This is a genomic window from Romboutsia lituseburensis DSM 797 (assembly GCF_900103615.1).
Classification (GTDB): Bacteria; Bacillota; Clostridia; order Peptostreptococcales; family Peptostreptococcaceae; genus Romboutsia_F; species Romboutsia_F lituseburensis.
This window is the reverse complement of the sequence record NZ_FNGW01000003.1, coordinates 346,030-403,700: the sequence shown is the minus strand read 5'-3', so window position 1 is coordinate 403,700 and position 57,671 is coordinate 346,030. Positions and strand designations below refer to the sequence as shown.

General features: G+C 27.6%; 56 protein-coding genes and 1 riboswitch (2 of these 57 only partly in view). Of the genes, 8 read left to right on the top strand and 48 right to left on the bottom strand.

Going from position 1 to position 57,671, the window contains the following annotated elements:
• A protein-coding gene (locus BLP75_RS07760) for a response regulator transcription factor (RefSeq protein WP_092725081.1) crosses the window boundary here: on the bottom strand, positions 1-482 show its 5' portion. The gene continues 190 nt to the left of window position 1, outside the view; only the first 482 of its 672 coding nucleotides appear in the window; the start codon lies at positions 480-482; the stop codon falls past the left edge of the window.
• Positions 483-617: 135 nt separating this feature from the next.
• Positions 618-893 carry a hypothetical protein gene (locus tag BLP75_RS07755; protein WP_092725080.1) on the bottom strand — a complete coding sequence of 92 codons (276 nt, stop codon included), beginning with the start codon at positions 891-893 and terminating at the stop codon, positions 618-620.
• A gap of 209 nt (positions 894-1,102) precedes the next feature.
• On the opposite strand from BLP75_RS07755, the gene BLP75_RS07750 reads away from it, so the two are divergent.
• The gene (locus tag BLP75_RS07750) at positions 1,103-1,657 is read left to right on the top strand and encodes a hypothetical protein (protein WP_092725079.1); all 555 of its coding nucleotides are present in this window, start codon (positions 1,103-1,105) and stop codon (positions 1,655-1,657) included.
• A gap of 67 nt (positions 1,658-1,724) precedes the next feature.
• Here the strand turns inward: BLP75_RS07750 and BLP75_RS07745 are convergent, their stop codons facing one another.
• The 6 genes from BLP75_RS07745 to BLP75_RS07720 form a co-directional block, all read right to left on the bottom strand.
• Complete coding sequence (locus tag BLP75_RS07745; RefSeq protein WP_092725078.1) at positions 1,725-2,663, bottom strand: dipeptidase; 939 nt, start codon at positions 2,661-2,663, stop codon at positions 1,725-1,727.
• A 109-nt stretch (positions 2,664-2,772) separates the two neighbouring features.
• On the bottom strand, positions 2,773-3,588 hold the full coding sequence (locus BLP75_RS07740) for an Mrp/NBP35 family ATP-binding protein (protein WP_092725077.1): 816 nt from the start codon (positions 3,586-3,588) through the stop codon (positions 2,773-2,775).
• 99 nt (positions 3,589-3,687) lie between these two features.
• Complete coding sequence (locus BLP75_RS07735) at positions 3,688-4,254, bottom strand: cob(I)yrinic acid a,c-diamide adenosyltransferase (protein WP_330385794.1); 567 nt, start codon at positions 4,252-4,254, stop codon at positions 3,688-3,690.
• 160 nt (positions 4,255-4,414) lie between these two features.
• Positions 4,415-5,509, bottom strand: coding sequence for an alanine racemase (locus BLP75_RS07730; protein ID WP_092725076.1), 1,095 nt, complete (start codon positions 5,507-5,509; stop codon positions 4,415-4,417).
• Between the two features lie 18 nt (positions 5,510-5,527).
• Complete coding sequence (locus BLP75_RS07725) at positions 5,528-6,295, bottom strand: DUF3226 domain-containing protein (protein WP_092725075.1); 768 nt, start codon at positions 6,293-6,295, stop codon at positions 5,528-5,530.
• On the bottom strand, positions 6,295-7,338 hold the full coding sequence (locus tag BLP75_RS07720; protein ID WP_092725074.1) for an AAA family ATPase: 1,044 nt from the start codon (positions 7,336-7,338) through the stop codon (positions 6,295-6,297). Before BLP75_RS07720 ends, BLP75_RS07725 begins: the two co-directional genes overlap by 1 nt.
• 309 nt (positions 7,339-7,647) lie before the next feature.
• Between BLP75_RS07720 and BLP75_RS07715 the strand changes: the two genes are divergently transcribed.
• On the top strand, positions 7,648-7,926 hold the full coding sequence (locus BLP75_RS07715; RefSeq protein WP_092725073.1) for a hypothetical protein: 279 nt from the start codon (positions 7,648-7,650) through the stop codon (positions 7,924-7,926).
• Between the two features lie 65 nt (positions 7,927-7,991).
• Here BLP75_RS07715 and BLP75_RS07710 read toward each other — a convergent pair whose 3' ends face one another.
• From BLP75_RS07710 to BLP75_RS07665, 10 genes are all read right to left on the bottom strand, one after another.
• The gene (locus BLP75_RS07710) at positions 7,992-9,218 is read right to left on the bottom strand and encodes a glycosyltransferase (protein ID WP_092725072.1); all 1,227 of its coding nucleotides are present in this window, start codon (positions 9,216-9,218) and stop codon (positions 7,992-7,994) included.
• Positions 9,219-9,253: 35 nt separating this feature from the next.
• Positions 9,254-10,105: a hypothetical protein gene (locus BLP75_RS07705; protein ID WP_092725071.1), complete on the bottom strand. Its 852-nt coding sequence runs from the start codon at positions 10,103-10,105 to the stop codon at positions 9,254-9,256.
• Between the two features lie 321 nt (positions 10,106-10,426).
• A complete protein-coding gene (gene yjeM, locus BLP75_RS07700; protein ID WP_092725070.1) occupies positions 10,427-11,962 on the bottom strand; it encodes a glutamate/gamma-aminobutyrate family transporter YjeM in 1,536 nt (511 codons plus the stop codon).
• Positions 11,963-12,437: 475 nt separating this feature from the next.
• Entirely contained in the window at positions 12,438-12,800 is a 363-nt protein-coding gene (locus BLP75_RS07695) for a C-GCAxxG-C-C family (seleno)protein (RefSeq protein WP_092725069.1), read from the bottom strand.
• Between the two features lie 143 nt (positions 12,801-12,943).
• On the bottom strand, positions 12,944-13,225 hold the full coding sequence (locus tag BLP75_RS07690) for a hypothetical protein (protein ID WP_092725068.1): 282 nt from the start codon (positions 13,223-13,225) through the stop codon (positions 12,944-12,946).
• A 90-nt stretch (positions 13,226-13,315) separates the two neighbouring features.
• A complete protein-coding gene (yyaC, locus tag BLP75_RS07685) occupies positions 13,316-14,038 on the bottom strand; it encodes a spore protease YyaC (RefSeq protein WP_092725067.1) in 723 nt (240 codons plus the stop codon).
• A gap of 200 nt (positions 14,039-14,238) precedes the next feature.
• Positions 14,239-14,490: a kinase to dihydroxyacetone kinase gene (locus BLP75_RS07680; protein WP_092725066.1), complete on the bottom strand. Its 252-nt coding sequence runs from the start codon at positions 14,488-14,490 to the stop codon at positions 14,239-14,241.
• A 334-nt stretch (positions 14,491-14,824) separates the two neighbouring features.
• A complete protein-coding gene (locus tag BLP75_RS07675; protein WP_092725065.1) occupies positions 14,825-15,370 on the bottom strand; it encodes a cupin domain-containing protein in 546 nt (181 codons plus the stop codon).
• Between the two features lie 230 nt (positions 15,371-15,600).
• Complete coding sequence (serS, locus tag BLP75_RS07670; protein WP_092725064.1) at positions 15,601-16,872, bottom strand: serine--tRNA ligase; 1,272 nt, start codon at positions 16,870-16,872, stop codon at positions 15,601-15,603.
• A gap of 235 nt (positions 16,873-17,107) precedes the next feature.
• Positions 17,108-18,499, bottom strand: a complete 1,392-nt coding sequence (locus BLP75_RS07665) for a restriction endonuclease (protein ID WP_092725063.1) — start codon at positions 18,497-18,499, stop codon at positions 17,108-17,110.
• A 235-nt stretch (positions 18,500-18,734) separates the two neighbouring features.
• Between BLP75_RS07665 and BLP75_RS07660 the strand changes: the two genes are divergently transcribed.
• Entirely contained in the window at positions 18,735-19,058 is a 324-nt protein-coding gene (locus BLP75_RS07660) for a winged helix-turn-helix transcriptional regulator (RefSeq protein WP_092725062.1), read from the top strand.
• 57 nt (positions 19,059-19,115) lie between these two features.
• On the opposite strand, the gene BLP75_RS07655 is transcribed toward BLP75_RS07660, so the two are convergent.
• From BLP75_RS07655 to BLP75_RS07600, 12 genes are all read right to left on the bottom strand, one after another.
• Entirely contained in the window at positions 19,116-19,520 is a 405-nt protein-coding gene (locus BLP75_RS07655) for a pyridoxamine 5'-phosphate oxidase family protein (RefSeq protein ID WP_092725061.1), read from the bottom strand.
• A gap of 163 nt (positions 19,521-19,683) precedes the next feature.
• Positions 19,684-20,427, bottom strand: a complete 744-nt coding sequence (locus tag BLP75_RS07650) for a metallophosphoesterase family protein (RefSeq protein WP_092725060.1) — start codon at positions 20,425-20,427, stop codon at positions 19,684-19,686.
• A gap of 38 nt (positions 20,428-20,465) precedes the next feature.
• Positions 20,466-20,828 carry an ArsR/SmtB family transcription factor gene (locus tag BLP75_RS07645; protein ID WP_092725059.1) on the bottom strand — a complete coding sequence of 121 codons (363 nt, stop codon included), beginning with the start codon at positions 20,826-20,828 and terminating at the stop codon, positions 20,466-20,468.
• A 195-nt stretch (positions 20,829-21,023) separates the two neighbouring features.
• Positions 21,024-21,530 (bottom strand): GNAT family N-acetyltransferase, encoded by a 507-nt coding sequence (locus BLP75_RS07640; RefSeq protein WP_092725058.1) that lies wholly within the window; start codon positions 21,528-21,530, stop codon positions 21,024-21,026.
• Positions 21,531-21,618: 88 nt separating this feature from the next.
• On the bottom strand, positions 21,619-22,692 hold the full coding sequence (locus BLP75_RS07635; RefSeq protein ID WP_092725057.1) for an ABC transporter permease: 1,074 nt from the start codon (positions 22,690-22,692) through the stop codon (positions 21,619-21,621).
• Positions 22,693-23,427 (bottom strand): ABC transporter ATP-binding protein, encoded by a 735-nt coding sequence (locus BLP75_RS07630; protein ID WP_092725056.1) that lies wholly within the window; start codon positions 23,425-23,427, stop codon positions 22,693-22,695. It abuts the gene before it with no gap.
• 11 nt (positions 23,428-23,438) lie between these two features.
• Positions 23,439-24,038, bottom strand: a complete 600-nt coding sequence (locus tag BLP75_RS07625) for a TetR/AcrR family transcriptional regulator (protein WP_092725055.1) — start codon at positions 24,036-24,038, stop codon at positions 23,439-23,441.
• 188 nt (positions 24,039-24,226) lie between these two features.
• Positions 24,227-24,760 carry a permease gene (locus tag BLP75_RS07620; protein ID WP_092725054.1) on the bottom strand — a complete coding sequence of 178 codons (534 nt, stop codon included), beginning with the start codon at positions 24,758-24,760 and terminating at the stop codon, positions 24,227-24,229.
• Positions 24,760-25,236, bottom strand: coding sequence for a permease (locus BLP75_RS07615; protein WP_092725053.1), 477 nt, complete (start codon positions 25,234-25,236; stop codon positions 24,760-24,762). Before BLP75_RS07615 ends, BLP75_RS07620 begins: the two co-directional genes overlap by 1 nt.
• 161 nt (positions 25,237-25,397) lie before the next feature.
• Entirely contained in the window at positions 25,398-25,955 is a 558-nt protein-coding gene (locus BLP75_RS07610) for a class I SAM-dependent methyltransferase (RefSeq protein ID WP_092725052.1), read from the bottom strand.
• A 34-nt stretch (positions 25,956-25,989) separates the two neighbouring features.
• On the bottom strand, positions 25,990-26,295 hold the full coding sequence (locus tag BLP75_RS07605) for a DUF202 domain-containing protein (protein ID WP_092725051.1): 306 nt from the start codon (positions 26,293-26,295) through the stop codon (positions 25,990-25,992).
• A 43-nt stretch (positions 26,296-26,338) separates the two neighbouring features.
• Positions 26,339-26,824, bottom strand: coding sequence for a prolyl-tRNA synthetase associated domain-containing protein (locus BLP75_RS07600; protein WP_092725050.1), 486 nt, complete (start codon positions 26,822-26,824; stop codon positions 26,339-26,341).
• A 215-nt stretch (positions 26,825-27,039) separates the two neighbouring features.
• Here BLP75_RS07600 and BLP75_RS07595 point away from each other — a divergent pair, with 215 nt between their 5' ends.
• A complete protein-coding gene (locus BLP75_RS07595; protein ID WP_092725049.1) occupies positions 27,040-27,540 on the top strand; it encodes a GNAT family N-acetyltransferase in 501 nt (166 codons plus the stop codon).
• 92 nt (positions 27,541-27,632) lie between these two features.
• On the opposite strand, the gene helD is transcribed toward BLP75_RS07595, so the two are convergent.
• The 4 genes from helD to hcp (BLP75_RS07580) form a co-directional block, all read right to left on the bottom strand.
• Positions 27,633-29,879 carry an RNA polymerase recycling motor HelD gene (helD, locus tag BLP75_RS07590; RefSeq protein ID WP_092725048.1) on the bottom strand — a complete coding sequence of 749 codons (2,247 nt, stop codon included), beginning with the start codon at positions 29,877-29,879 and terminating at the stop codon, positions 27,633-27,635.
• A 243-nt stretch (positions 29,880-30,122) separates the two neighbouring features.
• Positions 30,123-30,263 carry a hypothetical protein gene (locus tag BLP75_RS18130; RefSeq protein ID WP_170139111.1) on the bottom strand — a complete coding sequence of 47 codons (141 nt, stop codon included), beginning with the start codon at positions 30,261-30,263 and terminating at the stop codon, positions 30,123-30,125.
• 113 nt (positions 30,264-30,376) lie between these two features.
• Positions 30,377-32,098, bottom strand: a complete 1,722-nt coding sequence (hcp, locus tag BLP75_RS07585; protein WP_092725047.1) for a hydroxylamine reductase — start codon at positions 32,096-32,098, stop codon at positions 30,377-30,379.
• Positions 32,099-32,369: 271 nt separating this feature from the next.
• A complete protein-coding gene (gene hcp / locus BLP75_RS07580; protein WP_092725046.1) occupies positions 32,370-34,028 on the bottom strand; it encodes a hydroxylamine reductase in 1,659 nt (552 codons plus the stop codon).
• A gap of 228 nt (positions 34,029-34,256) precedes the next feature.
• On the opposite strand from hcp (BLP75_RS07580), the gene asnB reads away from it, so the two are divergent.
• A complete protein-coding gene (asnB, locus tag BLP75_RS07575) occupies positions 34,257-36,086 on the top strand; it encodes an asparagine synthase (glutamine-hydrolyzing) (RefSeq protein ID WP_092725045.1) in 1,830 nt (609 codons plus the stop codon).
• 110 nt (positions 36,087-36,196) lie between these two features.
• On the opposite strand, the gene BLP75_RS07570 is transcribed toward asnB, so the two are convergent.
• The 3 genes from BLP75_RS07570 to BLP75_RS07560 form a co-directional block, all read right to left on the bottom strand.
• Complete coding sequence (locus BLP75_RS07570; RefSeq protein ID WP_092725044.1) at positions 36,197-37,963, bottom strand: oleate hydratase; 1,767 nt, start codon at positions 37,961-37,963, stop codon at positions 36,197-36,199.
• A 178-nt stretch (positions 37,964-38,141) separates the two neighbouring features.
• A complete protein-coding gene (locus BLP75_RS07565) occupies positions 38,142-38,702 on the bottom strand; it encodes a TetR/AcrR family transcriptional regulator (RefSeq protein ID WP_092725043.1) in 561 nt (186 codons plus the stop codon).
• A gap of 182 nt (positions 38,703-38,884) precedes the next feature.
• On the bottom strand, positions 38,885-40,972 hold the full coding sequence (locus BLP75_RS07560; protein ID WP_092725042.1) for a glutamine synthetase III family protein: 2,088 nt from the start codon (positions 40,970-40,972) through the stop codon (positions 38,885-38,887).
• Between the two features lie 164 nt (positions 40,973-41,136).
• Here BLP75_RS07560 and glnA point away from each other — a divergent pair, with 164 nt between their 5' ends.
• Entirely contained in the window at positions 41,137-42,456 is a 1,320-nt protein-coding gene (glnA, locus tag BLP75_RS07555) for a type I glutamate--ammonia ligase (RefSeq protein ID WP_092725041.1), read from the top strand.
• Between the two features lie 12 nt (positions 42,457-42,468).
• Entirely contained in the window at positions 42,469-43,047 is a 579-nt protein-coding gene (locus tag BLP75_RS07550; protein WP_092725040.1) for an ANTAR domain-containing response regulator, read from the top strand.
• Between the two features lie 57 nt (positions 43,048-43,104).
• Here the strand turns inward: BLP75_RS07550 and BLP75_RS07545 are convergent, their stop codons facing one another.
• The 9 genes from BLP75_RS07545 to BLP75_RS07505 form a co-directional block, all read right to left on the bottom strand.
• Positions 43,105-43,914: a YjjW family glycine radical enzyme activase gene (locus BLP75_RS07545; RefSeq protein ID WP_092725039.1), complete on the bottom strand. Its 810-nt coding sequence runs from the start codon at positions 43,912-43,914 to the stop codon at positions 43,105-43,107.
• 2 nt (positions 43,915-43,916) lie between these two features.
• Entirely contained in the window at positions 43,917-45,410 is a 1,494-nt protein-coding gene (locus BLP75_RS07540; RefSeq protein ID WP_092725038.1) for a YjjI family glycine radical enzyme, read from the bottom strand.
• Between the two features lie 27 nt (positions 45,411-45,437).
• Positions 45,438-46,100 carry a Crp/Fnr family transcriptional regulator gene (locus BLP75_RS07535; RefSeq protein WP_092725037.1) on the bottom strand — a complete coding sequence of 221 codons (663 nt, stop codon included), beginning with the start codon at positions 46,098-46,100 and terminating at the stop codon, positions 45,438-45,440.
• A 407-nt stretch (positions 46,101-46,507) separates the two neighbouring features.
• Positions 46,508-48,286 carry a 1-deoxy-D-xylulose-5-phosphate synthase gene (locus BLP75_RS07530; protein WP_092725036.1) on the bottom strand — a complete coding sequence of 593 codons (1,779 nt, stop codon included), beginning with the start codon at positions 48,284-48,286 and terminating at the stop codon, positions 46,508-46,510.
• Between the two features lie 168 nt (positions 48,287-48,454).
• A complete protein-coding gene (locus BLP75_RS07525; protein ID WP_092725035.1) occupies positions 48,455-52,879 on the bottom strand; it encodes an NPCBM/NEW2 domain-containing protein in 4,425 nt (1,474 codons plus the stop codon).
• A 197-nt stretch (positions 52,880-53,076) separates the two neighbouring features.
• Positions 53,077-53,161, bottom strand: a riboswitch (cyclic di-GMP riboswitch).
• Between the two features lie 203 nt (positions 53,162-53,364).
• Entirely contained in the window at positions 53,365-53,712 is a 348-nt protein-coding gene (locus BLP75_RS07520; protein WP_092725034.1) for a nucleotide pyrophosphohydrolase, read from the bottom strand.
• A 15-nt stretch (positions 53,713-53,727) separates the two neighbouring features.
• On the bottom strand, positions 53,728-54,189 hold the full coding sequence (locus BLP75_RS07515) for a GNAT family N-acetyltransferase (RefSeq protein ID WP_207645426.1): 462 nt from the start codon (positions 54,187-54,189) through the stop codon (positions 53,728-53,730).
• A gap of 57 nt (positions 54,190-54,246) precedes the next feature.
• Positions 54,247-54,903 carry a TIGR00266 family protein gene (locus BLP75_RS07510; RefSeq protein WP_092725033.1) on the bottom strand — a complete coding sequence of 219 codons (657 nt, stop codon included), beginning with the start codon at positions 54,901-54,903 and terminating at the stop codon, positions 54,247-54,249.
• A gap of 31 nt (positions 54,904-54,934) precedes the next feature.
• Positions 54,935-55,891, bottom strand: coding sequence for a metallophosphoesterase (locus tag BLP75_RS07505; protein ID WP_092725032.1), 957 nt, complete (start codon positions 55,889-55,891; stop codon positions 54,935-54,937).
• A gap of 315 nt (positions 55,892-56,206) precedes the next feature.
• On the opposite strand from BLP75_RS07505, the gene BLP75_RS07500 reads away from it, so the two are divergent.
• A complete protein-coding gene (locus BLP75_RS07500; protein ID WP_092725031.1) occupies positions 56,207-56,464 on the top strand; it encodes a hypothetical protein in 258 nt (85 codons plus the stop codon).
• 156 nt (positions 56,465-56,620) lie between these two features.
• On the opposite strand, the gene BLP75_RS07495 is transcribed toward BLP75_RS07500, so the two are convergent.
• On the bottom strand, positions 56,621-57,208 hold the full coding sequence (locus BLP75_RS07495; RefSeq protein ID WP_242872403.1) for a cupin domain-containing protein: 588 nt from the start codon (positions 57,206-57,208) through the stop codon (positions 56,621-56,623).
• Positions 57,209-57,286: 78 nt separating this feature from the next.
• Positions 57,287-57,671: the 3' portion of a dihydrofolate reductase family protein gene (locus BLP75_RS07490; RefSeq protein WP_092725030.1), read on the bottom strand. 143 nt of this gene lie beyond the right edge of the window; only the last 385 of its 528 coding nucleotides appear in the window; the start codon falls outside the window, past its right edge — the gene reads right to left on this strand; the stop codon is at positions 57,287-57,289.

The following is a 57,671-nucleotide window of genomic DNA, read 5'->3' as shown; positions in this document are numbered from 1 at the left end:
GACAATATTTTTAATTCATTTTTACTTATTTCCAAAGTATTACCAAATGCATGTATAGTTCCCTTTGATAAATTTAGTTGTAGCTCTTTATATGTAAGTATATCCATATTTTCAGTATCGCCATAAGCTCTTTTCAATACTGAACTTATTCTAGCTAGTAATATTTGAGTATTATATGGTTTAGTAACAAAATCATCTGCTCCTAAGTTCATACTCATAAGTTCATCCATATCACTATCTCTACTTGTAACTATTATAATTGGAACATTTGATGTTTTTCTAACTTCTCTACATATATAGAATCCATCAAATACAGGTAAGTTTATATCTAATAAAATTAGATTTGGATTTTGAGTTTCAATTTCATTAATTATATTATCAAAGTTATCTGGAGCTATGACCTCATATCCATATTTGGATAATAGAGAGCTTAATTCTTGTCTTATAACTTCTGAATCTTCTATTATCATAAGTTTTTTCATATTTAAATCTCCTTGCTAGTTATTATTTAGGTCTAAAAAGTGTAATATAAATAGTTTTAGTATTTTATATAGTATTATACTAAAATAACCAACATATATCTATAAAATAATTTAGATATGTGTTGGCTAGGTATATTATTTAACTTCAATTATATATGCTGATGTTTGAGGAGGAATGCTCATAGTCATTCTATTTGAGTGGTATACAAAAACATAATCTCCTATATTTAAATCATCAATTCCTATTTCAGAATATTCACAATCAAGTATTATAGTGTCTTGAGAATATACTAATTTAGTATACGTATATATATCATTTACATCTTTTGCTATCATTATATACTTAAAATTCTCATTTGAACTTTCAGAGATTTCCACAATAATTCCACTCCTATAACTAAGATATTTCATTTATTATTCCTCCTTAAATTTATTGTTTTAGTAATAAACTAAAGCTTATTGAATTATATTATATAAATAAACTATAAAAAGTAAAAAATAAACTGTTATTATATATTATATATTGTAACTAATTTAAGTGCATGGCCATAATTTAATATATATACTAAGTTTATTTATTTTGAGGATAGTGTGTAATATTAATTAGGGGGGAATTATTTATGTTAGGTCCTAGTTTAAAATTTATATCTGAACAAGATGTTTTCCAAACTATAGAAAAGTGTGAAAATAAGAAGCTTAAAGTAACATACTGCTCACTAAGTATCAATGGAGAGTGTATTACAAGTAAAAATGTAATACTTAAAATAACAAAAATTCATAAAAATTGTGGCTTTATTGAAGGTGTTGTATTAAAAGATAATGAGCCCTTTGAAGACATAATATTAAAGTCTAGTCAAATATTAAGTTTAGAGTGTTTTAAAGAAAATCAAAAGCCTGAAAAACCATCTATATTTGAAGTAATTAAAAATTGTAATGGAATGGTTCGTATAACACAATGTACTAAGTTTGAAAAGGGAGCTTGTAAAGACAGTAGAACTTTTAATTTTATAGTTACTCAATTAGATGAGAAAAATAAGAATGTAAAAGGATATAGAATAAGAGGTAATGGTCAGGCAGAATATATGGTGATTGATTCTAGTATGATACTAAAAGTAGAATGTCTAACTTCTAGAGAAGTACTGGCTAATCCTTGGATGATGTTTCCTTTTAAATAGATGAGTAAAATAAAAGTACCTTTATATTTTAATTGTAAGGTACTTTTTATTTTAATTGCTTATTATATTATAAAACGTCTTTTATAACTCTTAATGCATTTTTGTACATCATTTTTTCTATTTCATCTTCATTGAATCTTGATTTTAATAATGCATCTTGTAGCATATACATTTGACTTATATCTTTCATTTCTAGGTCATCTGGTATCCCATCAAAATCAGACCCCATTGCAACTACATCAATTCCTCCAACATTTACAATATGTTTTATATGTTTTACTATATCATCTACTTTTGATACATTGCTCTCTCCTAAGAAAAATTTACAAAAGTTAATTCCAGTAACTCCACCCTTGTTACCTAAAACTTTTATCATATCATCAGTTAAATTTCTACTAGCTCCAGTAACATTTCTTGCATTTGAATGAGATGCTATAAAAGGTTTCTTTGAATTACGAGAAACATCATAAAAACCTCCATCATTTAAGTGCGATACATCAATTATCATTCCTAGTTCATTCATTCGTTCAATAACCTCTAATCCAAAAGGTTTAAGTCCTTCATTCTCAAAGCCTACTTTATTGTGAGGATATCCTATTTCATTTTCATAATTCCAAGTTAAAGTTATTAATCTAACACCAGCTTCATGTGCCTTATATAAATTTTTAATATCTCCATTAAGAGCAGCACCTTCTTCTATAGAAAGTATTGCTGATAGTTTATTTTGTTTCTGGTTATTTAATATATCTTGATAATTTTTAGCTAAAGCTATGTCATTTTTATTTAAATCTAGTTGTTCATAGAATTTTGATGCCATATTTTCAAATCGATTATATGGATTACCTCTGTACAAATCTAAGTCAAAATAAACTGCAAATACTTGAGCTATCGAATTTGATTTTTTTAGCTTTTGTATATCTATTGAAAAATCATTTTTATATAAATTTGCATTTTGATCTTCCATTAATTTATCTATAGTGTCACAATGTAAATCTATTAATTTCATAAATTATCATCTCCTTATTGTTTAATTATATCATATTTTAAATTTCCTTAAATTGAAAAGAGCTGTCAAAAGACTAATATTTTAATTAGTCTTTTAACAGCTCTTTGAATTATTTTATTTGATCTATTATATTATTTAAAGTTTCACTTAATTCATTACTAATTTCCTCAACACCATTATGTGTTATATTTACTATTTCTTTAGTCATAGGTAATTCTCCAAGTAACTTTAAGTTCATTTCATCTAAGAACTTATTAGTTTCTTCACCTTCAAATAGCTTTATTTTTTTGTCACAATCTGGGCATTGAATATAACTCATATTTTCTACAACCCCTATTACGTTAACATTAAGCATTTTAGCCATATTAACAGCTTTTGCTACTATCATTGATATCATATCTTGAGGTACAGAAACCATTACTATCCCACTTATAGGAATAGATTGCATAACTGTTAAAGCAACATCTCCTGTTCCTGGAGGCATATCAATTAATAAATAATCTAATTCACCCCACATAACATCTTTATAAAATTGTTTTACAGTTTTTCCTACTAGAGGACCTTTCCATACTATAGGTTGATTTTCTTTATCTACCATAAAGTTAACTGACATAGTTTTTATTTTATCTTTAGTCTCTACTGGATAAATATCTACACCATTTGGAGATATCGCTCTTTCATTTTCTAATCCCATAAGTCTTGGTATACTAGGTCCTGTTATATCCGAATCTAAAATACCTACTTTATATCCCATTTTGTTTAATTGCTTAGCTAATAATGATGTAACAGTAGATTTTCCAACTCCACCTTTCCCACTCATTACAGCTATTATTTTTTTTATTTTGTTATTAGGATTATTCTCTATATTACAAGTTGCTTGACTCTTGCAACTATTTTTTGATGGACATGAATTACAATTTGACATATTTCTTCCTCCGTGATTAATTTTTCTTTTGTATTTTATATTTATTTAGTACCCTATTAAAATTATATTGAAACAAAATAAACTTATTTATGAGTCATGCTAAAATTCCATAGGTATTAATTTTTCCTCATTGTATCTAGCCATTGCATATAAAACGTCTGACAATCTATTTATGTATTTAATTACTAAAGGATTTACCTCTTCATATTTGCTAAGAGATAAAATTCTTCTTTCTGCTCTTCTACATACGGTACGTGCTATATGTAAATTTGCTGATGCTAAACCTGTTCCTGGAATTATAAAAGCATTTATATCTTCTGTTTTGTTTATATAATCATCTATAATTTTTTCTAATTTAATTATATCACTTTCTTCTATAGTTTTTTTTAGTTTATCTTTTTTTATTGTTGCAAGGTCTGCAGAAACGTAAAAAAGAAACTTTTGAATATCAAATAATATTTTTTTGTCAGTTTCATCTTTAGTGTAATTTATACACAATCCTATATAAGAATTTAACTCATCTATTGTTCCATAAGACTCAACTCTTAAGCTATCTTTATCTATTCTAGTTCCATCATATAACGATGTTTGACCACTATCACCTGTTTTAGTATATATTCTCATTAAAGTAAATCCAACCTTTCTACTTATTATAAGTTCTTTCAATTATATCTTTCTTAATAATTATATACCCAAATTTTTTATTATATAACTATCTACTTTTTTGTTTTCTTAGTATATATCTCTACTAGGAGCTTTTGTATTAATTTGGTCGTATTAAAAGAGCCTTAGTAGGAATCTACGTTTAGCTCTTTTAATATCTTTTTTAAATATAATATTTATCTACATAAGTTGAAGAAGTTAAATAAAGCATACTAGGGTAAAACACTCCAAAATTAATTATATCTCCTATTTTAAATTCTTGTGCTGAATTTTGTATATCTATAATCAAGTGATCACTACTACTTCCAACTATTTCTACGCCCTCATCTAAAGGTATTAAAGTATCATGAAATACAAAATCTTGCTTTCCTATACCTAATATAGCTCTTTTTCTAATTCCTCTATCTTCATATTGTGGTTTATTTCCAAATGCATCTATAAACATTTCACCGATTGGGTAAGAAGGTTTTTCTTTTATTTCTATAATTTCGGCTTTCAAAGTTATTGTATCTTTGTGTATTTCTTTTATATCATATCCCCAATAATCTTCTAAATCTCTTCCTACTAATATAGCTTCTCCTACTCTTAAATTGTTTATTTTTTTAGGTATTTTATTATCTAATATTAAAGGTAGCGTTGTTGTTGCGCCTCCAGATACTATATCTAATTCTCTTTTTATATTTTTTTCAATTTCAATAGCTACATTACATAGTTTTTCTAGATTTTCATAAGATGGTTTAATTGAACCATAGCAGCTTAAATTAGTTCCTACTCCATAAAGTTTTATATTTTTTAGGTTGTTTTCTATATATATTGCAGTTTCTATAAATTCTTTTTGATCAAATATTCCTTCTCTTAAATCCCCTAAATCAAACATTAAAACTACTTTATGCTGTTTATTTTGTTTTTTACACTCTTGGTTTATTTTTATTATAGTCTCTAATTCTGAATTCAAACTTATATCAACATTTCCTACTAATTTCTCTATTTCTCCCATCATAGGCATTCTTATTAACATAGTATCTTTATTCATACCATTTGCCTTTAATTGTATAAGCTGATTTATTCTTGAACTTGCTATATACTCACATCCTCCATCTACCATTTTTTCAACTACTTCGGATTGAGCATTAACACCTTTTACAACTCCGGCTATGCTTATATCTAAATCTTTGCATAGATTTACTATATATTTAGTATTTGCATAGATTTTATCTAAATTTATTTCTAATGCTGGATATGTGTGTGCACAATTCATATAAGAATCCCCCTTTTATCATTCAACTAAGTCAACTATAAAATCATAAAATTTTTTTATTACGTAACTAAATGCCATACTTTCATCGCTTATCCAATTGTCATATCTAATTGATGTTTGATTGGCTCCTCCTGGTTGGAATACATTAGCTATACATCCTACCTTAACCTTATTTTCACTTGATATACTCCAGTTGTACTTATGCCTTTCATCAACCTTTGATAAATATTCATTTACACTTTCTAATAAATCACTATAAACTACTTTGGCTCCCTCTAATAATAGGTTCTCTAATGTTCCTTTTGAACTATTATCAGGGAAAAAATAATAGTTAAGATTTATAATTTCTCCTCTAACTCTGCAATGACCAACTAAAAAATCTTTTTTATTTATCACCATATCCTTATTATATTTTTTAAATTTATCATCAAAAGATTTTTGTGCACTATTTTGATCTGCATCAAATATAGCACATACACCGTTTATTTGCTTCAATTCAGCTTTTGTCATATTACTCAAATACAAGTCTATATCATTAATTATATTTGTAGCACCATTTGAAGAAACAATTGTCACACATAGGTTATTTTTCATAAAAAATGATGGCATTGGTATATGTCTATCTAGTCTATTGTTTATAAATGGGTATGTTCTTGGAATTCTATCTTTCCACATTTGAGGTAACTGATCTATATTATTAGCTTCTTTAAAGTGTCTAAGAAGCAATACTCTTGCTACACAGTTTACATCATGTACTCCTTCAACAAAGAATATAAAGCTTCTCATTATCTCACATCCTGACCTAGAAAAGTTCTAATATCTTTTAATCTATTGCCTGAAAATTTAGTACTGTAGACATTATTATCGTATGTCTCTATTCTAAAGCAAGATAGATCATCAATTTCCTCATCCATAGACATTATAATTCCATCGATTACCTCTAAACTATGAGTTGTGCAAACTAGTTGAACTTCATATTCTTTACAAAATTCAATAAACCATTTAAATACTTCAATCATCATATTTTTGTGTATAGCTGTTTCTATTTCATCTACTAAAAGTATACCTTGTTTTGCATTTATAACAGCTGAAGCTAATGTAAGAACTTTCTTTATACTATCTCCAAAGCTAAATAGCGGCATTTCTCCATTGATTTTATGGTGTATATATGTCCTTTGGATATTATTTTTACTGTTTTTTGTTACTACCTTAAAATCCAATATATTTTCATCGAATTTTTTTAATAACTCTATTATCTTCAATTTTTCACTTAATTCTATATTTTCTATAGTTTTATTTATAAGTCCATCTTTAAAATGGTCATATGGTGTTATATATATGATTTTTATGATGTCATAACTACTATTCTCTATTACACTTTGATTCTCCTTTAACTCTATCTTTTTCTTTGTAATACTTTCTTCATTTAATTTAACGCTGATAGTACCTTTAAATGATTTTTGATTATAATCCTTTAAGCAAACACTATCTAATTCTAAATCATTTGACAAACTTCCTTTTAGTACTAACTCTCTACTTTTATTGTTTATAATAGAATTTATGTGTATGCTTTTTAATTCATCTTGTTGTTTTGGAAATAGCTCTAAAAAAAGTTCAAATTTAGATAGGTATGCACTGTCTCTTCTTGATATGTGTTTTAAAATAGTTTTTAGACTATTTTGGCTTTGTAATAATGATATTGCTTCTAATAATGATGTTTTACCTGTGTTATTATTTCCAACTATTATATTTACGTTTGATAGATCCTTTAGCTCTAAATTTTCTATCCCTTTGAAATGTTTTATATTTAAATAGCTCAAATAGTTCATAAAATCACTTCTTTCTTATTATCAATATATAATTATATATATTTGAAAATTTCTATATATTACTAAAAAGTAATTTTAGTATTAATTTTTAATTTGTGGATATAATTTACATATACTCATTACTAACCTTATATATTTTATTCATTAAAAGGTGTAGGCAAATATTGCTTATGCCTTTTAAGTAGCAAACGACGTCGTTGGCGACAGGAGCGAAGCGACTTTTTTATATTTATTTAATTAAATTGATATAAAATATCTATATATTGGTAATAATCTATTTAGGATTATTAATTTTTAAAAGGAGTGTATATGGATAGTACTGCGATTTATCTTAAGTCTAAATTAAACTTAAATAACTTTACATTAGTAAAAACAACATCTAATAAGTTTGTTGCTTTTAAGTGTTTATATAAATATACTAAATGTATTTATATAAACATCTTCGATGATTATATTGAGATTAAAATTGACAAAGTTTTTGATAATAAATACTTTTTTAATGGTATAGAACGACTACTAATTTCTAAAAAATTTTTTGATAATATAGACGATTCAATTAACTATATTCAAAAAAATTTGGCAGTTTAAAAATATGCATAAATATAAATAAAGAGGTATCATAAATCTAGCTTATGATACCTCTTTTTATTATATTAATAATTAAAGCTTAATATAGTTTCTTCTAATCTATTACATAAACCATTCCAGGTTTTATCTTCCATGTTTATCGTTTTATTTCTAGTATTATGTTCTACAATATTTAATATCATATTGTTTATAGCATATGTTAGGTTGTTTTCAAAATTAGGAAGTTCATTTTCATAAGGAACTCCTACATCTTTCATATTAGGCAAATCTACATAACTAATTTTATTACTATTATTTATTTCTTTTCCTATCCATTTCTTTATGCCAGGTATATCAGTAGTAATAACATTACATCCACATGCTAAAGACTCTATAACTACTAACGGTAAACCTTCAAAAAATGATGGTAAAACAAATATGTGAGATTCTCTAAATAATCTAGATAGTTCTGTTTGTTTTATTTTACCTAAAAAATTTATATTATAATAGTTTTCATTGGCTAAATTAATAATTTCCTCATATTCATCCTTATTGTTGCCATCTCCAACTATGTTTATATTTAGAAAATCTTTAGAGTGTGTTAAATTACTCAACGACTTTATAAGGGACTTAAGTCCTTTTGCCTTAGCTATTTTGCCAGCATATGTTATATTTATAAAGTCATTTGGTAATTCCTTTTTATTTTTAAAAAATTTATTTTCATCATATCCACTTCCTAAAGTAAATACTTTTGATGGAGATATATTAAATATCTCAATTATTTCTTTTCTTTGCTCATCATGAAGAGCAAATATAGCATCTAAATTTTTTATATTTTGTAGTATATAATTTTTTTCTAAATTATGACTTTTAAGTTGCCTTAAGCAAGTTCCATGACAAACACTTACCACAGGAATATCACTTATAACTTCTTTTACATAAGATGTAAGCAAATATAAATGATGACATATTATTAAATCTGGTTTAAATTCTTTTATTGCTTTATCTATTTTAATCTTAAAAGCTGACTTTAGAGAATCAACCATACTTTTATCCATTTCTTTATACAATGTACTCTTATATGGCATTACGTCACTCATCCCAACAACATTAAAAGGTAATTCTTTTGTATTAAAGTTTACCGGATAAAACTTTATATTTTTATTAAATAGTACTTGTTCATCATCTTTATCTATCCCCGCTATTACAGCTTGTTTATGCCCTATTTTTTCAAATCCATTTATCATACCACACATATATATTCCACTACCTGTGCTGTTTGGCTTTTGAGTTATTATATGAAGTATATTCATTTTGTCCCCCTTGTTTATGTCAATTATAATTAATTTTAATCTAAATTTAAGTATACGCACGATGAATCATCTTTTACCTTAAATCTAGGAAATTTAATTGTTTTAAAATCATCTTCTTCCACACTACGAAGTTTTGAATAAATAACTCCTATACCATCATTTATAGCACAGTCTAGTAAGTTATATTCATTTATAAGATTATATCTATCGCTAATACATGAAAAACCATCACTTGCCATTAAAATATCTATAGGCTGATTTACTTTTATTTCTCCATAGATAGCTTTTTCTATAGCCTTTTCTTCAAACTCTAATATCCAGTAACCATTTTCAGTATTCTTTTTTAGTCTATTATTAATTATTGTTTGCATTACACTTGTTTTAATTTCTTCAAATGAAAGTTTTGAAAGGTTGTCTAGGTTTTCCATTTCGTCATAAACGATTTTATCTAGTTTACAAATTGTTCTATCCTTTATTATATGTGTATTCTCCCCAATTTTCATATGTAAAGAACAGTCTCCTAGTAATAAATATTCTATTATATTGTCTCTATATTTTATTATAGATATAGAACTTGATGGTGTATCTAATTTTTCTATTTTAGATTTTTCTGTTTTTGAGTAATATTCTAACTTTATATTCTTTATTCCTTCAATCATAATTTCCTTTAGAGTTTTCTCTTTATTAATATTTTCATAAAGATATTTGTTCCACCAATTTACATACCATTTTGCATCACTTTCTTTGCATACTAAATTTTTATTGTTGAGTCCTGTAGCCCCATCTAAAACCCAAGCTCCCCAAGGTGTTACTCCAACAATATCTTCATTATATTTAGCACTACCTTTGTAACATAAAGTATCACAACTGCTTATATTTATTGACATAACACTCCTCCAAATTAGTGAAATATATAAGTCTATATTAATTATCACGACTTATATTAACATATTTTTATAGTTATATTTGTCGAATCTCCTGTTAAATATAAATAAACTAATTAATGTATTTATATTTATTAGTTTCAGTGTAAACAACATATATCCTTTAAAATAATTACTATTTTTAAGATAACAATAAAAAAGTCGCTTCGCTCCTGTCGTCAACGTACTTTCATGAGTTATCCATAGAAAATGAAGTATCATAATGTCCTTAAGCATAAAAAAATGTCTCAAATATTTTTTAAAATATTTGAGACATTTAATTTATTAACTAGCTTTTTTTATTTCTTTATTATTTTTAACATGTTTTCTTTCATAATTAGTATATAAGAAGAATGCAATTAAACCGAATATAGTTGGACCTAATATCATCATTATTGAGTCAAATACTTTTCCATCTATTGCAGGTTGAGCTATAGAGAATATATTTGCAAATCCAACTAATAATCCTATTATTATAGCTGCTCCTGTTGCTACACCTTGAGTTTTGTAAACCATATATGCCTTATCAACTTCTCCACTTAATTGCTTTTTCTTGAATTTAGGGAAAGCTGCTAATAAGAATAAGTATGGTATAGTCATTGCAACATTAGTCATTAAAACTAATATATTAAAGAACTCAGAAGCTCCCTTACCACCGAATGAAACTAGTAGTATTAAAGCTATAACTATTACTGCTTGGAACTTCATAGCATTTACTGGCATTCCATTTTTGATTTCTCCAAGTTTTCCTGGCCATACTGCTTTTGGTGCACCAGAAATTAAAGTTTTTAATGGAGAATAAGTTAATGTGAAGAATGCTCCTGTGAAAGCTAAGAACATAGAGAATCCAACGAATCTTGCTGTCCAAGCTCCCATTTGTAAAGCTACTGCATTAGTTGTTCCCATAGCCTGTCCTAATTGATATCCTAAGTTGTTCATTAAAACATAAGCAACGTTACCCATATGAACATTTTCACCTGATAAAACATCTGCCCAGTTAGTGAAAGTACCACATGCAAATATACCTACTGCATATCCTACTGATATAACTACAGCTGAAATAACAAGACCTTTAGGGAAGTTTTTCTCAGCATTTTCAGTTTGGTCAACTAATCCACCTAAAACCTCAAGCCCTCCAAATGCAAATATTGCAAATGTAACAAATGATAATACCATTAATGGTGTTTGGTATTGAGGATTAGGAGATGTTAAAAATGCTTGTGAGAAGCTTTCAACTGGTTGAGATAATTCTCCACCATTTAATACTACTACAGCAACTGCTCCTACTAATAAAACTACATTTAATAAAGCAACAAATGTTCCTCCTATAGAAGTTATCTTTGTTATTTTTTCAACTCCTTTAGTTCCTACAACTGTAACGAATAATATCCATATTGATCCTAATAATCCTATAGTTTGAGTTGAACTTAATCCAAAGATACTCCATGTAGCTGTCATATCTGATCCAAAGATAGCATTTGAGAACGGTATCCATATACCTGAAGATACGTTAACCATCCAGATTATGTAAGATGCATACCACATAAATGTACCTATGAATGCAAACTTAGATCCTACTGACTTTTCCATCCAAGAGTACATACCACCACTCTCATTTTTAAATGCTGATCCATATTCAGCCATCATGAATGCGTATGGTATAAAGAATACTAATGCACTTAGTATATACCAAGGAATTGCACCATACCCCATTAAGTAATATGATCTTGGCATATTAGCAAAACCAAATACTGATGTAAATATCATTAATATTAATGACATTAGTGTAAGCTTTTTTGCACTGTTTGTGTTATTGCCCATTGTTTCACACCTCTATATTTATTTTTTTGTCTTTACCTTTAGATGATTAAAGGTTAAAAAGATTATACACTCTTCGATTCCTTTCGACAACATTTTCACAGATTGTTATAATTTTCATAATAATCATTTGTTTTTAAATTTTGAAAAATTAGAAATCTAATTATTTTTAAATTTCTTTTGTTTGTCTGTTAAATATATTTTACATTCTATTTTTTTTTATGTTCAGTTGGGCTTTTTTAGTATTTTGAACATTTTTTTAAAAAAATTATTTTATTCATATTTTTCATTAATGAATATTTTAAAATAATATTTATCATTTTTGGTTTTTTTTGTTAAGGTAGCTTCACCAAGTAAAAAAATCTGAATTTTAGAAATATGAAAAAATCATAAATAATTTTTTATTTTTTTTTATATTTTTTCATATTCCAACAAAAAAAGACTCCCTATGAATTATAGGTAGCCTTTTTATTTATATTTAACCTTGTAATAGCTCATTTAAAGCTTCGTATGAGAAATCTATTATTTCTCCACAACTTACTTTATTTCTTTTTAATTCCGAACATATTTCTGTATTATATTTTGCTCTTACTCTAGTCATTAATTCTCTAGAATAGCTTCTCGCTTCATTTGGTATAGAGCTGTCTTCTCTTCCTTTTATAAATCCAACAACCATCGCAGCTGCATTTACAGCACCACATAAACTACCAACTGTCATACCTACTCCCATACCACTTCCTAGAGATACAGGTATATTTGTATTATGCTCTTCGTTGTATGATTTTATTATTGCCTCTGCACAAGTGTATCCTTGTTGATGATATACTGAAGGTTTTGTCATTGCCATCATCCTTTCAATCTTTTCTATTGTTTTTTAAGTCCTATTTATAGTATAACATTTTTCCATATTTTTCTGTGACTTTATCACATAATTAAAAACAGTATATAGATTAACTAAAAAAGGATAATCTATATACTGTATATTTAGTGTTGATAATATGCTAGAAAAGTTATTATCGATAATAATATTGTTGGTAAAATAGTGTTAACTATTAATTTTTTATTTTTAATATTTTCTTTTATATCTACTAATCCAAAAACTGTAAATGGTAATATAATCGGAGGAATCGTAATTAAAACCGATTCTGGGCTACTCATAGCAATAACAGTCATGTTTCCTATAAAAAATAAATAATATATTATCGCTACAATTTTTTTCGTTTGATTTTCACTTCTGAATCCTGGTACTTTAGAGAATATATCCATTTATTGCCTCCATATATGCTAAAATAATTTTAACTAAAAACGTTATTATATGAATTAGGATACCTCAAATTTATAAATATGTCTAGTTTTTTATAGAAATGACCACATTAAAATAACCACAAGCAAAACTCTCATCAATATCTCATTTACCTTATTATAAAATATATTGGAGTAAATTGGATTATTTGTGTTGTTGTCTATATCACTTTTAATAAAATCCTCTTGTTTCCCATATACAACTTTTTTAATACTTTGATCATACACAAATTCATATCCATTGGTAGATAAATTCATTTTTTGATATTCATAGTTATTAATACTTTTATTAAAGTTCATACTAAATGCTATAACTTCGGCCATATTAACTACAAAGTTTAAATCTTTGCTTGAAAACAAGTCACTGTCACTTACAATACCTATTATAGAGTAATCCCCTATACTAGGTAAGCTTTTGCCAACACCTTCTCCTGGTATAATCGGTCCTTTATAAACATGTATTTGTCCTATAGATCTTTTACTTCCTACACAAGCATCTATTGCAACAATTTTAGATGTTGGGTGCATTGATTTTATATATTCTAATTTTTCATTAATATTTAAGGCATTAATAGTTTCACCTATGATGCCATATATTGTATTTTTTATATTCATACTTTCAAGTATTTTGCCAACTACTGGACCCAAAGAATCTAGTATACATCTATCAGTTCCAATACATATAATTACTGTGTCATCATCTATGATTTTGCTTATCTGTGTTGTTAATTCAAATAAGGCATTTTTATCATCATATTTTATTCTTAATAAACACATTATTTTAGTCTCCTAAAAGATTTTAATTATATATATTCTAACTTTATTTCTATTTACCTTCTTTAATTTATGTATACTTATATATTTTGAGATTTGATACTCGTTAAAAATAATAAAAAATCAAAATTATAATGTAAATTATAAATAACAAAAGAGAGTAATATTATTACTCTCTTTTGTTATTTAACATTAATCTCTGTTTATCCTTGTAAATCATTAGCTTGACGTTCCATATTTTCTATAACCACATCATAAATTTCTCCCAAAGAAGCACAATATTCAAGTACTTTCCATGGTGTATTTGTATGGAAATGAATTTTAATTAATTCATCATCACCAACTGCAAGTAAGCAATCTCCTTCTATATTGTTTGTAATATAGTCGTTAATTTCATCTTCTGAAAGATTTTTTCCTTCAATTAATAACTGAGTATCAAATTTATATTCAAGCATAATACACCATCCTTATCTGTTTCATTCCATAAATTGCTATTTTAATTATAGCACAAGCTATATTGTAAAAATCTAACTATTTTATAATATATACCCTTAATGATTTTTTTTAATCTACGTATATATATTATAAAATATGTTATAATTTATAACATATACATTTAAGGGGGTATTTTATATGGAATTAGCTAATGTAATAGTAGATATAGCTGATTTAGTAATTACTTTTTTCTCCGATAATGAATGGAAGAAGTTTGTAAGAGTTATAAAAAAACACTAATCTTTATTAATCATAAAAAGCCAATATTACTTATTGGCTTTTTACTCATATATGTTATAAAATAACAGCAAAAATAACTTTTGCTACCCCATCAGAACTATTTTCCCAACGATGCTTTACACCAGCAGGAACTTTTACGCTATCTCCTTTGAATAATGTAAACTTTTCATCATCAAGATATAAATTTACTTCACCTTCTAGTATGTATGCGATTTCATTTCCGTTATGAAATATATGTTCATTACAAGACGATGATTGTGGAAGTAGATTCATTATAGCAAACTCTAAGTTATCACTATTATCAGGTGCTAAAACTTCATACTCAACATTCTCGCTTCCTGGTAAAATAACTTTTTTTCTTTGTTTTGATCTTACTATCAAATCTTCCTTTATTACTTCTGAAGTAAAAAATGTAAACAAAGGTGTATTTAAGGCAGTTGCAACTGACTTTAATGAATTTACCGATGGATTAGCAAGCCCTCTTTCAATTTGACTAAGTAATGATGGAGTAACATTAGCCTGTTTAGCTAATTCTCTTATACTAATACCTTTACTTTGTCTTATTTGAGATATTCTTTCTCCGATATTTACGTTATTCATACCTTTTCTCCTTATAATAATTCTATTTTGTATTATACCATAATATGGACTATTTTATATTAATCTCTATTTAATTACACTTATTTTAAATTATAAAATATAAAGGATATATCTAAATTTAAAGATATATCCTTATCTATGTTTATTACTAGTCATTAAAATATTACTCTGTATCAAAAGGAATTATATTTTAATAGCATATAAATTATGACAATTCTTAATAGAGTCGCTTATTTTATAACATCTACTCCCATATAAGGTCTTAGTACTTCAGGAACAACAACTGTACCGTCTTCTTGTTGATAGTTTTCTAGTATAGCAGCAAAACTTCTACCTATAGCTAGACCTGATCCATTTAATGTATGAGCGTACTCTGTTTTAGAGTTTTTATCTCTTTTAAATCTAATTCCTGCTCTTCTTGCTTGGAAGTCTTCACAGTTTGAACAAGAAGAAATCTCAACATATCTGTTATAGCTTGGCATCCAAACTTCTAGATCATATTTAAATGCAGCTGTAAATCCTAAATCTCCAGTACATATTTTAACCACTCTATACGGTAAATTTAACTTCTGTAATAATTTTTCTGCATTGTAAGTTAACTTTTCTAATTCATTGTAAGATTCTTCTGGTGCTACTATCTTTACCATTTCTACCTTATTGAATTGATGCTGTCTAACTAACCCTCTAGTATCTCTACCAGCAGATCCTGCTTCTGATCTAAAGCATGGTGTATATGCAGTATAGTTTATAGGAAGCTGTTCAAATGGCATAATTTGATTAGCATGTATATTAGTTAGAGGAACTTCTGACGTAGGTATTAAATAATAATCTAAACCTTCTACCTTAAACATATCTTCTTCAAACTTTGGCAATTGCCCTGTTCCTAAAAAACTATTTTTATTAGCCATAAATGGTGGTATAGCTTCAGTATATCCTTGTTCTTCTACATTAGTATTTAAGAAAAAGTTTATTAGTGCTCTTTCAAGCCTTGCACCTAAACCTTTATATAAAGTAAACCTAGATCCTGTTATTTTAGCTCCAGTTTCAAAATCTAATATACCTAAGTTAGTTCCTATATCCCAGTGAGCTTTATTTTCGAAATCAAAGCTTCTCGGTTCTCCCCATTTTCTAACCTCTACATTATCTTCATCAGTTTCACCTTGAGGAACTTCTTCATTTGGGACATTTGGTATTCTCATTAATTTATATTCTAATTCAGATTCAACAGCTCTAACTTTTTCATCTAATACTTTTATTTGCTCTGATAAATCTTTCAATTTAGCTTTTTCTTCTTTTATATCATAACCTTCTTTCATAAGGTTAGGTATGTTTTTAGAATCTACATTCATTTTATTTTTAAGAACCTCTACCTCTTTAAGCAACCCTTTTCTTTCATCATCTAATAAAACTACTTCATCTAAATCAAATTCCTTTTCCCCTCTTCTTGCCATAGCTTTTTTAATAGCATCTAAATCTTCTTTAATTCTCTTAATGTCTAGCATAATTATTCCTCCTGTGTTTTAAGATTTCAGTGTTTTGTTAAATATATCTTATCTTTTTAAATTGTATTAACTATATTTTAGCCCTGACATACTTTAATGTCAAATATTTTTTAATATATTTAATCATATTTAACACTTCGTGAGTTATCCAAAGAAAATGAAGTATCATAATATCCTTAATCATAAAAAAAGCACTTTAACTCATAATATAAATTAAAGTACTTTAAGTATTAAATTAGTTCTTTGAAATATATGAATTTATACCATGTTTATTAAAAAGGTCAATTAGCTCATTTCCATTTATAAGCTGTATATTGTTTGAAGCTGCAAATATCTTACATTGTGGACTAAAATTGCTTGTCGATATAAATATACCTTTCATAGCATCTGAGTTTCTTAAAACACATTCAAATTCTCTAAGTTTTGGTATATCAATATTATTTTTATACTTTTTAACCTGACCTATGATTTTTCCACTTACAAGTGGATCTTCATAATGAAATTCACAATCTATTCCACCATCGTTACTCTTATTAGTAGTTACAGCATTATATCCCATTTTTCTAAATAATATAGTAACTAAATCTTCAAATTCATATGGATCAACATCTAATAAATTTATACTATCATTGTTTACAATAGATTTATTAAAATCATCACATTTACATATAGGATTTATATATTTAAACTCTAAATTAGAATTTATATTTACTCTTGCTTGCATTATCTCTTTTAAACATTTTAATTTATTGATTTTTGTTATATCTATATTTTTAAATTTTTCTTTATCTATTGTAGCAGATATTATATATGGCTTTATATCTTGACCTGTAGCTAAGTCTATGTCTTCTATATATCCATTAAATACTACATTATCTATATTATTAGGTTTATCGAACTTAAACACTTCATTTATAGTCCTAATAACTATAGAAAATACTACTTCATTATATATACTTCTTATATCTTTTTCTTTTCTTAGTTTAGCTTTTATCTTATCTCCTTTTTGTATATATTCATATTTCTGCACATTTGGTACTATATTATCTTTAGGTAATAAGTAATCTATAACTAAAGTCTTAGTCTCTTTAGAGTATCCAGTAGTTATATTTTTCTTAAAATCAAAAGGATACTTTAACTTACTAAGTATCTCTTCTTTATATCCAGTTATAGTACTTACATCACCGTTTGAATACAACTGTTTTTTTATATTTATAATTTCATTGACTTGTAATTCATGAGCTTTTATCAAATTTTCTAGTTGTTTTTTTCTTTTATACTCTTTATCTTCGTATATCTTATATTCATTATTATATTTACTTTCTATTTCATCTACATACATACTATAATTGTATTTATGATTTTTAAGTACTTTTTCAAATAAATTGGCTTTCCTTATAATAGGCTTATTCGGTTCTTTATATTTTAATAACAATGATTTAGGTAACTGTAATGTATGTATATCTTTTTTTATAAATTCTTCTATTGATATTATTTTATAGTTATCCATTTCGTAATTTATTATATTTGATAATTCTTTTATTTGCTTATCTATATTTAAAGTGCTATTCTTAGCTTCTTCATATCTTTTATTTATGTAATCTTCCTTTTGTTGTTTATCTGACATAACATATGCTCCTTTTAAATAGTCTATACTTAAATTATGTGCAGAATGTTATTTTTATAATACAAACAATACTGGTAATTGATTCCTTATATTATTATGTGTACATATTTTTTATAGTTGATTGTTTTGATATACTTTATTAAAATAAAACATATGCGTAAAAAATTATACTTAGTATACTAAAGAATCTAAGAACCTTATATATACTTTACAACTTAATAGGAGGATCATTTATATGACAGACAAATTACCCGCTTGTCCAGTGGAAATAACTTTACAACTTATAGGAAACAAATGGAAGGTACTAATATTGCGTGATTTATTAGATGGTACTAAGCGTTTTGGGGAATTAAAAAAATCAGTTACTGGTATCACTCAAAAGGTGCTTACAAGTAATCTTCGTTCTATGGAAGAGTCTGACTTAGTTACAAGAGAGGTATTTCCTGAAGTTCCTCCAAGAGTTGAATACACCTTAACAGAAATAGGATATAGTCTTAAGCCTATATTAGACTCTATGGCTGTATGGGGTTACGAATATAAATCAAGATTAAATAAATAGTAAAAAATCTAGTTATAAGCTTTATATTAGCAAATAACTAGATTTTTTTATCTTTATTTATAATGAATATTCTTTTGGTGGATTACCTGAAAAATCTGCTATAGTAGCCTTAGCTTCTTCTAGATAAAATACCTCGAATACAGGATTATCAGCTTGCTGATAAATATTTTTCACAAGTGGTGCTGATGATAATATTTTTTCTTTTATTTCTATATTATTTTCAAATACCACTTTACCTGATAAACGCATCCATGCAAATTCAGGTGTTGAAGTACATATTTCTATATATGGATTAGTTTTCATTTCACTATACACAGTTTTTTGGTTGCTAGTACAAAACCATAGTTTTCCGCTATCTTCTAACATAAATTGAAATGGTCTAACTTTTGCTTTATTGTCAGTTCCAACTGTTGCTACATATTGTACTGGATTTTCATTTAGAAATTTTATTAATTGGTTCATATCTATTTACTCCTCTTATTTAATTGATTTTATTTGGTGTTATCTACAAGTTAATAATAAAATAAATTAAATAATTCGTATAGTAAGCACTTTGAAGTGGTATAGTTTCCTATTGGAAACCTTTAAGTATTTATCTATATTTGAGCAAATTATATTTTGTTATTTATTTTGCATTTCCACTTCTCAAAAGCTTTGCAAAGTCATTAGGTAACATTTCTTCTGACTCTATCTCCTTAGCAGGTATTTCATAATCATAAGGTACTTCTATGATTTCAACATTTACAGCTTCTTTTATATTAAGATCTTCATTTGTATTTTTAATTTCTATTATTACATAATTAGAATCTGGTTTATTAGTTTTCGGCTTGCCTACACTACCAGCATTTATTAAAAGTTTATCGTTATATTCCTTAAAGTAAGGTATATGTGTATGTCCACATACTAATATATCTTCAGTTATTTCATTCATTACTTCTTGTGCTTGAATTGAATCTTCTTTTAAATACTCATTTATAAGTCTAGTACTTCCATGAACAAATCGTATATTTTTTTGATTAAAGCTAAGTACAACTTCCCTTGGTAAGTTTTTTAGATACAATTTATTTTCTTCAGTAGTTTTTGATAATGTAAAACTCATTGATGCACCTGCTTTTTCAGCATCTTTAGGATCTGGATAATCACATCCACACACTAATCTATGATTTCCTATAGCATCATCATAGTTTCCCATTATAGTTAATATCCTGTTTTTTCTTATGGCATTAATTACTTCATTAGGCCTAGTTCCATATCCTACTAAATCTCCAGTACATACAACCATTTCTATATCTCTAGATTCTATATCCTTAAGTACAGCTTCTAGTGCATAGATGTTACTGTGTATATCAGATATTACTGCTATTTTCATTAGTTTTTCCTTTCTATAACACACAATATTTTTTTATTTTAATTCATTTTCGACTTCTCAATTGATTCACAAGATAGCCCATTTAATTTGCATCTAGTAGTCTTTATAAAATCCTCTTTTAATTTATCTGTTTTATCTAATTCATTGTCTAGAAGCTCTTTTACAAATGGATGAGCTTTTAATGTTTCTTCATTTAATTTATAATATACATACTTAGCTTCTTTATAATAAGTCACTAATCTTGCAGTCATTAATTTATTTAAATGCCTAGATACATTTGATTGGCTTAGCTCAAGAATTTCTTCTATTTCACAGACACAAAGAGCACCATGTCTAAGCACACTTAATATTCTTAGTCTATTTTCATCTCCAAGTGCCTTTATCATTTGTACTATTTCCATAAAATAACCTCCTATAATCATATTCAATTATACTCATATGATATGCTATAATACTTTATTTGTAAACTATTTAATATTAATATTTTTAAAATAATATATATCTCTACTAGGTATTTTTATAAAATATTGTTTTAAAGGTTTAATATTATCTATTAAGTATCATAAAAAAAAAAGGCTTAATATTAAGCCTTTTTTTTATTTTATGATTTTTTCGAAAGCTACTCTTTTACTTCCATCTTCTACATAGATTATTCCACAATATTTAAATCCATTTTTCTTAAGTAAATTTTGCATAACTTTATTATCAGTATGTGTATCTACTTTAAAACTATTAACTCCTTTATCTAAGCAAAGTTGTTCTACATGTTTAAAAATTTGATGTGAAAGTCCTAGACCTTTATATTTATTATCTACTGCTACTCTATGTACAACTACATATTTATCATTAGTTATCCATTCACCTTCATAAATAGTTTTATATGTTGGTTCTCCGTTAAATGACGCTACTGTAGTTGCAACAATTTCATTGTCTTTTAATAATACGTAACTTTCTCCATTATCAATATCATTGTTTATAACTTCTCTATTAGGATAATTATTTTGCCACTGGTCAATTCCTTGTTCCTTGAAATGTTCTTGTGCTTGTTTTATAATCTCCATTATTCTATCTGCATCTGTTTTAACTGATTTTCTAAATTCCATGTATACTCTCCCTTTTTCTTATGTAAATGTATTAATATTAGTTTAATAAAAAATTAGTTAAAGTTAAAGTATTTACAAGTATTTTCTGCTATAACCTTCTATATTTTTTTAAGGCTATTGTATTTAATACTATAAATAAAATTGCATAACCTAATAATATTAAAACATCTGTACCTACATCAAACAAAGTTGATCCTCTAAGAACCACCCCTGTTAGCGCATCAGCTGCATAAGTTAATGGGAATATCTTTGATAAACCTTCAACCCAAATAGGTGCTTCTCTTAGAGAAAATATTCCGCTAAATAATATTTGAGGTAATATTACAATAGGTATAAATTGAATTAATTGAAACTCTGTCTTTGCAAATGTAGAAAGCAGTGTACCTAAAGAAAGTGAACCAGCTGCTAATAATACATTTATTAAAAGAACTGAAAATGAATTTCCTTTTATTTCTATTCCTAATCCATGTACCATAAATAACTGAATAATTATTGTCTGAATCATTACAAAAACACCAAATCCTAAGAAATAACCCATTACAATTTCATATCTTTTTATTGGTGTTGCCATTAACCTTTCTAAGGTTCCACTTATTCTTTCTCTTAAAAATGCAATACCTGCCAATAAAAATACAAAGAAAAATATGAAAAATCCCATCATCATTGGAGCTATTGAATCAAAGGTGCTTACATCAGATGAACCATTTATGTAATTTATCTCATTATCCATCATTTTAATTCCCATCATAGACAGTTTTTCATTTGAAGACATCATATCTTTTGTATAATTTGAAAAAGCAGTAGCAACAGATTTTTGAACTGATGCGTTTATACTCATCTCTGTTCCTTCTACTGTAGTTATTAGCTTGTTATCACTTATTTGTATCAACCCATCGTATTCTCTGTTTTTAATTTTATCTAGTAAGGCTTCTTGTGAATCACTACTTTTAGTAACATCTCCTTGTTTTTTTAATTCATCTACTAATTCAATAGGTATTTTAGTATTTGTATCTATTAATAATTTCGGATTTTCAATTGTTGCATTTAAAATTACATCAAATAAAAATAATACAAATATTGGTGCAATAAATAAAAGTGCAAGAGATCTTTTATCTCCTATAATTTGCTTAATAATCCTTTTTGACATTGTTAAAGTTCTCATTTACTCTTCCCCCTCATCAGTACTATAGAATAAGAATGCATCTTCTATTGTTTGGCCACCTGATGCAGTTATTATTTCGTTAGGAGATCCTTCAGCTATTATTTTTCCATTTCTAATTAGAGCTAACTTGTTACATTTATATGCTTCATCCATTACGTGTGTAGTTACAATAATCGTTCCACCACTATTCTTAATTCTATTAAACTCATCCCAGAATTTTTTTCTAAGGATTGGATCTATACCAACAGTTGGTTCATCTAAAATTAAAAGCTTTGGACTATGAACTAGCGCTATTGCAAGAGAAAGTCTTCTTTTCATCCCACCAGAATAATTTTTAACCGGTCTCTTAGCATGCTTTTGCAAATCAACCAATTCTAAGACTTCCATAGCTCTTTGTTTTGCAATTTTGCCTTTTATGCCATAAAGTTCCGCAAAGAATAATACATTATCAATTCCTGTTAAATCATCATATAAAGCATCACTTTGAGCCATATATCCTATATCATTTACTACTTTTAACGTTGGCATCTTTTCATCTAAGACTACTACTTTTCCTTTGACAAATCCCTTCATTCCAATAATAGTCTTTACTAATGTAGTCTTTCCTGACCCAGACGGGCCTAATAATCCAATTATCTCACCTTCTTTAATGTTAAGGTTGATATTGTTTAATATTTTTACCTTGTCATACTCAACATCTAGATTACATACCTTTACTGCCACATTATTGCTCATATTCTCACCTCTTAATATTCTTTAAAGAAATTATCTATTAATATATCAATATATCCTTCAATATCATCACTAAACTTATATTCTATTGGTCCACCCTTTTCAACTAAGGGTAATGCCATCATAGGGAAAAATATAGATCCTACTAATTGAAACATTGTAAAAGTCAAAAATTTATCATCCTCTATTTTTGTAATTTGCTCTGTTAAATGTTTTATTTTTCCAAATCCCATTTGATTTACAAATTTTAATAACTCTAATTGAGATTGAAATAATTTATCAGTATCAGCCATAGCTTTTTTAATTATTGATGTATTCTCACCTAATATTTCTACATATCCTAAAAGAAATAGCTTTAATTTTTTCTTTGGTTCAATTTCATCATTTTCAAGTGTATTAAATAGCTGTTCCATGTCTTTTATCAGTATTTTTAATGCTTCATTTATTAGATTGTCTTTTGACCCAAAATGATAATTAATTAATGCTACATTAACATTTGCTTCTTTAGCTATTTTTCTTATAGTTATGCTTTCAATGCCCTCTTTTTTTATAATATTTAATGTTATCTTTAAAATAGTATCTTTTGTAGATAGCTCTTTTTCTTCGTTATTCATATTATTGTCGCCCTCCAAATTAAACACTGTTTAAAACATTGTTTAATTTATTATAGATCTATTAGTTTATAAAATCAACTTGTAATTTATTAATTTCAAAAAATTTCACATAAATACAAATAAAGCTATATATCTGCAACTATGTCACAAGTATATAGCTTTATTTATATAATTATTTTTAGATTTTATTATATGTTTTCAGATAAATTATAGATTTCTTCTTTTTCACTATCATTTAAAGCTTTGTCAGTTATTCTAGCTATTAATATAATTCCAAATATATTTATAATTAATCTAGTAATAGTAAACTTCCATCCCAATGATTGACCTTCCATTAAAAGTAAAGGTATCTTCGTTGTTGACCATGCACCTATAAATATTAAGATATTTGAAAATTTAGATCCTTTTTTAAGTAATACACCTGCTACTGGAAATGCTGCATATAAAGGCCCTGCTGCTACTGATCCTAATAAAAATGCTATTATCACTCCTAATATACCTGATCCGTCTCCCATATATTTTATCATTTGCTCTCTTGGTACCCATACATCTAACAATCCTAATAAAATAAATATAGGTGGTATTATTTTTATCATTTCAATTATATTTTTTATAGTCATTGACGTAGCTACTTGTCCTTTTGTTGGAACAATCAAAGTCATCATTAATAGTATAATTATCATTAAAATAGCTGTTTTGTATCTTTTGAATAAATTTTTCATTATAATATCACCCCCATAATTATAGCTACTACTATAGAAAATCCAAATGCTAATAAGTTTCTAAGTATAGTTGCTTTCTTGCCCCAATACTTCATTTCAAGAGGTATTGTCACTATCCCTACCATCATAAGTGTGGATATAAATGCTGCTAGTTGAGATATTCCTGCACCATTTTCTAATAGTACCTTTGCAAGTGGAAATGCAACAAAAGATGGTATAAGAGTTATAGATCCTATTGCAGAAGCTATTACTATTCCTATAGTTCCACTATCTTCGCCTATTAAATTAGAAATAACTTGATTATCTACTACTGCAAGTATTATCCCTATTAAAATAATTATCGTTAAGAATTGTGGTAACATATTTTCAAATGACTTCCATGCTTTTTTCAATGCCATCTTTGTTTTATTTTTATCCTTTGAAGCAGATACCACTAATAGTGCTACTGCTAATACATACATAAGATTGCTAAACATTATGTCTCCTCCTGTTTGATTATAATTATTATTTGATAATTAAAGTATATATAAATTACTATATAAGTTCTGTGATATTGTCACCGTACACTTAACCCAATAAAAAAGGACCTATAAATTTTTTCATAGGTCCTTTTTTATTTAAAAATCTCTTAGACTTTTTATTGCTTACTTGCTATTATGCAAACTAATTTTTCAGATGATTCTATCTCTTTAATATCTTTAAAGTTAGCATGTTTTAAGTCATTTATAATACACTCTTTTTTTACAAAGTGATGATGTTTTCCTTCTTTCCAATCGCATATTAAAACTTTTCCACTATCTTTTAATATTCTATTTACATCTTTAAGTAGCTCTCCACCATTTTCTAATTCATGATGTAGAGTTATCATAAATGCTAAGTCTGCTTTATCATCTTTTAATGGTATTTTATTTTCATCCATTAAGCCTACATTAAGTCTTGACTCTAAATTATTAATACGATTTAACTTCATCCATTCAATCATTTCCTCAGATATATCAAATGCATAACAACTAGAATCTGGTATTAGATTTAATAATTTTTCTGAAAATATACCTGTTCCTGCGCCTATATCGACTAAAGTGCTTTTTGTGGGTAAATCTAATTCAGTAATTATTTTATTTAAATCTAGCATATTTAATCTTTCTGGATTATTTAGTTTTTCAAGTTTTTTTACATCAAATTTATGTATACTCATTTTTAATACCCCTTCATCAATTAAGTTATTGTCTTTATTTATTATTTTGATCATCATCAGTACTAATATTTAATAAATTTAGATTTTCAGATACATCTTTATATGTTTTTCTTCCTCTTACCAAAAAATATATTGCTGAAATTATAAGCACCAAGGCAACTATAATACCTTCAATACCGCCTAGCAACTTATACAATGTTAATGCTGCAACTAAAAAACTTACTACTGTCCTAGTATATGATAAATGAGTTCTTTCATTTGCCAGTATGGTTCTATCGATGGCTAAGTAATCTCTTAGCGTCATATCTTTATGATTATTTTTATAGTTTTCATATTTCATATACGATTCACCCTTTATTTTTAAAATTTTTTATTAAATTATCTTAATCTATGTTTACTTTTATAACATCATTGTCTATATGTTCTAGGAACTTATTAAAATCTTCTCCTGATATATTAAATGTTTCTGTATTTATAGCAGGGTGAAAGTTAAGTTTATTTCCGTCTAATAAATCACTATCGATTAATAATTCTACCTGACTGTCTTTATCATTTATAATACTAAATGGATTTACACTTCCAGGTGTTACTTTTAATAGTTCGTATAATTTCTCCGGTGTATCAAATGAAAGTCTTGTACTTCCTATTTGTGATTTAACATCTTTTAGATTTACCGCTTTATCGTGCTTTGCTACTAGTAAATAGTTTTTACTCTTATTTGAGTTTTTTAAGAATAGGTTTTTGCAGTGATAACCTGGCATATTTTTAGTTACGTCGTAAAATTCTTCTGCTGTGAATACTTCTTTGTGTTCTAATATTTGGTATTTTATATCTAGCTCATCTAGTTTTTTGTATATATTTTTTTTCATTTGTATTACCTCCCTTTCTATGTAATTATTTAATTTATAACTACTGATTAACTTAATAATATCACAATCTACATTACATTTTTTTATTAAATTTTTTCTATCTACACAATCAATAACGATAAACTTTAACTTATTAAAAAGTATTTAATAAATCTCTTTAACTCTTATTTCTGCTATACTTATTATAAAATTATATAAGGGGTAAGAATGATAACATGGAGATTAGAAAAATAGAAATGGAAGATGCTAATAATTATTTAGATATGCTTTTAAATTTGGATAATGAAACTAAGTTTATGATGTTTGAACCTGGAGAGCGACCTACAGATATTAATATAACAAAAAACATAATTGAAAAAAGTATTAATGGTGATAATTTGGTTTTAATAGCTACTGATGGCGAAAATATAGTAGGTTTTCTTTCTGCTCAAAGAGGTGTCCCAAATAGAATTAAGCATACTGCATATATTATAGCCGGAATACGTGAAAATTTTAGGGGAAAAGGTATTGGAAGTAAATTATTTTTTGAATTAGATATATGGGCTAGGGAGAATAACATTACAAGGCTTGATCTAAGTGTAGTTTGCTCTAATACCATAGCAAAACATCTTTATGAAAAGAATGGGTTTAAAATAGAAGGCATTAAGAAAAATGCAATGATTATAGATGGTAAATACGTTGATGAATTTTTTATGGCTAAGCTGTATAATGATTAAATATTAAAAGAGAGTAAATATCAAATATTTACTCTCTTTTAGTCTTCTGTAGTATATTATTCTGATACTCTATTTATAATTTATATCAATAACTAAATTCTCTTTTTTAATAAAGGAGTAATTTCTCCTAGATAATATATATTTAACACATGAAGAGCTCTTGTACAGCAAGTGTATAGTAATAATCTTTCATCCTCACTGTTATACTTTTTATCGCTTGCATTATATATAAATACTACATCAAACTCAAGACCTTTAGCTAGATATGAAGGTATTACTAATACCCCATTTACATAGTCATCATCATCTTTTTCTATAGATACTACATCAATGTTATTTGCCTTTAATAAACTGTATACCTCTCTAGTTTCACGAGCTGTTTTTGTAATAATTCCAATAGATTTATACTTCTTTTGTCTGTATGATTTTATGTCTTCTATAAGTTTTTCATGCATATGATTTTCATCTAAAAAGCCAATAACATTAGGTTCATCACCATGCCTTTCAACATACTCATCATTTATACTCTTAGGGAGAAGTTTTCTAGAAAACTTCGTAATTTCCATTGTTGAACGATAACTTTTGGTTAAGTTTATTATACAAGTATCATTCTTTGATATATCGTAAATATTATCGTAATTTCCAACATTCATAAATGGATTAATTGATTGGTTTATATCTCCTAATATAGTCATGCTAGCAGATTTAAAAAGATGATAAAATATTTCATATTGTAATGGAGTATAGTCTTGAGCCTCATCTATAATTACATACTTAATTTGTGATGTATTTGGCATATCTCCAAGCACTCCTTTTAAGTATAAAAGTGCAACTTGATCTTCATAATTAAGTATGCGTGCATTTAAATTATCTAATGTGTAAGTCTTTATATGCTCTATAAAACTATCATCATATTCAATATTGGTTTTATCTAGAAACATATTTAAATTCTTAAACACACCTTTATAAATCTCAATTAAATTAAATTTTGTCATCTGTGAAATTTTTTCATAAGTCTTTTTTAATTTTTTCTTTACAATTAAATTACTTTTTTCTATCATTTCTTCTTTATCTATATAATCTCCAGATTGGAAAAGCTCTTTATATATTTCATCAATCCAAGCTTTTTCATAAGGTTCAATAAGAAATACAATTCTTGATTTTATTTTTTCTAATCTTCTTTTAACTGGTAGGTTTGAATAATCCTCAAAAAATAATTTTTGTATATCTTTAGATGAAATTATTAATTTACCTCTTACAAAAATATCCTTAAATCCTCTATCCATTGTTTCTAAGTAATTTACATATTGTTTTAAAATATTCATAAACTCTACTGATGTCTTAAACTTTATGTTTTTAATTCTATCTTGATATGTTAATTTTTCATTAGAATCAAGTATATATTCCATCATTTCTGAAGTTGTCTCTTTCTTAAATTGATTACTTAACTCTTTATGCATATAGTCTTTAAATGTTGTTTGATACATGTTATCTTCACCAAGTTGAGGTAATACATTCGAAATATAATCATTAAATATATTGTTTGGAGAAAATATTATTATATTTTGAGGTGTTATTTTATCTTTGTGTTTGTATAGTAAGTATGCAATTCTATGAAGTGCTACAGAAGTTTTACCACTTCCAGCAGCTCCTTGTACAATTAAATTCTTATAATACTCATTACGAATTACTTTATTTTGTTCTCTCTGAATAGTTGTAACTATACCTTTCATTTTATCATCAGAATTTTTACTAAGAAGTTCTTGTAATACTTCATCTTCAATGCTTATATTACTATCGAACATATACTCAATTTTTCCGTTATTAATTTTATATTGCCTTTTACTAGTTATTTCTCCAGAGATTAAACCTTCTGGGCATTCATAACTTGCTTGTCCAGTTTCATAGTCATAAAACATACTTGAAATAGGAGCTCTCCAGTCATAGACTAGAAAATCATAATCTTCATCAATAAGGTTTGATAATCCAATATAACATTTTTCATTAGTGGACTCATTTTCTTCAACAAAGTCAATTCTGCCAAAATAAGGAGACTCAAGCATTTTTTCATACTTTGCTTCAAGTTTTTCATTGAATTCATGGCTTCTTTTTTGATTTTTCATAATGTCCATAAATGACATAAAATCTGAAAGTTGATCTAATCCATTCTCTATAGAAACAGATCCTAAATCACTCCATAATTCTCTCTGTGTTTCTACAGCCTCTTTTTTTAACCTATCTTTAGCATCACGCTTTTCATCAAGTTGCTTTTTAGTTTCTTTAAGAACTTTTTGCAACCATTCATTTTCAAGATTCCATTCATAATTATTTAAACTCATAGTATATCCTCCTTTATATATAAATTAACTTTGTTTAATCTACTACAACAATTATATAGTAATTAATAAATATTCATAGTCTAAAAAAAAGGAATTATTTATGTTATAATTATAGTGGGATAAAAAAGAATGTAAAAACATATAAAAATAAGTGTTCCTAAAAACTATCCGTTTTTAGGAACACTTATTTAATATTGTATTTAATTAATAAGTATTTTTAGTTTAAATAATTATTTTTAACTCCTACTTCCCTTGCTTAGAAACTAGATCAACATCTGACGATAATTCTACATATTCGATAACATCTTTCATATCTTCTTTCTCAAGAGATTTAAACCCATCAATAAATTCCTTAACTATTGCATCCTTTTTATTTTTATCCATTTTTGTCCTCCCCTATTTGTATACTTTAACTTACTACATATAATATAATACCATAAATTTACAATTTTTTTCACCTTAATTATTAAATTTTATATCTACTGGGTATATTTTTATTATTCTAAGAACATCTTTAAATCATCTTCAACATTTGTTATTCCACCAATACCAAAGTTTTCAATTAACACATTTGCTACATTTGGTGATAAAAATGCTGGTAATGTAGGTCCTAAGTGAATGTTTTTAACACCTAAGTATAATAGTGATAATAATACTATTACAGCTTTTTGCTCATACCAAGCTATATTAAATGCTATTGGTAATTCATTTATATCTTGAAGTTCAAACACTTCTTTTAATTTAAGCGCTATTAAAGCTAGTGAATATGAGTCATTACATTGACCTGCGTCTAATACTCTTGGAATACCGTTTATATCACCTAGGTTTAATTTGTTGTATTTATACTTAGCACATCCTGCTGTAAGTATTACAGTATCCTTTGGTAGTGCTTTTGCAAAATCTGTGTAATAGTTTCTTGATTTAGCTCTACCATCACACCCTGCCATTACAAAGAATTTCTTTATTGCTCCTGTTTTTACTGCTTCTACAACTTGGTCTGCAAGTGCAAATACTTGATTATGTGCAAATCCACCTATTATTTCTCCAGTTTCTATTTGTTTAGGAGGAGCACACTTTTTAGCTTGTTCTATTATTTCTGAAAAATCTTTATTGTCTTCACTTATACCTTTTATATGCTTAACTCCAACAAATCCTGCTGCACCTGTAGTATATATTCTATTCTTATAGCTATCCTTTGGTGGCACTATACAGTTTGTAGTCATTAATATTGGCCCATTAAAACTTTCAAATTCTTCTTTTTGCTTCCACCAAGCATTTCCATAGTTACCTGCAAAGTGAGAATACTTTTTAAATGCTGGATAGTAATGAGCTGGTAGCATTTCTGAATGAGTATATACATCAACACCTGTTCCTTCTGTTTGTTTTAATAATAACTCTAAATCTTTTAAATCATGCCCTGATACAAGTATACCTGGGTTATTTCTTACACCTATATTTACTTTAGTTATTTCTGGGTGTCCGTAAGTTCCTGTATTTGCACTATCTAAAAGTGCCATACCATCTACCCCTACTTTACCAGTTTCTAATGTTAATGCTATTAATTCATCTATGCTTAAGTTATCATCTAAAGTCTTAGCTAATGTTGATTGCATAAATGCATTTACATCCTCACTATCATATCCTAATGCATTAGCATGTTTCATATATGCAGACATACCTTTAAGACCATATATTATTAACTCTCTTAAACTTCTTATATCTTCATCTTTAGTTGCAAGTACACCTACCTTAGTTGATTTTGCATCTAGTACTTTATCTATATCAACAGATTCTTTTCCACTTCCAAGTATAGCATCTTTTATCTTGCTTAATATATTTACTTTAACATCCATCTCAGCATTTGAAGTTGCGTTCCATAATGCTGCCTCTGATAAGTCCTTTTTATTTTTTAATTTAGATAATAAAGACTCTTTAACAGCTAAAGTTTCTTTAACTCTTGCATAAAATACTGCATCATCAAAGTTTGCATTTGTTATTGTAGTAAATAAATTTATAGTTATTAAATGATTTATTTTAGCATCTATTAAATTTCCTTCTTTTCTAAGTCTTGTTGTTACTTCTGATAATCCTTTTGTTGTATATATTAATAAATCTTGCATTCTTGCTAAATCTGGTGATTTTCCACATACTCCAAACTTTGTACATCCACTACACCCTGCTGTTTCTTGACATTGATAACAAAACATTAAATTTTCCATTTATATATATCCTCCAAATGTGTATTTTATATACTCTTTTTAATGTATAAAAATATTTTTTAATTTTCAATTTAATAAGTATACTCAAATTATACACAAGATGATTTATATATTCCGTAACGTAAGTTACATTTTAAGCAACGAATCTAACTTAATAATCAAAGACTTTGTCCGTTGCTTAAAATGCCATTTATTGTTATCTATAAAATTAATATATATTTATTATATCTGCTAAATAATTATATTTAGCTTCTAGATATATTTTATTTACTTATTTAGTAGGTAGTTCTAAACATGATGCTAAGTCTTTTTCTGGTGTACTTATAGGTTTTATATCAAATGCATCAACTAAGTATTGAAGTACATTTGGACTTAAAAATGCTGGTAATGATGGCCCAAGATATATACCTTTTATACCTAATGATAAAAGTGCTAATAAATCTGCAACTGCTTTTTGTTCATACCATGATAATATTATAGAAAGTGGTAAACTATTTACGTCTGTATCAAAAGCATCTGCTAAAGCTAAGGATATTCTTACAGCTGAGTAAGCATCATTACATTGACCTACATCTAATAATCTTGGAAGTCCTGCTACTTCACCAAACTCTAATTTATTGAATCTATATTTACCACAAGCTAATGTAAGTATTATACAATCATTTGGAACTTGTTTAGCAAACTCTGTATAATAGTTTCTTCCAGGTCTTGCACCATCACAGCCACCTATTAAGAAGAAGTGTCTTAACTTTCCTGACTTAACTGCATCTATTATAGCTGGTGCATTACTTAAAGTAGCATTATGCCCAAAGCCAACTAATATTTCTTTAGGTTCTTGGTCTTCTTTAAATCCTCCAAGCTCTAAAGTTTTATTTATTATTTCACTAAAATCTTTTTCACCATTTTCAGTTTTTCCTATATATTTTACGCCATCCCATCCAACTACACTTGTTGTAAATATTCTATCTTTGTATGAATCTCTAGGCTTCATAAGACAGTTTGTAGTCATTAGTATACAACCTGGAATGTTATCAAATTCTTTTTGTTGGTCTTGCCAAGCACCACCAAAGTTTCCTGCTAAGTGAGGATACTTATTAAGTTCTGGATATCCATGGCAAGGAATCATTTCACCATGTGTGTATATATTTATTCCTTTTCCTTCTGTTTGCTTTAAAAGCATCTCTAAGTCTTTTAAATCATGTCCAGAAACAACTATAAATGGACCTTTCTTTACATGAACATTTACTTTATGAGGAGCTGGATTTTTATATATCGTAGTGTTTGCTTCATCTAGTTTTTGCATAACAGCAACACTCATATCTCCTGTTTTTAGAGTCCAAGTTATTAGATCTTCTACTGTTAAATTATCATCACATGTTGCAGCTAAAGCTCTAAAATAAAATTCATCAACTTGATCATTATAGTATCCTAACGCTCTAGCTTGGTGACCATATGCAGATATTCCTTTTAATCCATATATTATAGTTTGTCTTAAAGAACGTATATCTGCATCTAAATTTTGATCATACATTATACCTGCGCGTTTTGCATCTTCTAACATTTTATCTCTAGTGTCACTTAAATTATATGTAGCTTGCTCACAACAGTTTTCACAAGTTGATACCTTACTTCTTAAGTTTTGCTTTATTTGTTGAGACTTCTTTAACATTTCTTCATGAACATCACCATCAAAGTTAACATTTGTAAGTGTTGTAAATAAAGAATTTTCAACAAAGCTAACTATATCTTTATCTATTTTTTCACCTTTTTTTATTAACTCATTTACATAACAACTTATTCCTTTTGCTTGATATATAAGTAAATCTTGAAGAGCTGCTATTTCTGGCGTTTTACTACAAACCCCTACCTTAGTACAACCCTTTCCACCTGCCGTTTGCTCACATTGATAACAAAACATTGGATAATCCATATTTGTACACTCCTTTTTAACATTTTAGTATTATCTTTTCCTAAAATGTTAAAAATATAGTTGCTGACGTTGCTTTTAAGATTAATATTTTTTATAAACCATTAACAAAATATATAAATTTGCATATATTATACTAAGAGACAAAGGCGTCATCTTAAAATATCAAAAAGGTATTTTAGGTAACGTCTATTTTTTTGTTTAAATATATACATCTTAGGAGGATTTTAAATGTGTTCAATATGTGGAATAATCGACTTTAAAAATAAAGATAATCTAAATAAAGATATATTACTAGAAATGGGTAAGGAATTAAGCCATAGGGGTCCTGACCAAAACGGTGTGTTTATTAATGATAAGGTTGCTTTTCAACACAATAGATTAGCAATAATGGACTTAGAAAATGGTCTTCAACCTATGACTAGATATTTTCAAGGTAATGAATACACTATAATCTATAACGGTGAAATATATAATACACCAGAATTAAAATCAGAGCTAGAAAGCTACGGAATAGAATTTAAAACTAATTGTGATACAGAAGTAGTACTTTACTCTTATATAGTATTCAAAGAAGAATGTGCTGAAAAATTAAATGGAATATTTGCATTTGCTGTATTTGATAAAAATAATAATGAAGTTTATATAGCTAGAGATAGATTCGGAATTAAGCCTTTATTTTATACTCAAGTAGGAACGTCACTATTGTTTGCTTCAGAAATAAAAGCATTACTTAAACACCCTAAAGTAAATGCTAATTTAGATAAAGAAGGTTTATGGCAACTATTTTACTTAGCTCCTATGAAAATAAGCGGTACAAGTGTATTTAAAGATATACACGAAGTTAAGCCAGCTCATTTTGGAATATATAAAGATAATCACTTTGACTTGAAACAATACTGGAACTTAGAAGCAAAAGAATTTGTAGGAACTGAAAAGGATGCTATAGAAAACACTAGATACTTAGTAACTGATGCAATTAATAGACAGTTAGTTTCAGATGCTCCTCTATCTACATTTTTATCAGGTGGTCTAGATTCATCCATAATAAGTTCTGTAGCTAGTCAAAAATATAAAAATGAAGGTAATATACTTGGAACATATTCTTTTGAATACAAAGGAAACAAGGAAAACTTTAAAAATACAATTTTCCAACCACAATCAGATGATGAATATGCAAGATATCTAGCTCATTATCTAGGAACAGACCACAGAATTTTAACTGCAGATATATCTGACATAACAAGTTTATTATTTGATGCTGTTAAATATAGAGATTTACCTGGAATGGCAGATATAGACTCTTCTCTTTTATACTATTGCTCTAAGGTAAAAGAACATCATACAGTTGCTTTATCTGGAGAATGTGCTGATGAAATATTTGGTGGCTATCCTTGGTTTTATAGAAAAGAAATGTTAGAGCGTGACTTCTTCCCTTGGATACATGATCCTCATACTCGTATAAGCTTATTTGATGATACTATAGTAAAAAGAAAAGAAGGATATGAGTTTGTAAAAGAAGTTTATAAAAATAGTGTTAATGAATGTAGTATGCTTGATAGTGATAATGCTAGCATGAAGCAAAGTAGAATAGCTACTTGGTTATCTACTCAGTACTTTATGACTTCACTTCTTGAAAGAAAAGATAGAATGAGTATGGCTAGTGGTGTTGAGGTAAGAGTACCATTTGCTGATCACAGAATATTAGAATACGTATTTAATGTTCCTTGGGAGTATAAATTTGAAAATGGAGTTGAAAAATCACTTCTAAGAAATGCTATGCATGACTGTTTACCTGATAAAATTTTAAATCGTAAAAAAAGTCCTTATCCAAAAACTCATAATCCACAATATGAAGAATTAGTTACTAAGTTATTAAGAGAAAAGCTAAAAAATCCTAACTCTATACTTGCTAATATAATAGACTCTCATGCTTTAGATAATATATTACAGTACGAAAATATAACTTGGTTTGGCCAATTGATGTCAAAGCCACAACTTATTGCATGGCTTGTTCAACTTGATTATTGGTTTGATTTATACAATATAAATATATTATAGTTAATTAAATTAACTCCTAAATTATAAAAAGGTTATGTCTTAATATTAAAACATAACCTTTTTGTTTGTTACCTATATTATTAAATTTAACCCTTAATAGATAATTTATCTTATATTAATTTGTATCTTTCTAATAACTCTTCAATTATAGTACCTGAAATTTCTTTCATTGCAGATTTTACCTTAAGCTTAGTTGCCATTGGTAATTTAACATCTGTAAGTTTTTTCCCATCTAGCATTTTCGCTGTTGAATCTAAAAGTACTCTAATATCATAGCAAGAAGCAAATACCTCAGGAACTCCTCTATCAACGTTAAGCAAAGTATAAACAGCTTCCATAGCAGTTCTTACAGAATATTCTGTTGTAAATACTGTATCACGAACAGTATCTGAGAATTGACCAATAAATGCAAAGTTTACACTCTTTTCTGGTACAATCTTTGGTCTATCTCCCGATGTTCTTGGCATAAAGAATGAAGTAATATATGGCATCATACAAGGAATACAATGTGCTGAATTTGCCATATCAGGTATTTCTTCAACAGGAACTCCTAAATGATATAGCCACTCTTGAGTAATCTCATTCCCACTACATTCTTTCATAGGCTTTTTAATAAAGTCTCCTTCAACATTTGTAAATAATCCATAAACCCATACTACAAGTTGATTATCTGCTTGTTCTTTAAAGTGTGGTTGACGATTTAAAGTATAACTCATTAACCAAGATGAATCTTTAACTGTAACAATTCCACCTGTAACAACTTTACCACTAAATGGATTACGCTTACATACTTTTTCTATATATGGAGGTATTCTATTATCTAAAGTAGTTATAGTAGCTGATTCCCAGTTAGTTTGATCTATATTAGTACAAAACTTATCTGGTCTACCAAAAGCTGGATCTTGTGCTGCAATATTTCTCCATAGTCTCCAACAAGCACCTTCTGAAGTATTTAAACCAGGTGCATTACTATCATCTCCAAGAGTTGAGTTTTCTGTACAACTACCATTTGTAATAAATACTAAATCATCTTCTACTAAATCAATAGTTTCTTCTTTTCCATTATGAGTACAAACTATTTGTTTAGCTACTTTTTTATCATCATTTATTTCAAATATAACATTGTTAACTATCGTATTATATTGGAAATGAACGCCATGAGCTTCTAAGTACTTAATCATTGGAAGAATTAATGATTCATACTGATTATATTTAGTGAATTTTAATGTTGAGAAATCAGGAAGCCCACCAATATGATGAATAAATCTTTGTATATATAACTTCATTTCTAAAGCACTGTGCCAATCTTCAAACGCAAACATAGTTCTCCAGTATAGCCAGAAGTTTGATTCAAAGAATTCTTGTGTAAATACATCTTTGATTTTCTTATCATATAATGATTCATCTCTAGACATAAATAACTGTATTATCTCCATAGATGCTTTATCGCTTAATGTAAATTTACCATCAGTATGAGCATCTTCTCCTCTGTTAACTGTCGCTCTCATTAATGAATAGTTTGGATCTTTTTTGTTTAACCAATAATACTCATCCAGTACTGAAATTCCTTCTGTTTCTATTGAAGGTATTGATCTAAATAAATCCCATAAACACTCAAAGTGGTTTTCCATTTCACGACCACCACGTATTATAAATCCCTTTTGCAAATCTTTAATACCATCACAAGCTCCACCAGCAATATCTAACTCCTCTAGTATATGGATATGTTCACCTTTCATTTGACCATCACGAACTAAAAAACATGCAGCAGCTAAAGATGCTAACCCTGCTCCAACTAAGTATGCTGACTTTCTATCTACACCTTCTGGTTTTTGCGGACGTGCAAATGCTTCATAATTTCCATTGCTATAATACATTAAAAATCAACCCCTATGTTTTTTTATTATTTATTAACATAGTATTCTGTTTTGATTTTTTATTATATATACAATATTGTAGCTATGTAAAATATTTAGCCATACACCTAAAAGTGTAAAAAAACTAGACATATAATAACATTTGTCTAGTTTGTCCTTTTGTATTTACTTTAATATATTAATTGTCTGTTCTATATCTTTCTAAAGCTTCTTCTATATTTCCATAAATTAATGTATTTAATCTATCAATAATATCTTTTGGATTTTCTTTCATTCCTTTTTTTATCCAATCAAGCAAAATACCTACAAAAGCGTATTTATAAAAGTCTGCTATAAATATTTTATCTTTTTCTCTAATAGGTATGTCTTTTGATTTTTCCTCAATTACTCCCATTAATAACGTATATGTTTCATTATATAGATATCTTTCTAAGTACTCTCTACTTACAGAATTAAAAGTATTTAAGGCAAAAGATTTATTTTCTAAAATATAGTTAAATATATGATTAAACCCCTGCTGCCAAGTGTCATATGTCTTTTTTCCATCTAAGGCTTTGCTAGCTTCATGTGTATAAATCCACTCTAATAAATCATAAATATCCTTAAAATGATAGTAAAATGTTTGACGATTAACTTCACAATCCTCAGTAATGTCTATAACCTTTATCTTATCTAAGGGCTTTTGTGATAACATCTTTTTTAATGATGCTGCAAATGCCTTTTTCGTAATTTGAGACATAAAAATTCCCCCAACTATATTATTTTGATTACTACTAATATACAGTATATCATCTATATAATTAAATATATTAAGTTTATTTTGCTTAAAATTACTAAACCATCTAAAAAATTTATGCATAGTTTTTGATGTATTATAATTTCCTTAAGCGTAAAAAAGAGCCTTTTAAAAGGCTCTTCTTGTTATATACTAAATAATAAATCTCCATAGCTTGGATAAGGCCAATACTTTCTAGCTACAATACCTTCCAATGTATCTACTAAAGCTCTAAGGTTATTCATTGTTGGTATGATAATATCCTTATATAAATTGGATTTATCTAGCAAATCTGTATGCTTATCTAAATCGTTTATTAAAACTTCTAAATCTTCTACTTTTTCATAAGTTAAGTAAATGATGTCTGATATTTTATTTAGAAGATATTCTTCCGTTTTATAATTAATATTTCCAAGTAAGGATTTCTTTCTTACTACTATTTCTAAAAGTTCATTTACATAAGCATTTACACTTGGTATAATATCTTTTTTAACCATATCTATCATAGTAAGAGATTCTATATTAACAGTTTTACAATACTTTTCAAGCAAAATCTCATATCTTGATTGTAGCTCAACCTCACTAAATACATTATGCTTAGTAAAAAGTTTTATATTTTTATCATTGTTAAGATAACTTATAGCTTCAGGGGTAGTTTTTAGATTTAATAAACCTCTACGTTTTGCTTCTAATATCCACTCATTAGAATAATTATTTCCGTTAAACAATATTCTTTTGTGTTTTTTTATAGTTTCTTTTATTAATTTATTTAAATCATTTTTAAAATCATCACTATTTTCTAGTATATCAGCAAATTCACATAAACTATCTGCAACTATAGTATTTAAAAATATATTTGGTGATGCAATTGAAAATGTTGAACCCACCATACGAAACTCGAATTTATTACCTGTAAAAGCAAATGGGGATGTTCTATTTCTATCAGTAGTATCTTTTGTAAATGGTGGTAGTGAATCCACTCCTATATCTAACTTCATATTAGGCTTTTTGCTATAACTATATCCATTTTCAATAGCTTCTAATATTTCTGTTAATTCTGTGCCTAAAAATATAGATATAATAGCAGGTGGAGCCTCATTAGCACCTAGTCTGTGGTCATTTCCAGCACTTGCTACTGATATTCTTAAAAGGTCTTGATGTGTATCTACTGCTTTTATAATTGCCATTAAAAAAAGTAAAAATTGTGCGTTCTCTTGAGGATTTTCTCCTGGGCTTAATAAATTTACACCTGTATTTGTAGAAATTGACCAGTTGTTGTGTTTACCACTACCATTAATTCCTTCAAATGGCTTCTCATGTAATAAACAAACTAAGTTGTGATAAGTAGCCAATTTTTTCATAATTTCCATTGTAAGTTGATTTTGATCTGTTGCAATATTCACGGTTGTAAATATTGGAGCTAATTCATGTTGAGCTGGTGCAACTTCATTGTGTTCACTTTTAGCAGGTATCCCCAACTTCCAAAGTTCTTTGTCTAAGTCTTGCATATATTTTAAAACTCTAGGCTTTATAGTTCCAAAATAATGGTCATCTAAATCTTGACCTTTTGGTGGCATTGCTCCAAATAAGGTTCTTCCACAATATATTAAATCTCTTCTTTTATCATACAAATCCTTGTCTATTAAAAAATACTCTTGTTCTGGACCTGCATTAGTAAAAACTCTTGTAACATCATTATTTCCAAATAATTTTAAAACTCTAAGTGCCTGTTTATTTATAGCTTCCATAGAACGAAGAAGAGGTGTTTTCTTGTCTAATGCTTCTTCTGTATAGGCACAAAATACACTAGGTATGCAAAGTGTATTATCTTTTATAAATACATATGATGTAGGGTCCCAAGATGTATAACCTCTAGCTTCAAATGTATCACGAAGCCCTCCTGATGGAAAACTTGATGCATCAGGCTCTCCTTTTATAAGTTCCTTTCCACTAAACTCCATTATAATTTGATCTTCACACCTTTCTATAAAACTATCATGTTTTTCTGCTGTTATTCCCGTCATAGGTTGAAACCAATGTGTAAAATGGGTTACTCCTTTTTCAATAGCCCAGTCTTTCATAGCATTTGCAATTACATTTGCATCATTTAAGCTAATACTACTGCCCTCTTCCATACATTTTTTTATAGCTTTGTATGTGTCTTTAGGTAATCTTTCTTTCATTACTGAATCATTAAACACCATACTTGCAAATATTTGCGATAGATTACTCATAAACAACGACCTCCATTTATATAATTATAATAAGTTTTTAAAAATCAATAAAATGCAAAAAAGGCACCGTAGATTTAATATCTACAGCGCCTTTGCTGATAGTATATTATATTAAAATATCATTAAATGGTGCATGTTTTTCTAAAATTGGGAGGAATTATGAAATGAGTAATATTATTAATGATGTATTAGATTTTACTAAAGAAAATGATGTGAAATTTATAAAACTTTCATTTTGTGATATATTTGGAAGTCAGAAAAACATTTGTATAACATCAGAAGAGCTACCTCGTGCCTTTAAACATGGAATATCATTTGATGCATCAGCTTTAAAAGGCTTTATGAATGTTGAAGAATCTGATTTATTTTTATTCCCTGATCCAACCACTTTATCTATACTTCCTTGGAGACCAGAACAAGGAAGAGTTGTTAGACTATTTTGTGATATAAAACATCCAGATAAAACACCTTTTGAAGGTGATGGGCGACATATCCTAAAAAAAGCAATAAAAAAAGCTAATGATATGGGGTATGTTTGCAAAATAGGTCCGGAATGTGAATTTTATTTATTTGAGCTAAATGAAAAGGGCTACCCTACTAAAATACCTCATGATTTTGCTGGATACTTTGACTTAGGTCCATTTGATAGAGGGGAAAATGTACGTCGTGAAATTTGTGTAGCATTAGATGAAATGGGAATAATTCCAGAAAGTTCACACCATGAACAGGGTCCAGGTCAAAATGAAATCGACTTTAAGTATAGCAATGCCTTAGATGCTGCTGATAATTTAATTACCTTTAAATCTATTGTAAAATCAGTTGCTAATAGGCACGGTCTATTTGCATCATTTATGCCAAAACCTATTTTAGATAAAAGTGGAAGTGGACTTCATGTTAATATATCATTATTTAAAAATGGTATAAATATATTTGATAAAGAAATCAAAGAAAGCTATGGTATTGCTCAAAGTTTTATGGCTGGTATATTAGCTCATATAGATGAAATAACTGCTTTTCTAAATCCATTAACAAACTCTTATTATAGATTAGGATACTTTGAAGCACCTAAATATATTACTTGGTCTTGTCAAAATAGATCTCAACTTATAAGAATTCCTGCTGCTAAAGGAATTTATAGTAGAATGGAGCTTCGTTCTCCAGATCCATGTTGTAATCCATATATAGCATTTGCACTTATAATAAATGCTGGACTTGATGGTATAAAAAACAACCTAAAGCTTACTAATCCTTGTAATCTAAACTTATATGCTGCTTCTTTTGAAGAATTAAAAGATATAGCTTCATTGCCTACAAATCTAAGAGATGCACTACAAAAAGCTAAAGAAAGTAATTTTGTTAAATCTGTACTTCCTCCTAACACACTAAAAAAATATATAGACTATAAAGATCAAGAATTTGAAGCATATTTATACGCTTCGAATAAAGAAACTATCGAAGAAAAGTTGTATTTCCAAACTATGTAAAGAGGTGGTTTAGTGGAAAATATCTTATTAGTAGTAAATTCAGACAAAGCTAAAGAAAATATAGTCCAGATGCTAAAGTCAAATGCCTCTTATAAAATATCTGTATCTAGAAATTGTTGTGAAGCAAGTAGAGCTTTAGTTGATAATATATTTGATTTAGTGATTATAAATACACCTTTACCAGATGAGTTTGGAAGTGAACTTGCTCTTAATATAACTGAATCTACATCTTGTGGTGTTTTGCTTATAGTAAAAAATGATTTAGTAGATGAAATTTCACAAATTGTAGAAAATGCAGGTGTGTTTGTTATAGGAAAACCCATAAGTAAAGCAATGTTTTTTCAGACCTTAAAATTAGTAAGCGCTTTTCATAATAGGATTAGTAATTTAAAAAATGAAAATGATGTGCTTAAAAATAAAATCCAAGAAATAAAGCTTGTTGATAGAGCTAAATGTGTTTTAATTGAATACTTAAATATGAGTGAAAATGAAGCTCATAAATACATAGAAAAGCAAGCTATGAATAATAGATTAACAAAGGTTGATGTTGCTAATGATATATTAAAAACTTATGACTCTAAAGTTAATTGATATAATCTTAAGCAACTTAACAGAGTTTATTTATTACAAAAAAGATGTATCTAAAAATTAGATACATCCTTTTTGTAGACTTTTTAAATTATTTATTTCTTCTTCACTAGGTCCTACTTCTCCATGAAGATCAATTCCTTCTTTTCTTACTCCATATTTTCTGTAAGCATTAAATTTATACTTACATTTATCCTTAATAATTTTTGATACTTCTAAAACAGTTTTCTCATTATCTAGATTTGGAGCTATAACTGTTCTAACCTCATATAGTTTGTTATTATCTAAAAGATATTTTAAATTTTTTAAAACTATATCATTACTAGTACCTGTAACTTTAATATGCTCATCTTCGTCTATACTTTTTACATCTAGCATAAACTTATCAGTTATATCTACTAATTCTTTATACTCCGATAAATCTATTCCCCCATTAGTATCAACAAAACAAGTAAGGCCTAATTCATTTTTTACTTTTTTAAATAGTTCTATTAAAAAGTCAGCATTTAAGGTACATTCTCCACCACTTACAGTTATACCTTGAATAAAAGGGCTTATTTCTTTTATTTGATTGAATAACTCATCTACACTAAAATCTTTAGTTTTAGGAGTAGATAAATGACTACATTCCCTAATACAATTATCACATTGTACACATTTATCTTCATTCCAAATTACTTTTTCATCTTTTATTTCTAAAGCTTTAACAGGGCAAACCAAAACGCATTTTTTACAATTTATACATTTGTTTATAGTTTCAGGGTTGTGACAATAAGTGCATTTAAAATTACATCCTTGAAAAAATATAGCAGTTCTATTTCCTGGCCCATCTATACATGAAAATGGAATAATCTTATTAACTAATGCCATAACTAATCTCTAATCTTTCTGTCAAATGCTTTTGCCCCATTTTTAGCATTCATACCAAATACTGTTGCATTATTTTTTACTGCATTTCCACTTTCAAGTTGCGCTACTTCTGATTTTTTTACTAAATAACCTGTAACACGAACTACATCACAGCTATCACTATATATTGATATATATCTTATTCCACTATTAAATGCACCATCTATAACATTTACTACAGCTTCTAAATTGTCCTTATAAGTATCTTCAAATACAAATATATCACCTATTCCATTGAAGAAGTATTTATGATATGGTGCTGATTGTAAAATGTGTTTGAATAATTCAGGTTCTTCACCTACTGGTACTCTACATCCTGGTGATATTCCTTCATCTATATCTATTCCAACTTGTGCATGTAGCAAATGATTTGAATTAAAGCCAGTTGAATATTTTGATTTATATGAAGTTACAATAGAATTAAGCTTCTCTATTATTCTTAAGCCTAAATCATTAGCTTCTTTTGAGTATCCAAATCTATCTTGTTGATTAGTTGCATTTAAAAGATAGTTTACTGCTTCTGCAAGTCCAACTACACCAAACATTCCACTAAATAGTTCTTGTTTTACAAAGCCTTCTAATACAAGGAAGTTTGATTTGAAAAATGCTGCTTCTTCAAGTAAAAATCTTACTCTTTCATCTATATAATCTAACATCTTAAGTGATGCATAAGGTAATTTATTTTCTATAAAATCTTCAACAGAGTCTGATTCCTTAGCTAATTTGCTAAGAACTAGTCTAACTAGTGTATAGCCTCCTCCACCGATTATAAATCCATTATAACAACTTGCTAATGCGTACTTTTCTGTATTAAAATCTTTAACATCCATCTTATGATTTGCAAAACTTGGTTTAGCCGTTGATAAGGCCGTACTTGCACATAACTTTGTAAATTCCTTTGAAGTTAAGTCTTTATCATATCTTACCGTTAAGTTTGGTACTGCACATTGAAGTTCTTCCATTGCCTTAAGTACAAGTCTTCCAGCTTTTGTATCTATTGGTCCTATATTTGCATGAACAAAAGAATCTGTTAGCGTTCTATCTATATGCTTTAAGAATAATTTAATAGCCTTATAAGCTTCATCTTCATCTTTTACAAAAGGCTCTAAAAGTTCATCTAGGTTTCCAAGATATACTGGATATGATGTTATAGATGGAACATGCTTATAAAATATTAATAATGTATTAGTTGCATCCCATATATCTGTTGGTGCATCTAGATCTAAAAATTTACATCCATTTTTCATTAATAATTCATAATCAGGTATTATGTATCTTGGTCTATAAGGTGCATTACCTTCAAACATACCACATATTATATTTTTATCTAGTAACTGTTTAGTTTCTTCATCTATGTTGAGTACATTTAAAGTACTCTCTGCTTGACCTGCTAATTGTAGTACTTGTTGACTGTAAGTTAGTGTTTTATTTTTTATAATATCTAGTACTGGTTGCATATTTTTCTCCCTATATAATTTATATTTTTATTTAATTGAATTTAACTTATTTGAAAGCTTTTCAAATTGTCTTTTACTTATCGATATATATTTTCTCTCAACATCAACTAAATTATCTTCTTTAAGAATTTTTAGATTCCTATTTATTGTCCTTATAGAAAATCCTAATATTGAACCTATTTCTTCTCTACTTTTTTTAATGTACACAGTTTCTTCATCTTCATTTTCATATGTATCTATCAAATAGTTTATAAGTGAATATATCGCAGGATATGCTAAAACTTCACCGTTGTTTAATGATTGTTTGTACATACTAGAAGATACGAATTTGAGTACATCTAGTGCTAAGCTTTGATCTTGGTTTATCCAATTTACAAAGTCATCTACTTTCATCTCTATCATTGTGCACTCTGTAGTAGTTTGCAGGGTAGATGAGTATAATTTCTCATTTGCCATAACTTCCATTACACCTATATATGCAATAGAGCTAACTTGTGCAAAATTGTATATAAACCCGTTTTCAAATTCATTTTTAACTTGCATATTTCCTACTAAGCTTATGTATATTTTTTCTATATCATTGCCTTTAAGTGTTATTATTTTAGATTTTTCAAAAGTTCTTATCTTGTATTTATCTTTTATAGTATTCGGTATTTTACTTATAAATTCTTTTGCTTTTTTATCTTGCATTTTAATTGCTCCTAGAATACGTTTCTATTTAAGTTTATTTTAACAAATATTAGATTTTATAAAAAGGACATATGTCTCTTTCTTGAAGTTTAATTTTTTTATTTTTGTTTTATTAAATACTTTATTCCTACTAGGTAGTTTATTTACATATACTTAAACTATATTATATTTTTATTCAATAGAAAGCTAGCCAAAGAGGCTAGCTTCTTAATTTATAAATTCATTTAATATTAATCGTTTTATTACTTATATATTTTTTCCCATTTCATATGCTTCGTTCATTGCGTCACTACTTTTTATATCGCCTTTTTCCTTTGATCCTTCTATATAATTTAGCTTTGTTATAAATGTAAAAAGAGCTGATTTGTATTGATAACAAGATCAGCCCTTTTTTATATTATATTTTATTAAGCTAAAGTTTTTATATCTTCAAGTACTTTTTCTATATCTGCTACTATTAACTTTTCAGTTAAATGATAACGCTCATATAATACTTCTAAAGCTACACTATCAGTAAACTCTTTATCAGCTCCAAAGTTTAATACTCTCATATTTTTATCTGAGTAGAATCTTGATATCTTTTCACCAAATCCACCATTAAGTATTCCATCTTCTAATGTTATTACTACTTTATGGTCTTTTTGTAGTTCATTTAATAACTCTTCATCTACTCCTGTTATAAATCTTGGGTTTATTAATGTAGCATTTATCCCAATTTCTTTTAATCTATTAGCTACCTTTTTACCTAAGTGGAAGAATGATCCAAGCCCTATTATTGCTACTTCGCTACCTTCTTCAACTTTTACATATTTATCTAGTTCATCAAAGTTAGGTTCAACTTCAATTCCTGTTGATACAACTTCCATATTCGGAACACGTATAGCTACAGGGTGATTGTCTTGTTCTATAGCCCATTCCATCATAGCAATATGTTCTTCTTTAGTTGTAGGTGCTAAGTATACTATGTTTGGTATATTTGATATTAGAGGTATATCAAATAATCCTAAGTGAGTTACATCACCACCACTTATACCTCCCCAGTTAACTAATATAGTAGCTGGGTTATTATTTATTGCAAGATCTTGAGATAGTTGATCATAAGTTCTTTGTATAAACGAACTTATAAATGATGCTACTGGTTTCCCACCTCTTTTAGCTATACCTGATGCAAGTGCTATTGCATGTTCTTCAGCTATTCCAACATCTACATATTGATCTTTAAACTCATTTCTAAGTCCAGCTAATCCAACTATGTTTGGCGTAGCTGCAGTTATTCCTACTATACTTTTATCTTTTCTTGCTTTTTCTACTAAGAAATCACTTGTTATATCTCCATAAGATTTAACATATTCACCACTAAACAATGGTGATTTAGTTTCTAAATCAAATGGCATTACCCAGTGGAATGCTTCTTTGTTTACTTCTGCATCATCATATCCTTTACCTTTTACAGTGTGCATATGAATTACTACTGGATGATTTGTATCCTTAACCTTTTTAAAAGTTTCTATTAATGAATCAATATCATTTCCATCTTTAACAAAGTGATAGTCAAATCCAAACGATTTAAAGAAGTTATGTTCTGCCTTTCCTTCAGTTTCTCGAAGTAGAGCTAAGTTTTGGTATAATCCTCCGTGATTTTCGGCTATAGACATATCATTGTCATTTACTAATATTATTATATTTTTTCCCGATGCTGCTGCATTGTTTAATCCTTCGTAAGCTTCTCCTCCACTTAGAGAACCATCACCTATTATAGCAACGATATTTTCCTTACCACCTACTACATCTCTTCCTTTTGCTAATCCACAAGCTAAGCTTATTGAAGTTGATGTATGACCTACTGTAAAGAAGTCATGTTCACTTTCTTTAGGTTCAGTGTATCCTGTAACAGTTTTAAACTTTTCAGGATTTGTAAATGCTTCTTTTCTTCCAGTTAATATTTTGTGTGTATATGATTGATGAGATACATCGTATACAAACTTATCTACTGGTGAATTAAACACATAGTGAAGTGCTATAGTTGCTTCTACCATACCTAAGTTTGGTCCAAAATGACCACCTGTTGTACTTACTCTTTTTATTAATACATCTCTTATCTCTGTTGATAATGTATGTAATTCTTCTCTCGATAGTATTTTTAAATCTCTTGGATTGTTGATTTTATTTAAAATATTTAAACTCATTTAATTTCTCCTTTTTGGGTATATTTTGTGTTGCTATATTGACAGTATAATAGTTGGTGTTAACTCCAAGTCAATAGTTTTTTTTATTTTTTTATATTAAAATACCCTACGTCTGATTTTCAGACGTAGGGTATATGATAATTTTATTTTACATTAATGTGATTTTTATTAATTAAAAACTTCATTAGATGTTCCTTCTTTTGCAAAGTGAAGTTTGGCATCTGCCCAGTTAGCATGGTCTGAACCTATTCCATTGTTACCATCAGTTACAACTAATTTTAGTTCTCTTGCCCCTGCAATGTTAATTTCTATATACTTTTGGACATCTTTTGATTTCATTAAACCACTATTATAAACTTCCTTGCCGTCTAATAGTACTTTAAATTCCACAGAACCAACAGTTCCAAACATTTGTCTATCTACTCCAATATATGAAGTAAAGTATGATGCATCTATATCAGTTAAATCATAAATAATATTTGATGTTGCATGAGTTCCTATACCTTTTTGGTATGATACTTCTTTATTATCTACATTTGTAAGCCTTATAGCATTTCCACTTACTGCCTTGTCTTTTTTTATACTTGACCAACCAATATTTGCTGATTTCCAATTATAGTCACTTAGGTATTCACTATCTTCCATATTTACAACATGTATAGTTCTAGATTTAACAACTTCATTTCCATTACTATCTGATACCTTATATGTTTGAATGTATTTACCTGATTTATTAAAATCAATTTCTCCAGTTACTTCTACTTTTTTAGTTATGTCTCCATCTTCTACATCAATAGCACTAAATTCTTCATTTATATTTATAGGTTCTCCAATTTTAGTAGCTATTGATTCAGGTATTGTTAAGCTTGGCTTAGAATTATTAGTAGTAAATTTAGCTTCTCCCCATATTGTATGATCATTAGAGTTACTATCATTAGCATCTGTTGTTACAAGTTTTACTTCTTTAGCACCCTTTATATCTACTTTTATATGTTCAACATTTGTATCAGCTTTAAATGTTTTACTACTATATTTCTTTTCTCCATCTACATATACTTCAAATGTTGCAGATGAATTTTTACCTTTTCTAGATTGATCTATTCCTATATTACTTTCAAAATAATCATAGCCCTTATTTTCTACATTATATACAATTTCAGAGTTTGCATGAGCGCCTATACCCTTTTTGTATGTAACATTATTTCCATTGTTTAATAAAGTTATAGTTCTTCCATCTGGTGATTTATCTTTTTCTAGTTTACCATATCCTACTTTTGAAGAAATCACTTCTAAATCAGATAAATAGTCATAATTACTTACTACATTTACTTTTATATTTTCTCTTATTTTACATCCATTGCTTTCAACTTCTAATACTAAATCATATTCTCCATGCTTATTAGTATTTATATTATTTTTTATTATTTTTACATCTGATTTGATATTATTTCCGTTATAATCAGTAGCTGTAAAGTAATCTGATGGGTTAAACTCTTCATTTAACTTAATTGTTATATTATTTTGATTAACTATTAATTTTGGACCTTGTGAATTTAGGGTAACTGGTGAATTAGTATTCAACTTTCTATCATAAGCTATAACTGTATACTTATCATTTTTAGTTAAATCACTAGCTTCATCAACAAAGTATTCTTTTTCAGTAAATCCTACTACTTCTCCATTTTTAAGTATTTCATATCCAAGTAAGTCATCTTTTCCATTTTCAGTTACACTAAATTTTAACTTTATTTTTTCATTTTCATTACTTAAGTTTAACTTAGTTTGTACTCCATCTACAAAACCTTGTCCATTATATTTAACTACTTTATCATTTAAGTACCAAAGTTTTTTGTCAGGTTTTTTATACTTAGTAGCCATTTCAGTTTTAACTTCATCAGTTACAGGGAATCCATGTCTAGCAAAGTATTCACTTAAATCTACTCCTAGTATTTCTGATGAAAACTCTACTATGTACTTAGTTTTACTTTCTTCTTGTTTATCTCCTGATAATATAGTTATATCTTTATCTCTTTCTCTGTAATAGCTATTAAATTCTGCCCAATAACCAGGATAGTATAATTCTAACTGCCAAAATGGTGCTATCCTTTCAAAGTATCCACCAGTTACAAACTCATTAGAATTTTCACTCATTACATTTTCGTATATTTTTTCATAAGGCACAGAATTGCCTGGTTGTAACTCATAATAATAATCCATGTATAGAGCTAACATATTATTAGTTGACTCACCATAAAGTCTTTTTTGCATATCCATTCTATGACCAATCTCATGAGTTATTCCCCAATTAGAACCCTTTCTATCTTCAAATGGTATACATAAGTTAGTCATAACATCACCTTGAACCCCTATATGATCACCCGCTGCATACATATACCCCCAAGGTTGAGCAAGCCTTATATTTTCTCTTATATATTTAGGATCATCGTATTCATTGTTTCCATCTAATCCATAATATTTAAATAGTACTTTCATGTAATTATTCCATGACTTTATAGTATCAAGTGGCTTAACTCCTTTATTAACATAAGCCTCATAAGCTCCACTTGTAGTTCCTGTGAAAAACATATGCTCTGTTTTAAATTCAAATGTATCTATAACTTGTCTATTAGCTACATCTGGATTTGCTTTAACATCTTCATCTACTTTTGCTTTATACTCTTTTAAAAATTCTATAAACTCTTTTTCATTAGTATTTTCATCAAAGTATGGGAATAGTTCTGCCCCACTTTCAAACCTTACAATTGGAGCTTTTCCTTGTTCTTGTTCAGTATATGGATTTATTAAATATACTGGTCCTCCTGATACAACCTTATGTCCATAATGTGCTTCCTGAGATACCTTAGGTACAGTTATTATATTTTTACCTGGCTTTAAATCAATAGTTCTTCCCCAACTAGCCCAACTACCTTCTTGTTGAGAGAAGAAGATTTTAGGTAGTGGTTTGCCTTGTTCTGCCTCTACATATACAACCAACTTATCTCCTGGCTTAGCTAAAACACCTGTTGGCTGATTATTACTTCCAAATCCAAATTTTAAAGTTTCTCTTGCATGTTTTTCCATATTTCCATGTTGTTCTGCTTCTACAATCTTTATAGTTTGCTGCTTATTATTTAATATATCTTTTGCTATATTGATTTTTTCCATAAGAGTATCTTTTAAAGGATGATTATTTGCTTCTTTTTCAAGCTTTTCTATAACTTCTATAGAATTATACTCTTTCTTTAACTCATTATATAAATTGTTTGTAAATAAATCTTCAACCTTGTCTTTTACTTCATCTTGGTAGTATAGACCAAACTCTGATGCTAATGCCCAATTTTCATATCCTTTTTTAAATACAAACTTAACTCTTTTAAATTCTGTTGGATTAAACTTTATTTCTACAGAGTCTTTAGTTTTTGATGCTACTCCACTACTTACTAGTTTGAAAGTATCTCCTTTTGAAGTAGTTGATGCATATATATCAAAACTTTCTGCAAATCCTCTATATGTACTTTGAGGTGCAGTATATACTATTCTATTTAATGTAGTTGTTTTATCTAATGTTAATATAACTTCATTTGTATAAGTATCGCTATTTTGTTTACCTGAATGCCAAGATGTATTTACATCTGAGTCTATAGCTTTTTCTATATTGCTTGATCCATAATGACCACCATTTGTTGTTATACTTGTTATTTTATCTGATGATACTTTAAATGAATTATCATATTTAGGTAATCTTTCATCTCCAAAGTTTATAAATGGTGATACTTTAGCATTTACAAACTTAACATCTCTATTTTCTAATATTAGTTTTGCATTTTCTATATCTTCTTTAAAATTATTATATAAAGGATGATTTTTAGCTTCTTCTTCAAAAGCATTTAATTTTTCTATTGTATTAAATTCTTCTGATAATTGATTCATACTATTATCTGTAAATATTTTATTTAATTTATCTATTATTTTATCTTCTCTATAAAACCAAAATTCAGATGCACTTGCCCATCCTTGATTTGCTTCTTTAAATACAAATTTAACCTTTTTAGTAGTTATAGTATCAAATTTAAACTCCATCATATCTCCAGTAGTTGAATGACTCCCTATTGACACTAACTTAAAATCTTCATCTTTTCCTGTAATTGACGAATAAACTTCAAATGAGTTCGGAAACCCTTTCCCTTTTGCCCCATCTTGTCTTGTGGCATAAGCTATTCTATCTATTGTTTCTAAATTATTAAACTCTATTACAACTTCATTTTTAAATGTTTCGCTGTTTGGCTTTCCTGTTTCCCAATGAGTTGATAGATTGTTGTCTATTGCCTTTTCTATAGAACTTGAAGCATATTTTCCTCCATTGTTAGAGATTGTTTTTATTTCATCTTTATTTACTCTAAACTTTGAGTTATATTCTTCAAAATTTGAATAACTTTTTAAATCAAATTTTTTGATTTGAGCTTCACGTATTTCTTTTGTTTCTATAAGTTTTGCCTTTTCTTTTACTACCTCATTTGCATACACATTAATCACTGGTGAAATATTAGTAGCTATCATTGATACTGCTACTACTGCTGATATTTTTTTCTTCATAATGTCTCCCTCTCATTTTTAATATTAAAAACCAAGGTCATATTATTTAAGCTAAAAAATAAAATTCTTAAAGAAGAAATTAAAAAAACTATCCTTAAAGGATAGTTGCCATCAAAAATAAATATAGATTATTATTTTGTATTACCTTAAAAATAGACATAACAAAATAGACCTATATAAACAAAGAATTTTTATTCTTCGGCAACTGGCTGGCATAGTTGTACAACCTTAGCCCCTTTAGCTTTGCGTCTCTGGATTTCCCCAGATTTGCCAATATTTACCTGTATTTGTTTTTATTATATAATGTTTACATCCATTTTTAAAGTATTATTTAGAATTTTTTTAATTATTTTAAATTTAGTAAGTTTATATATTAAAAAGAGTTTATGTATACACTTTTAGTTAATCTAAAAATATCATAAACTCTCATTTGTATATAATTAACGTAGCGTTATATTTATCTACTAATTCCTAAATAGTCTCTTTTACTCATTATATTTTTTTGAGCTACCTTTGAATTTATCTACAGGATATTTAACTTTATTTTTTTCTATCTTTCTTTCTACAACGTCAAAAAGATTTACATCTAATTCATTGCATAAAAGTATTAAATAATTAGCTACATCAGCTATTTCATCTTCTATAGATTCTCTTTTACTACTTTTTAAAATTTCTTCAATATCATGATTACTTTTCCATTGAAAACATTCTAGTAATTCTCCAGCTTCTATATTTAATGATATTGCTATATCTTTTGGATTATGAAATTGCTTCCAGTCTCTTTCATCTCTGAAATTAATAATGCTCTTTCTTATTTCTTCATATCTGTCCATTTTTTTACCTCATCTTTATAAATCTATACTCAATCTAATCATATCTATACATTCAATTCCATTTTCTACAATCTTTTCTTTGTAGTGTTTTTTAAAAAAGTCTCTGTCTATACCAACTATTCTAAAACCACATCTTTGATAAAAAGCTAATTGAGATATGCTAGAGTTTCCTGTTCCAACTTCTAAAGTCTTAGCATTTGATTTCTTGGCTATATCAATAGCACTATATAATAATTTTTTGCCTATACCATATCCTTGATATTCTTCAGAAACAGCAATGTTTACAAGTTCTAATGTTGATGGTCGTGTTTTTATTAAAATATATGCACCTACAAGTTCGTTATCTTTGTACGCAATATAACAGTCCCCTCTATCTATACACTCTTTCACAGATTCAATAGATGGATCTGCTAGATATAGCAAATCATATGGAATGTTATCATTTGCAGATAGTTTATTAATTTTAATATTATTCATATTACATTCTCCTATAATTTTATAATCGTTATATAAAAATATATACTTTTATTAATTTTATCCATTCTGAGATAAAACTACAGGGTTTCTAGTCTGAATTAATATTTCACCTGGGCCTTTAAATCTAGCTACAAAACCTTCTCCACTAAAAAATGATGACGCTACCCCTTTACATGCTAGTTCTGTTGAGTATTCCATATCATCATCCCATAAAACTAGATGACTAGAATCTACTATGTATTCTTGTCCTTCTGCAAGGTTTATCTTATATATTGAACCACAAGAATTTACAAATAAGGTTCCAATACCTTTAGCTCTAAGCCCAAATATTCCTTCCCCACTACCTAATATACCTTTTATTCTTGCTTTTGTTTCTAAATCTATGCCTTCAGTGCAAGCTAAGAAGTTGCCGTTACTTATTCTTAAACTTTTGCTTCCATCTAAATCAATCTTAGTTATATCTCCTGATGCTGTAGGTGCTAATAATAATTCTCCATCATCCAAAGCTGTGTATTCTTGAAGCAGTGCACTTTCTCCAGACATCCATCTTCCAAACATTTTTCCTATTCCACCTGCTTTTACATTTAAATCAAAGCTTGGTGTCATTGCAACCATAGATCCTGCTTCTACTATATATACTTCACCTCTGTTTGCATATATTTTAAGTATTCTACTATCCCCTTGGCATAATAGTTCAAATTTTTCACTGTTCATAATATTCCTCCTGTACAATATATAATTTATATTATTCAAATTTAACTATACTACTATCTTTGTCTATAACTTTCCAATTTCCATCTTCGTTTTCAACTTTAAAATTAATTTTAGATATACATTCTCCATGCTTTCCAGGCTGTGTTACTATCACATTTTCACCATTTTTATTTTTATAATCATGTTGTTCAAATGCTACATGAGTATGACCTGCAACTATTGCATCAATTCCTTCTACATTTTGAGCTAAGTCTTGGATTCTATTGCCTGGATGTCTAGGTTTTTTAGGTTTTTCTCCACTGTGTGCTACTGCTACTATTATATCTGCTTTTTCTTTTTCCTTCATTACCTTAGCCCATTTTTGAGCATCTTCTACCAAATCATTCATGTATAATTTGTTTTTATACGACGGCATATCTTTTAAGTCTCTCGATCCTTCGTCATTAACTTCTTTAATTGTAAGGCCTAAAACACCTAATTTTATAGTTCCTTCATCTGTTTTAAGTTCTTTTATAATATAAGGTTTTGTGTAATTTTCTCCATTAACCTTATATGTATTTGCTGACAGTAGAGGCATATTGTTTTTTTCATAATGTGATATTAGTTCATCTAATGTAGATTTGTTATTTGATATAAACTCATGGTTTCCAAGAGCTATAGCGTCATATTTTAATTTATACATGTCTTTTACAACTGGTGGTTCTCCCTCTCTTGAATATACAATTTCGTTGTCATCGTACAATGCTTTTGATCTAAACCACCTATTCATCTTAGGATCTTTAATATCAAAAAAATCCCCTGCATCAACTACAGTTATGTTTGCATCTTTTTTTCTTTCACTATCTACATACTCTACCATTGCTTCTGGCACTAGGCTATGTAAATCTGTAGTTGCTAACACATTAACATCTACTTGTTTTTTGCTACATCCTGATAACATTAATGTCAGTAATATAGATGCGCATAATATTCCTTTTTTCCTTTTCATAATATGTCCCCTTAATTTATGATATTATTTTATAAAAAATTCGCTTCGCTCATGTCGCCAACGACTTTGTCCGTTGCTCAAAAATGTCATTTTTTACTTTCACAAAGATATTGATATTACTATACTCTATAGGTTATCCACAGTTTTTGATGTATCATAATATCCTTAAACGTAAAAAATTTATAAAAATTCCCATTGCGATTATATCATATATTTAAATAATTCCCAAATTATGTAAATATTTTAGTAGTAAATTTATTGAATAATTGCTAAATTTAACCTATAATTAAATAATCAATTTTAGGAGGTACTTACTTGAAAAATTTTTTCTCGTTTAAAAATAATAACTTTAATATATTTACTGCAACGGGATTAGTCCTTATATTTTTAAGTTTTTTCTATATTGGTAAACCTTTACTGTTTTTTGCACTTATTTTGGGATTGATACCAGATCTTTATATAGGTATTAGTAGTTATAAAGAATCTAAAAATATAACTTTTATAATGGTTTTAAATATTCTTATTCTTATTATTTTAGCCATATCTTTAATTCTAGAATTGTTTACAAACTAATTATTTATTGAAATTTATTTAGATATGCACTTAAATTATATACATTAACTTATAAATTTTAAGAGGTGATTTATTGAAAATAATCGAAAAACATCGTGATATGATTATAAAAAAATCCACCATATTTTTATACGGTGGATCTTTTTATAACTATTATTAATAATTTTCATCTACCTTTTCATCTACCTTTTCATCAGCTTCTGAATCTGCTTTTGTTTGATGAATTGTATTATATGGATGTTCTGGTGGACCATATATAGCATATAGCTTAAGTGGCTGAGTCCCAACATTAGTAATATTATGCCATTTACCAGCAGGTATTAATATAGCAGAGTCATCATACACCGCTCTTTGAAAATCTAAATTATCTTTACTATCGCCCATTTGTACAAGTCCTTGACCTGATTTAATTCTAATAAATTGATCTCCCTCTTGATGAACTTCTAAACCTATATCATCTCCAGGTTCAATGCTCATTAATGTAATTTGTAAATTTTCTCCTGTCCATAAGACTGTACGAAAGGTTTTGTTTTGTATACTAGCGTCCTCTATATTAACTACGAATGGATCTGGTCCATAATCTTTTCTTTGAATATTAAAATGTTGGCTACACGCTCCTATGTTACTCCAAAATTGACTTTGATGCATGCTATATATTTGTGGATTAAACCAAAAAGGATATTGGTACATATTATACATTTGTTGGTTAAACCAGTAAGAATAAGGATTCGAAACACTATTCATATCTTACCTCCTTTTAGTCGCTTTATAACCATTGTATGATATGTACTTATATAAAATGTTAATCTACCTCAATTTAACTTATTTATTTCTTTTTAAATATTTCATAACTATAATACCATCTTCAACCGAATAGTAATTAAGATCTAAATCTATTTTAGGATTATTTTCTAAAAATAGTTTTCTGCCTTTACCTAAAATAGTAGGTATGATTCCAATAATATATTCATCTATAATATCAGCTTTAGTAAAGTTATCTATTACTCCACCTCCACCAAATAAGTATATATTTTTACCTTCATTTCTTAAGTTAATTATAGTATTTAATATATCTGTACCTATAAAATGATAATTTTCATAGTTATCAATATCTTGTGAAGTCGCTATATATACGTCTATGTCTTTAAAATCCTTATGAAATCCTTGATCATAACATTTTCTACCCATAACTACAACATCAATATCT

What these genes read in the sequence shown, in the direction of transcription:
- BLP75_RS07755 (WP_092725080.1), bottom strand. Translation starts at nt 893, where the DNA reads ATGAAATATCTTAGTTATAGGAGTGGAATTATTGTGGAAATCTCTGAA.
- BLP75_RS07750 (WP_092725079.1), top strand. Translation starts at nt 1,103, where the DNA reads ATGTTAGGTCCTAGTTTAAAATTTATATCTGAACAAGATGTTTTCCAA.
- BLP75_RS07745 (WP_092725078.1), bottom strand. Translation starts at nt 2,663, where the DNA reads ATGAAATTAATAGATTTACATTGTGACACTATAGATAAATTAATGGAA.
- BLP75_RS07740 (WP_092725077.1), bottom strand. Translation starts at nt 3,588, where the DNA reads ATGTCAAATTGTAATTCATGTCCATCAAAAAATAGTTGCAAGAGTCAA.
- BLP75_RS07730 (WP_092725076.1), bottom strand. Translation starts at nt 5,509, where the DNA reads ATGAATTGTGCACACACATATCCAGCATTAGAAATAAATTTAGATAAA.
- BLP75_RS07725 (WP_092725075.1), bottom strand. Translation starts at nt 6,295, where the DNA reads ATGAGAAGCTTTATATTCTTTGTTGAAGGAGTACATGATGTAAACTGT.
- BLP75_RS07720 (WP_092725074.1), bottom strand. Translation starts at nt 7,338, where the DNA reads ATGAACTATTTGAGCTATTTAAATATAAAACATTTCAAAGGGATAGAA.
- BLP75_RS07715 (WP_092725073.1), top strand. Translation starts at nt 7,648, where the DNA reads ATGGATAGTACTGCGATTTATCTTAAGTCTAAATTAAACTTAAATAAC.
- BLP75_RS07710 (WP_092725072.1), bottom strand. Translation starts at nt 9,218, where the DNA reads ATGAATATACTTCATATAATAACTCAAAAGCCAAACAGCACAGGTAGT.
- BLP75_RS07705 (WP_092725071.1), bottom strand. Translation starts at nt 10,105, where the DNA reads ATGTCAATAAATATAAGCAGTTGTGATACTTTATGTTACAAAGGTAGT.
- yjeM (WP_092725070.1), bottom strand. Translation starts at nt 11,962, where the DNA reads ATGGGCAATAACACAAACAGTGCAAAAAAGCTTACACTAATGTCATTA.
- BLP75_RS07695 (WP_092725069.1), bottom strand. Translation starts at nt 12,800, where the DNA reads ATGACAAAACCTTCAGTATATCATCAACAAGGATACACTTGTGCAGAG.
- BLP75_RS07690 (WP_092725068.1), bottom strand. Translation starts at nt 13,225, where the DNA reads ATGGATATATTCTCTAAAGTACCAGGATTCAGAAGTGAAAATCAAACG.
- yyaC (WP_092725067.1), bottom strand. Translation starts at nt 14,038, where the DNA reads ATGTGTTTATTAAGAATAAAATATGATGATAAAAATGCCTTATTTGAA.
- BLP75_RS07680 (WP_092725066.1), bottom strand. Translation starts at nt 14,490, where the DNA reads ATGCTTGAATATAAATTTGATACTCAGTTATTAATTGAAGGAAAAAAT.
- BLP75_RS07675 (WP_092725065.1), bottom strand. Translation starts at nt 15,370, where the DNA reads ATGAATAACGTAAATATCGGAGAAAGAATATCTCAAATAAGACAAAGT.
- serS (WP_092725064.1), bottom strand. Translation starts at nt 16,872, where the DNA reads ATGCTAGACATTAAGAGAATTAAAGAAGATTTAGATGCTATTAAAAAA.
- BLP75_RS07665 (WP_092725063.1), bottom strand. Translation starts at nt 18,499, where the DNA reads ATGTCAGATAAACAACAAAAGGAAGATTACATAAATAAAAGATATGAA.
- BLP75_RS07660 (WP_092725062.1), top strand. Translation starts at nt 18,735, where the DNA reads ATGACAGACAAATTACCCGCTTGTCCAGTGGAAATAACTTTACAACTT.
- BLP75_RS07655 (WP_092725061.1), bottom strand. Translation starts at nt 19,520, where the DNA reads ATGAACCAATTAATAAAATTTCTAAATGAAAATCCAGTACAATATGTA.
- BLP75_RS07650 (WP_092725060.1), bottom strand. Translation starts at nt 20,427, where the DNA reads ATGAAAATAGCAGTAATATCTGATATACACAGTAACATCTATGCACTA.
- BLP75_RS07645 (WP_092725059.1), bottom strand. Translation starts at nt 20,828, where the DNA reads ATGGAAATAGTACAAATGATAAAGGCACTTGGAGATGAAAATAGACTA.
- BLP75_RS07640 (WP_092725058.1), bottom strand. Translation starts at nt 21,530, where the DNA reads ATGGAATTTAGAAAATCAGTTAAAACAGATGCAGATAGAATAATGGAG.
- BLP75_RS07635 (WP_092725057.1), bottom strand. Translation starts at nt 22,692, where the DNA reads ATGAGAACTTTAACAATGTCAAAAAGGATTATTAAGCAAATTATAGGA.
- BLP75_RS07630 (WP_092725056.1), bottom strand. Translation starts at nt 23,427, where the DNA reads ATGAGCAATAATGTGGCAGTAAAGGTATGTAATCTAGATGTTGAGTAT.
- BLP75_RS07625 (WP_092725055.1), bottom strand. Translation starts at nt 24,038, where the DNA reads ATGAATAACGAAGAAAAAGAGCTATCTACAAAAGATACTATTTTAAAG.
- BLP75_RS07620 (WP_092725054.1), bottom strand. Translation starts at nt 24,760, where the DNA reads ATGAAAAATTTATTCAAAAGATACAAAACAGCTATTTTAATGATAATT.
- BLP75_RS07615 (WP_092725053.1), bottom strand. Translation starts at nt 25,236, where the DNA reads ATGTTTAGCAATCTTATGTATGTATTAGCAGTAGCACTATTAGTGGTA.
- BLP75_RS07610 (WP_092725052.1), bottom strand. Translation starts at nt 25,955, where the DNA reads ATGAGTATACATAAATTTGATGTAAAAAAACTTGAAAAACTAAATAAT.
- BLP75_RS07605 (WP_092725051.1), bottom strand. Translation starts at nt 26,295, where the DNA reads ATGAAATATGAAAACTATAAAAATAATCATAAAGATATGACGCTAAGA.
- BLP75_RS07600 (WP_092725050.1), bottom strand. Translation starts at nt 26,824, where the DNA reads ATGAAAAAAAATATATACAAAAAACTAGATGAGCTAGATATAAAATAC.
- BLP75_RS07595 (WP_092725049.1), top strand. Translation starts at nt 27,040, where the DNA reads ATGGAGATTAGAAAAATAGAAATGGAAGATGCTAATAATTATTTAGAT.
- helD (WP_092725048.1), bottom strand. Translation starts at nt 29,879, where the DNA reads ATGAGTTTAAATAATTATGAATGGAATCTTGAAAATGAATGGTTGCAA.
- BLP75_RS18130 (WP_170139111.1), bottom strand. Translation starts at nt 30,263, where the DNA reads ATGGATAAAAATAAAAAGGATGCAATAGTTAAGGAATTTATTGATGGG.
- hcp (WP_092725047.1), bottom strand. Translation starts at nt 32,098, where the DNA reads ATGGAAAATTTAATGTTTTGTTATCAATGTCAAGAAACAGCAGGGTGT.
- hcp (WP_092725046.1), bottom strand. Translation starts at nt 34,028, where the DNA reads ATGGATTATCCAATGTTTTGTTATCAATGTGAGCAAACGGCAGGTGGA.
- asnB (WP_092725045.1), top strand. Translation starts at nt 34,257, where the DNA reads ATGTGTTCAATATGTGGAATAATCGACTTTAAAAATAAAGATAATCTA.
- BLP75_RS07570 (WP_092725044.1), bottom strand. Translation starts at nt 37,963, where the DNA reads ATGTATTATAGCAATGGAAATTATGAAGCATTTGCACGTCCGCAAAAA.
- BLP75_RS07565 (WP_092725043.1), bottom strand. Translation starts at nt 38,702, where the DNA reads ATGTCTCAAATTACGAAAAAGGCATTTGCAGCATCATTAAAAAAGATG.
- BLP75_RS07560 (WP_092725042.1), bottom strand. Translation starts at nt 40,972, where the DNA reads ATGAGTAATCTATCGCAAATATTTGCAAGTATGGTGTTTAATGATTCA.
- glnA (WP_092725041.1), top strand. Translation starts at nt 41,137, where the DNA reads ATGAGTAATATTATTAATGATGTATTAGATTTTACTAAAGAAAATGAT.
- BLP75_RS07545 (WP_092725039.1), bottom strand. Translation starts at nt 43,914, where the DNA reads ATGGCATTAGTTAATAAGATTATTCCATTTTCATGTATAGATGGGCCA.
- BLP75_RS07540 (WP_092725038.1), bottom strand. Translation starts at nt 45,410, where the DNA reads ATGCAACCAGTACTAGATATTATAAAAAATAAAACACTAACTTACAGT.
- BLP75_RS07535 (WP_092725037.1), bottom strand. Translation starts at nt 46,100, where the DNA reads ATGCAAGATAAAAAAGCAAAAGAATTTATAAGTAAAATACCGAATACT.
- BLP75_RS07530 (WP_092725036.1), bottom strand. Translation starts at nt 48,286, where the DNA reads ATGAGTTTAAATATTTTAAATAAAATCAACAATCCAAGAGATTTAAAA.
- BLP75_RS07525 (WP_092725035.1), bottom strand. Translation starts at nt 52,879, where the DNA reads ATGAAGAAAAAAATATCAGCAGTAGTAGCAGTATCAATGATAGCTACT.
- BLP75_RS07520 (WP_092725034.1), bottom strand. Translation starts at nt 53,712, where the DNA reads ATGGACAGATATGAAGAAATAAGAAAGAGCATTATTAATTTCAGAGAT.
- BLP75_RS07515 (WP_207645426.1), bottom strand. Translation starts at nt 54,189, where the DNA reads ATGAATAATATTAAAATTAATAAACTATCTGCAAATGATAACATTCCA.
- BLP75_RS07510 (WP_092725033.1), bottom strand. Translation starts at nt 54,903, where the DNA reads ATGAACAGTGAAAAATTTGAACTATTATGCCAAGGGGATAGTAGAATA.
- BLP75_RS07505 (WP_092725032.1), bottom strand. Translation starts at nt 55,891, where the DNA reads ATGAAAAGGAAAAAAGGAATATTATGCGCATCTATATTACTGACATTA.
- BLP75_RS07495 (WP_242872403.1), bottom strand. Translation starts at nt 57,208, where the DNA reads ATGAATAGTGTTTCGAATCCTTATTCTTACTGGTTTAACCAACAAATG.